This window comes from Klebsiella sp. CN_Kp088, from assembly GCF_040064335.1.
In the GTDB taxonomy this organism is placed as follows: domain Bacteria; phylum Pseudomonadota; class Gammaproteobacteria; order Enterobacterales; family Enterobacteriaceae; genus Klebsiella; species Klebsiella aerogenes.
Map to the genome: position 1 here is coordinate 1 of NZ_JBEAIQ010000036.1, position 57,671 is coordinate 57,671.

Here is a 57,671-nt window from a genome sequence, read left to right on the forward strand (position 1 = left end):
ACCCGGCGGCTTGTTTGCCGTTGTTCCGTGTCAGTGGAGGCGCATTATAGGGAGTTCTGAGACGTTGACAAGCCCTGTTTTCAAAAAACTTTTCAACCGTCTTTTTTTTGCGCAAAACGCCTTTAAAGCGGTAGTTTTTCCAGCGTTTCAAAGCCGTAACGCTGTAAAACGGGTAAAAGCTGTTCAGTATCCGGGGTAATCGCCATGCAAAAAGCCTTATTGGCATCATTCGATTTGGCATCCGGCGCTTCATGCTCCAGCAGCCAGGCGGTGCGTCGAGCAATCGCCGCGCCGGAATCGATAAACCGCGTTCCTTCCGGCATAACCTGTTGCAGTTCTTCCGCCAGTAGTGGGAAGTGCGTACAACCTAATACGACCGTATCGGGCGGTTCCTGCATCCGTAGCCACGGGCGCAGAATTCGACGCAGCTCTTCTAACGGTACCGCTTCGCCGTGCAGCTTCGCCTCTGCCAGTTCCACCAGCTCAGCGGAACCCAGCATTTCGATGCGGCACTCATTGGCAAAGCGGTCAATGAGTTCACGAGTATAAGGACGCTTGACGGTACCGCGCGTCGCCAGCAGGCCAACAATGCCGTTTGCCGTTAAGCGCGCGGCAGGCTTAATTGCCGGCACCACGCCGACCACCGGGAAAGCGAACTTTTCACGTAGGGCTGGCAGGGAAACGGTACTGGCGGTATTACAGGCGATGACCGCCAGCGCCAGAGGATAGCGTTGCTGAACGGCAGTCACGATCTCAACAACACGCTCAACGATAAACTCTTCGCTCTTCTCGCCATACGGGAAAGCAACGTTATCGAAAGCATAAATGTAATGTAGATCCGGCAGCAGCTGCCGAATCTCGTTATATACCGACAACCCACCGACGCCGGAATCAAACACCAGCACGGTGGGACGTGGATCAGAAGGTGTAGCTGCCAGACAAGGTGTATTCCCGTCCTGCAGTTTGGTAGCCATATACTGTCTCGTAATCTTTATCGAACAGGTTGGCTATTTTACCACGAACTGTGAGATGTGAGGTGACTGGATACGAAACTGCGAGATCCCACAAGCTTACGCCGCCCAACTTAACGCTCTCAGGCGCATAGGTTACCGGGTCGTAAGTGTTGTCATAACGGGTGCCAAGATAGTGATAGGTCACACCCCAGTCGAAATCATAAACCTGCCAGTCCAGCTGGTATTTCACCTGCTGTTTTGCCCGGCGCACCAGCAGCTCGTTGGTTTTCGCATCACGCGCATCGACATAGTCATAGCTGATGCTGTGCGCCAGCGGCCCGGTATCAAACGACGCCGTCGCTTCAATACCTTTAATACGCGCCTTGCCGACGTTGTAATATTTCATCAGCTGCGAGTCGTAGTCGATCAGATTGTCGATGTCGTTACGATATCCGGACAGGCGCCATGTCACCCCAGACGTCAGGCCTTCAAAGGCCCCTTCCCACTGCTTGCTCTCTTCCGGGTCGAGATTCTGATTACCATAGAAGCCGTACAGCTGGCCGAGATTCGGCGCTTTGTAGGCGGTGCCATAAGAGGCGATAAAGCGGTAGCCGTCGATAAACTCCCACGCGGCGCTGCTCTGCCAGGTACCATGCTGGCCAAACTGCGAGTTATCATCACTACGCGCCGCCCCCTCCAGGGTGAAATCGCCCAACTTTTGCAAGCCGGTGATAAACAGGCCGGTATTACGGATTTCATAGCCATCGGTCACATAGTTCGTGCCAGGCTCGGTGGTTTGTTTTTGCCAGTCGATTCCAGCGCCAACGTTGCCGTGGCCAACATCAACCGTGTTCGCCCACTGCACATTGTACTGTTTCACTTCATCCAGCGTCGCCGAGGTGTCATAGCGCCCCAGTCGCGGATCGTAATTGTAGTCCTTACTGTGGCTATAGCTGGAAGTCAGCTGCGAGTGGAAGATATCCTGATTAAAACGCAGGCCGGCATCCCAGGTCTGGCTATACAACTGGCGAGTATCGACTAATACGCCGCCATAAGGAGAGCCGTCGTAGGCCGTCCGGTTGTCATAGCCGTACCCACGCACAAAGCCACTCCACTCATTGGAGAAGCTATGCTCCAGCGCGCCGTAGATCGTTTTGCTCATAAAGCCATCGCGATCCGGCTGGCGAACGCCGCCGGTATTGCCTTCGGCGACCACATCAAAGCCTTTGGTATAGGTATAGTCGCCCGCCAGGGTGACGCGGGTATGTCCGCCGAAAGTCTGCTGCGTGCTGCCGCCATAGTTCTGGTAGCCATTTGAGCCCACGCCGGCATTGAGCGTGGTGCCGTCCTGGTCGCGAGTGGTAATAATGTTTACCACCCCGCCGATCGCATCCGAACCGTAGACCGCCGAGCGCGGGCCACGAACGTATTCAATGCGCTGTACCAGAGCGATAGGGAACTGGCTTAAGTCGGAAGAGCCGCTGACGCCCGCCTGATTCAGACGTACGCCATCCACCAGGATTAAGACATGGCTGGAGTTGGTGCCGCGTACGAAAAGAGAGCTCTGCTGCCCCATGCCGCCGTTTTGCGCGATGTCCACGCCCGGCAGGCGGCGCATCACATCGGTGAGAGAGGTTGACTGCCAGCGATCGATATCCTGCCGCGTCACCACGCTCACCGGCGCCAGCACGGTTTCGATAGGTTGCGCCACACGGTTTGCCGTCACCACTAACGTATTTGAATTGCTGTCCTGCGCCCAGCCGGAAAATGCCGTGACGGATAAAGCCGTCATCAGCGAAGCTTTTTTAATCATTGTAAAAGCATCCATAATATAGAGAGGATGCCGCCGGCTCTATCAGTAGCTCGCGATGATAGAAACCAAATGCGACGTATCCGGCAGGTCTTCGGGCTTGGAGGCTGCTTTAAGAAATAATGACTTCCCACGGCTAACCGCAGTGTCTGCACCGAGTGCGCTTATTTCTCGCCTTTCCTTACCGCTGCGCGTCAGCTCCAGATTCGCACTGGATTCCCTATTAACTCAGAGGACCGGTTGCAAGATGCTACAATTAGAAACATATAGATGTCCAGACTGCTATAACGATATTTCATCCGCAACCAGGGCTGGACATCCCCAATGCTTTCCCTACAATCCCCGCGTACTTATTTTATTCAGGATGCATCATGACCCCCGAACACCTCCCTACCGAGCAATACGAAGCGCAACTGGCAGAAAAAGTCGTCCGTTTGCAGAAAATGATGGCCCCTTTTGCCGCGCCGGTTCCGGAGGTATTTCGTTCGCCGGTCAGCCACTACCGGATGCGCGCTGAATTTCGCCTGTGGCACGACGGCGACGACCTCTATCACATCATCTTCGATCAGCAGACCAAGTCGCGTATTCGCGTCGATACCTTCCCGGCCGCCAGCGAGCTCATCAACCAGCTGATGCCGGCAATGCTCGACGGCGTGCGCCATAACCCGGTCCTGCGCCATAAACTTTTCCAGATTGATTATCTGACGACCATGAGCAACCAGGCCATCGTCTCGCTGCTCTATCACAAGAAACTCGACGACGAATGGCGCCAGCATGCGGAAGCGCTGCGCGATGCCCTACGCGCGCAAAATCTCAACGTGCAGCTGATAGGCCGCGCCACTAAAACCAAAATCGAGCTCGATAGGGATTATGTCGATGAACGTCTGCCGGTTGGCGGGCGCGAAATGATCTATCGTCAGGTGGAAAACAGCTTTACCCAGCCAAACGCGGCGATGAATATTCAGATGCTGGAGTGGGCGCTGGACGTCACCAAAGGTTCCACCGGCGATCTGCTGGAGCTCTACTGCGGCAACGGCAACTTCTCGCTGGCGCTGGCGCGTAACTTCGATCGCGTGCTGGCGACGGAAATCGCTAAACCGTCAGTCGCCTCCGCGCAATACAACATTGCCGCCAACCATATCGATAACGTGCAAATTATCCGTATGGCGGCGGAAGAATTTACCCAGGCGATGAACGGCGTGCGGGAGTTTAACCGCCTGCAGGGTATCGATCTGCAAAGCTATCAGTGCGAAACCATTTTTGTCGATCCGCCGCGCAGCGGGCTGGATAGCGAGACCGAAAAAATGGTCCAGGCCTATCCACGAATTCTCTATATCTCCTGCAACCCGGAAACACTGTGCCAGAACCTGGAAACCCTCAGCCAGACGCACAATGTCACCCGCCTGGCGCTATTCGATCAGTTCCCGTATACCCACCATATGGAATGCGGCGTACTGTTAACGAAGAAATAAACGCATAAAAAAACCCGGCGAACGCAACGTTGCCGGGTTATTACCTGGCGGATTACTCCGCCGCGGTATCTTTGCGGTTGCGCATCTTGTAACCGATCCAGAACACCATCGCGACAGACAGCACCGCCGGGAAGAAGTTAGAGCCGATATCCGGATATTCTGCGCGCACCACGGTGCTATACAGCAATACGCCGAGAATAAAGCAGGCGGCGGAAAGCCCCGGCAGCCCGACCGGCATACTGCGGTTCTGATAGCGCTGGTGCAGGCAGTATACCGTCAGCAGCAGCGACAGAACCGGGAAGATGGAAAAGGGAACGATTGAGCTGAACAGCGCGGCGAAGGTGCCATTAATGGACAGACCCGCGATCAGCGCCAGCAGTAGCGTACCTTTATCTTGAACTGAGTGTTTCATTGCTCGTCCTTCACGTTATTCGGAATGATGTGACATTTTTTCTTGTTCACGGCGATACCAGTAATACGCGCCTTTTGAAATCATTCTGAGCTGCAGTACCAGCCGCTCTTCCAGCTGTCGGCGCTGCTCCGGACTGACGTCCAACGCTTCCGCACCGGCGTTGAATACGATGGTGACCATAGCTTCAGCCTGCGCTTCGGTAAAGGCGCGCGGCATATGGTTTTCGAGTTCTAAATAGTCGGCAAGTTCCGCGATGAAATGCTGGATCTCGCGCGCTACAGCGGCTCGAAACGCCGCGGATGTGCCAGAACGCTCACGCAACAGCAGGCGGAAGGCGTTCGGGTTGTTACCAATAAACTCCATAAAGGTAGAGACGGAGGTGCGGATCACGCTGCCGCCTTTTGCAATGCGCTGGCGCGCCTGGCGCATCAGTTGGCGCAGCATTAGCCCGCTTTCGTCTACCATCGTCAGGCCTAACTCATCGACATCGCGAAAATGACGATAAAAGGACGTCGGCGCGATCCCTGCTTCCCGCGCAACCTCGCGCAAGCTCAGGCTGGCAAAGCTTCGCTCAGCGCTAAGTTGGCTAAATGCCGCTTCCACCAGCGAGCGGCGGGTTTTTTCTTTTTGTTGTGCTCTTACGCCCATCACGATGTATGAATCCTTCCAATAGCCCTGTCGGCACTATACCAGAGATTAAAACTAATCGGTTTGTACTGGATTGTGAATGATTGTTTATGAGCCGTTTCTGCTTTTATGCCGCAAAAAAGCACAACGATAATTGGGTTAAAGCTCGCCAAATGTTATCATCGTGTTTATTTTGTGTATAAAACAGGTGAGTAATGCCATGTCACACTCTTGGGATTATGATGCAATAGTGATTGGTTCCGGTCCTGGCGGTGAAGGCGCCGCTATGGGACTGGTGAAACAGGGAGCTCGTGTTGCCGTTATCGAGCGCTACCATAACGTCGGCGGTGGTTGTACCCACTGGGGAACCATCCCGTCAAAAGCGCTTCGCCATGCCGTCAGCCGTATTATCGAGTTTAACCAAAACCCCCTCTACAGCGACCATTCCCGTCTTCTCCGTTCTTCCTTCGCCGACATCCTCAACCATGCCGACAGCGTCATTAACCAGCAAACCCATATGCGTCAGGGTTTCTATGAGCGCAACCACTGCGAAATTCTGCAGGGCAACGCCCACTTTGTTGATGAGCACACGCTGGCGCTGGAGTGTCACGATGGCACCGTAGAAACGGTCACCGCCGAGAAATTCGTTATCGCCTGCGGCTCGCGCCCGTATCATCCGGCCGACGTCGATTTCCACCACCCGCGTATTTACGACAGCGATTCCATTCTTAGCCTGCACCACGAACCGCGCCATGTGATCATTTACGGCGCCGGGGTGATCGGCTGCGAGTACGCGTCGATCTTCCGCGGTATGGAGGTTAAGGTCGATCTGATCAATACCCGCGATCGTCTACTGGCGTTCCTCGATCAGGAGATGTCCGATTCGCTCTCCTATCACTTCTGGAACAGCGGCGTGGTTATCCGCCATAACGAAGAGTACGAGAAAATCGAAGGCGTCGATGACGGCGTGATCATGCATCTGAAGTCTGGTAAGAAGCTGAAAGCTGACTGCCTGCTGTACGCCAACGGTCGTACCGGTAACACCGATACGCTGGCGCTGGAAAATATCGGTCTGCAAACCGACAGCCGCGGCCAGCTGAAAGTAAACAGCATGTATCAGACCGCCCTACCGCACATCTATGCCGTCGGTGACGTTATCGGTTATCCAAGCCTGGCGTCAGCGGCTTACGATCAGGGGCGCATCGCCGCGCAGGCGCTGATCAAAGGCGAAGCCTCCGCGCATCTGATTGAAGATATCCCGACCGGGATCTACACCATTCCGGAAATCAGCTCGGTGGGTAAAACCGAGCAGCAGCTAACCGCGATGAAGGTGCCTTATGAGGTAGGTCGCGCACAGTTTAAACATCTGGCGCGGGCGCAAATCGTCGGTATGAGCGTGGGTACGCTGAAGATTCTGTTCCATCGCGAGACGAAAGAGATCCTCGGCATCCACTGCTTTGGTGAGCGCGCGGCCGAAATTATTCATATCGGCCAGGCGATTATGGAGCAGAAAGGCGGCGGTAACACCATTGAGTACTTCGTTAACACCACCTTTAACTACCCGACCATGGCCGAAGCCTATCGGGTAGCGGCGTTAAACGGCTTAAACCGCCTCTTTTAACGCCTTATCGAAGTGGCCATCCATAGTACTGCGGATGGCCTCCGCCAGATGCTCATAGCGGCTACGCAGCGGCGAACCAGGACGATAAACCAGCCCGATGGTGCGTCTTGGTTCCGGCTTAATGCACGGAATATAGACCACGCCATCGCGTTTTCTCTCCTGCGGCACCGCCAGCGCAGGCAGCAGTGTAATACCACTTCCGGCGGCAACCATGTTGCGCAGCGTTTCAAGGCTGGTCGCGCGGAAGTGGGTATCTTCATCCGCACCCGCTTCAAAGCAGAAGCCCATCGCCTGGTCGCGCAGACAATGTCCGTCTTCCAGCATCAACAGCTTTTCACCCGCTAAATCCGCCATCGGCACGCGATCGCGCTCTGCCCACGGATGGTCTTCGTAGATAGCCAGCATCATCGGCTCATCGAACAGCGGCACCTCGATAAAGGCTTCACTCTCTTTGACCAGCGCGAGGATCGCGCAGTCGAGCTTACCGCTATCGAGCTGCGCCAGCAGCTGATGGGTTTGCGCCTCATGCAGATACATTTCCAGCTTCGGGAAAGTCTGATGCAGCATCGGAATTATGTGCGGCAGCAAATATGGCCCCACCGTTGGGATCAGGCCGATATGCAGCGGCCCGGACATGGTTTCCCCTTGCTGGCTTGCCATCTCCTTGAGCACTTTTACTTCGCGTAGCACGGTACGCGCCTGATCCACCAGCAGCAAACCCGCCTGAGTGAACAGAACCTTACGGCTGGTGCGCTCCAGCAACATCACCCCAAGTTCATCTTCCAGCTTGCGAATTTGTCCGCTAAGCGTAGGCTGACTGACGTGGCAGGAATCTGCCGCACGTCGGAAGTGGCGATGTTCAGCCAGCGCTACCAGGTATTCAAGATCGCGAATATTCATTATTCATCCTCCATCGCCACGATAGTCCATGGCGATAGATAGAATAGCAACGAACGATTATCCCTATCAAGTTTTCTGTTCAATAATAACCACAGAAACGAGGAGAACATCTGAAAATCATTGAGTCGCCTCACAGTTTCCCTACCCGAACAACTAAAGCCAACGTGAACTTTTGCGGACCTCGTGTCCGCTTTTTTTTGCGTAAAAAAGCCCGGGGATTACCCAGGCTCATTCAACATCGGTGTAATCTCTTACACCAGGCGCTGTCTGGCGTCGGCAATCGCCTGCGCCACCTGCTGCGGCGAGACGCCGCCTTTGGCCGCACGTTTATCAAGGCAGGACTGCAACGACAGGATCGGATAGACGTCATCGCCGATAACGTTGCTGAACTTTTGCAGGTCGCTTAACGGTAAATCTTCCAGCGCTTTGCCCTGAGCAATCGCTTCAACCACCGCTTCACCGACGATATGGTGTGCTTCGCGGAACGGAACGCCTTTTGCCACCAGGTAATCCGCCAGCTCGGTAGCGTTGGCGTAACCCTGCTGCGCCGCTTCCGCACAGCGCGGACGTTTCACCTGGATACCGTCCAGCACCAGCGCCGCCATGTGCAGGCAGTCAAGCCAGGTGTCCAGCGCATCGAACAGCCCTTCTTTGTCTTCCTGCATATCTTTGTTGTAGGCCAGCGGTAGCCCTTTCAGGGTCATCATCATGCCGGTCAGCGCGCCCTGCACGCGGCCGCATTTACCGCGGATCAGTTCCAGCGCATCCGGGTTTTTCTTCTGCGGCATCAGCGACGAGCCGGAAGTAACGCGGTCAGACAGTTCAACAAAACCCGCTTCGCCGGTATTGAAGAAAATCAGATCTTCGGCAAAACGCGACAGGTGCACCATGCCGATAGAGGCATCGGAAAGCAGTTCCAGCACGTGATCGCGATCGGAGACGCTATCGAGGCTGTTACGGGTCGCCGATGCGAAACCCAACCAACCGGCCAGCTGCTCACGGTCGATTTCATAAGCGGTTCCCGCCAGCGCGCCGCATCCCAGCGGGCTGACATCGAGGCGCTTGAGCGCGTCCTGCAGACGGCTTTCATCACGGGCCAGCATTTCAACGTAGGCCAGACACCAGTGCGCAAAAGTCACCGGCTGGGCGCGCTGCAGATGGGTATAACCCGGCATCACCGCATCCTGATTGTTGCCAGCGGTTTCCACCAGCGCGCTTTGCAGTTGGCGGGTCGCGGACAGCAGCTCGGTGACGGTCTCTTTGCACCACAGCTTGAGATCGGTGGCGACCTGATCATTACGGCTACGTCCGGTATGCAGTTTTTTGCCCAACTGGCCGACTTTATCGATCAGTTTCCCTTCGACCCAGCTATGGATATCTTCGGCATCGCTTTCAAGGATTTGCTGCGGGTTGGCGCGTACCTCTTCCAGCAAGACGTTCAGCGCCTCTTCCAGCTGCAGCTGCTCATCGGCGGTCAGTACGCCTACGGTTACCAGCGCTTTGGACCAGGCGACGGATCCCACGATATCCTGTTCCGCCAGACGATAGTCAAAGCGTAAAGAGTCGTTGAATTGTTTGAACCGCTGGTCTGCTGCCTGTGTAAAACGCCCGCCCCAAAGTGCCATAACATGCTTCCTTTATTCGTGAGTTCTGCCGGGTCGCGCTGCGCTTACCCGGTCTACGGTCTTGTTGCCCCGGCAAGCAACGCGCCGCCGGGCATTCAATCTTAAGCCAAAATACGCGTACCGATCGGGGTACCGTTAAATAATGCCGGCAGCTGCTCGGCATGGCGCCAGGAGGCGATATCCACCGGGCGGCCCAGCTCGCGCGCCGCGTCCAGCGCTGCGTTCACTTTCACGATCATACCGTCGGTGATAATGCCCTGTTCAATCAGTTGTTCAGCCCTGGAGGCGGTCATTTCCGCAATCCGCTGACCTTTACCGTCGAGAATGCCGCTAACATCGGACAGCAAGATAAGATCCGCGCCCAACGTCGCCGCCAGCGCCGTCGCCGCCTGATCGGCGTTGACGTTCATCAGTTGTCCTTCGTCGGTGACGCCAATCGAGCTCACGACAGGCAGGTAGCCGCCCGCCAACAGCGTATTGATAAGCGTCGGCGAGCCTGCCTGCGCTTTACCGACGTGGCCCAGTTCTTCATCCAACTGAGTCACCTTCACGCTATCGCCATCGCCGAGGAACAGCCCTACCGAGGAAAGACCATGCTTTTTCGCCCATGCCAGCAGCGTTTTATTGGCAGTTCCCGCCAGCGCGCCGGTAATGATGTCAATCTGATCGGCAGGCGTTACGCGCAGGCCATTTTTCTTTTTCACCGGCAGATTAAGCTGTTTCATCAGCTCATCCACCACGCAGCCGCCGCCGTGGACGATAACCAGCGGACGCTGGTGTGTTTCGCGGTAGTGCACCAAGGCGGTAAACAGACGTTCCAGCGCTTCTTCGCTATCCAATAACACGCCGCCAAGTTTGATAATCAATGGATTGTTCATCATCACACCTTAAATTAAAGACTGCGTCTCAGCGAAGCCGAAACGAATGTTAGCGCACTGCACGGCCTGCGCTGCCGCGCCTTTCAGCAGGTTATCCTCTGCGGCCACGACGATAATATGTTCGTCCTGGACGGCAAAACCGATATCACAGAATGGCAGCCCAACTACGTTTTTCAGCGCCGGTACGCCTTTATCGTATAAACGGACCAACGGCTTATTGGCATAGGCCTGCTGGAAGACCTCAGCCACCTGATCTTTACCGACGCCCGGCTTCAGGCGGCAGGTAATGGTTTCCAGAATACCGCGTTTAAAATTGCCCAAATGGGGAGTGAAGATCACCTCTGCACCCAGATGGGTAGAAATTTCCGGATGGTGGCGATGATTGAAAACACCGTACGGCTGCAGGCTGACTTCGCAGAAGCTATTGCTCATCGCCGCCTTACGCCCGGCGCCGCTGACGCCGCTGGTGGCGTTGATCACCGGCCACTGCTTCAGATCCAGCAGACCGGCATCGATCAGCGGTTTTAACGCCAGCTGCGCCGCCGTCGGGTAGCAGCCAGGCACCGCGATCAAATTCGCCTCTTTCAATGCTTCTACGTTCCACTCCGCCAGGCCGTATACCGCCTGCTTAAGCAGATCGGAATGCTGATGAGTGAAACCGTAGTATTTTTCGTAGAACGCGCCATCGTTGACGCGAAACGCGCCGGATAAATCGAACACCACGCAGCCCGCGGCCAAAAACTGCGGCGCCAGATCGTGGCTAACTTCATGCGCGGTGGCGAGGAACACTACATCCGCGCCGGCGCTAAATTCGCTGATATCGGACATTGCCTGCAGCGGCAGGTCGACAATACCTTTCAGCTGCGGATGTATATCGGAAATTAACTTTCCGGCATCATTGCTTTGCGCGGAGACGGTCAAAGCGGTTATGTTCATATGAGGGTGGCGATTTACATAGGCCACCAGCTCTGCGCCGGCATAGCCGCTAGCTCCCACGATCAGCGTATTTAGCATTGGAAGAGCATCTCCTTACATTCGATGGGTTTTATTGCGCTCAACGATATTGTATTTTTATTCACAAATACTGCATGAATATTGATACTATCATGACCTGAGGTGTGTCAACAATGAAAAACAATTTACCGCCCTTTATCGAGATTTACCGCGCATTGATCGCCACACCATCCATCAGCGCGACCGAAGAAGCGCTGGATCAAAGCAATGAGTCTTTAATCAATTTACTCGGCGGCTGGTTCCGCGATCTGGGCTTTAACGTCGAGATCCAGCCGGTACCTGAGACGCGCAATAAATTCAATATGTTGGCCAGCACTGGCCACGGCGCTGGCGGCCTGCTGCTCGCCGGGCATACCGATACCGTGCCTTTCGACGATGGTCGCTGGACCCGCGACCCGTTTACACTTACGGAGCACGACAACAAACTCTACGGGCTCGGCACCGCCGATATGAAAGGCTTCTTCGCGTTTATCCTCGATGCCCTGCGCGACGTTGACGTCAGTAAATTGAAAAAACCGCTGTATATTCTGGCCACCGCTGACGAAGAAACCAGCATGGCGGGCGCGCGCTACTTTGCCGAAACCACGCAACTGCGCCCGGATTGCGCCATCATCGGCGAGCCGACCTCTCTGCAGCCGGTGCGGGCGCATAAAGGCCACATTTCAACAGCGGTACGCGTACTGGGACAGTCCGGCCACTCCAGCGACCCGGCGCGCGGCGTGAACGCTATTGAACTGATGCACGATGCGATTGGCCGCATCATGCAACTGCGCGATGATTTAAAAGAGCGTTACCACTATGCCGCTTTCACCGTGCCTTATCCGACGCTCAACCTGGGCGCCATTCACGGTGGCGATGCATCCAACCGCATCTGCGCCTGCTGCGAATTGCACATGGATATTCGTCCATTGCCGGGGATGACGCTTAACGACCTGAACGGCCTGCTGGATGAAGCGCTGGCGCCGGTCAGCGAACGCTGGCCGGGGCGTCTGACGGTCTCTGAGCTGCATCCGCCGATTCCAGGCTATGAATGCCCGCCGGACCACAAGTTGGTCGAAGTGGTTGAAAAACTGCTCGGCGCGCAGACCGAAGTGGTGAACTACTGCACCGAAGCGCCGTTTATCCAGACGCTGTGTCCTACGCTGGTGTTAGGACCGGGCTCCATCAACCAGGCCCACCAGCCGGATGAATATCTGGAGACGCGGTTTATTAAGCCGACGCGCGAGCTCATCACTCAGGTTGTCCATCACTTCTGCTGGCATTAATCGCTGCTAGTTTCCCGCCTTCACGTCCGGAGGCGGGAGAGTGACGATCGTCACACTTCCATAAGTAATGCTTATCCGCCGACCGCTGAGTTAACTTTCGCAAATTATCGCCATTTATTCGTTTGCTGAAGCGATTTCGCAGCAATTGACGCGGGGGTATTTACGTGGCTTTATAAAAGACGGGTTGCTTATCCACTGCTCAAATCACGGAGCGCCGGATATAACAAAATAAAATGAGATGGGGTGTCTGGGGTAACATGAACGAACAATATTCCGCTTTGCGTAGTAATGTCAGTATGCTCGGTAAGGTGCTGGGCGACACCATCAAGGATGCGTTAGGAGAAAACATTCTTGATCGTGTCGAAACTATCCGTAAGTTGTCCAAATCTTCTCGCGCGGGCAATGAAGCCAATCGCCAGGAGCTGCTCACCACGCTGCAAAACTTGTCCAACGACGAGCTGCTGCCGGTGGCGCGCGCCTTTAGCCAGTTCCTGAATCTGGCCAATACCGCTGAGCAATATCACAGCATTTCGCCCAACGGCGAAGCCGCCAGCAATCCGGAAGTTATTGCGCGTACCCTGAGAAAACTCAAAGACCAACCCAATCTCAACGAAGACACCATAAAAAAAGCGGTGGAATCCCTGTCGCTGGAGCTGGTATTAACCGCTCACCCGACCGAAATCACCCGCCGGACGCTGATCCACAAAATGGTGGAAGTGAACAACTGCCTTAAGCAGTTGGATAACAAAGATATCGCCGACTATGAGCACAACCAGCTGATGCGCCGCCTGCGCCAGCTGATCGCCCAGTCCTGGCATACCGATGAAATTCGTAAGCACCGCCCTTCTCCGGTCGATGAAGCCAAATGGGGTTTCGCGGTAGTTGAAAACAGCCTGTGGGAAGGCGTGCCGAACTATCTGCGCGAGCTGAACGAACAGCTGGAAGCCAACCTCGGTTACCAGCTACCGGTTGATTTTGTGCCGGTACGATTCACTTCCTGGATGGGCGGCGACCGTGACGGCAACCCGAACGTCACCGCCGATATCACCCGCCACGTGCTGTTGCTCAGCCGCTGGAAAGCGACCGATCTGTTCCTGAAAGATATCCAGGTGCTTATCTCCGAGCTGTCGATGGTCGAATGCACCGACGAGCTCCGCGATTTGGCGGGTGCGGAAGGCGCGCAAGAGCCGTATCGTTATCTGATGAAAAAGCTGCGTAGCCAGTTGATGGAGACCCAGGCCTGGCTGGAAGCGCGTCTGAAAGGGCAAAAACTGCCGAAACCGGCGGGGCTTATCACGCAAAACGAACAGCTGTGGGAACCGCTGTATGCCTGCTATAAATCGCTGCAGGCCTGCGGAATGGGCATCATCGCCAACGGCGAACTGCTCGATACCCTGCGCCGGGTGAAATCTTTCGGCGTACCGCTGGTGCGTATAGATATCCGTCAGGAAAGTACCCGCCATACCGAAGCGCTGGGCGAAATGACCCGCTACCTCGGGATCGGCGATTATGAAAGCTGGTCGGAAGCCGACAAGCAGGCCTTCCTGATCCGTGAGCTGAACTCCAAACGCCCGCTGCTGCCGCGTCAGTGGGAGCCGAGCGAAGAGACCCGCGAGGTCCTCGACACCTGTAAAGTGATCGCCGAAGCGCCGCGTGGATCGATCGCCGCTTATGTGATCTCAATGGCCAAAACGCCGTCCGACGTGCTGGCGGTTCATCTTCTGCTAAAAGAAGCCGGTATCGGCTTTGCCCTGCCGGTCGCGCCGCTGTTTGAAACGCTGGACGACCTGAACAACGCCAACGACGTTATGACTCAGTTACTGAATATTGACTGGTATCGCGGCTTTATTCAGGGCAAGCAGATGGTCATGATCGGTTACTCCGACTCGGCCAAAGATGCCGGCGTGATGGCCGCCTCCTGGGCCCAGTACCAGGCACAGGACGCGCTAATCAAAACCTGCGAAAAAGCTGGTATTGAACTGACTCTATTCCACGGTCGCGGTGGCTCCATCGGTCGCGGCGGCGCTCCGGCCCACGCGGCGCTGCTCTCGCAGCCGCCGGGCAGCCTGAAAGGCGGCCTGCGCGTCACCGAACAGGGCGAAATGATCCGCTTTAAGTACGGCCTGCCGGAAGTGACCATCAGCAGCCTGTCGTTGTACACCAGCGCGATTCTGGAAGCCAACCTGCTGCCGCCGCCGGAACCAAAACCGCAGTGGCGCGAAATCATGGCCGAGCTGTCCGACGTCTCCTGCAAGATGTACCGCGGCTACGTGCGGGAAAACAAAGACTTCGTCCCTTATTTCCGCTCCGCGACCCCGGAACAAGAACTGGGCAAACTGCCGCTTGGCTCGCGCCCGGCGAAGCGTCGCCCGACCGGCGGCGTCGAGTCACTGCGCGCCATCCCGTGGATCTTCGCCTGGACCCAGAACCGCCTGATGCTGCCGGCCTGGCTGGGCGCCGGTGCCGCGCTGCAGAAAGTGGTCGAGGGCGGTAAGCAAAGCGAGCTGGAAAGCATGTGCCGCGACTGGCCGTTCTTCTCGACCCGCCTCGGAATGCTGGAAATGGTCTACTCAAAAGCCGACCTGTGGCTGGCGGAGTACTACGATCAGCGTCTGGTGAAACCGGAACTGTGGAAGCTAGGCGAAGAGCTACGTCAGCTGTTAACCGCCGATATCGAAGTGGTGCTGGCTATCGCTAATGACTCCCACCTGATGGCCGACCTGCCGTGGATCGCCGAATCCATCCAGTTGCGTAACATCTATACCGACCCACTTAACGTCCTGCAGGCCGAACTGTTGCACCGTTCGCGCCAGGCTGAAGAGGCTGGCGAGGAACCGGATGCGCGCGTTGAGCAAGCGCTGATGGTCACCATTGCCGGCGTCGCGGCAGGGATGCGTAATACCGGCTAGTCACCGTTTCCCCCGGCCGCCCGGCCGGGGGATTTTCCCTCTCATTTTAGTGATGCAACATCTCATCGACGATCTGCTCTTTATGCAGCGCATAGGGATAATAGGTCGGCCAGTTATCCATCTCTTTCAGCAAGGCCTCCTGTGATTCATTGCCCATAAATATATGGAAATGCTGCGATTTGCGCGGGCCAATAATATGGTCGCTGAACTGGACGAATTTCGGCGCTTTGCCATCAGCCTGCTGGCACTCAAACAGGTAGCGAACGCCCTTCTTGCCGGAGGCGTATTGCAGGATTTTGTATCCTGAGTAGGTATATTTGCAGCTATTAACGGTCTTACCGACGTGGAACTCTATCACGTCATCTTCGATGCCAATCTGCTCCACGTCGGTGGCGTAACCCTTCTTATAATAGGCGCGATACTCTTCCACGCTCTTGCCGCCGGGCTTTTTCGCCTTCTGCTCCAGAACCGGATCAAGGTCGCCATTCAGCAGGTACGGATTAACGGACTGCCAGACGCCATCCCAATCGCTCAACGCGCGATCCTTCACATCTTTATCGGCAAAAATGCCTTCGCTAGCCTGGCGTTCTATGTCGGTCAACGCTGGGCCATGGCTATGGTTACCGTGGGCGAACGCCTGGACGCTCGCAAGCGCCATGCCTAAGCCAAACGCGAGCATGGGGATCTTTCGGGTCATTACTCTCTCCTGAGTTGAATATCGATTGCGATAAAATGTTACGATATAACATATCTTAATCAAGAAGCAATAACGACAAGCTCGCGCTTTTACCGCTGGAAAAATGTCCGGTATGATGAAATGCGTGGCGTTTTGGCGGGGTAAAGATGGATAACAGCATCAATCAGCTCATTGATTCATTCGTGAAAAAACAAACCTGCATTGCAGAAGTACATTTTACCGGTGAGTCACGCCCCCCTGCCGACGCCGCGATCAAGGTTGATTTTCCTCGTCTGAATATTGTCATTGAGGGGCAGTTGTACGATCTCGCCCTCGGCGATAATGCCGCGCCGCTGCAGCCGCGCGATGTATTGTATATTGCGGGCGATAGATGGAACTGGCCGCAATGGCAGACACCCTGCCTGCTATTAAGCATCTTGTTCGGCAAGCAGCAGTTGGAATTTTCGCTGCAGCGCTGGAGCGGCGAGGCGCTAAGCCTGATCCAGAAGATCCAGGTACCGCGCCGCGGGCCGCGCGTGGGTTCATTCCTGCTACAGGCGCTAAATGAAATACGCATGCAGCCGCAGGAGCAGCAAACCGCCCGCAGCATCGTGATTAGCCTACTCAGCCACTGTACCGATCTGCTGGGTAGTCAGGCGCAAACTTCATCGCGCAGCCAGGCGCTGTTCGAAGCGATCCGCCAGTATATCGATCTCCATTTCGCTGAGCCGCTGAGCCGGGAATCCGTGGCCCAGTCGTTTTACCTATCCCCCAATTATCTCTCGCACCTGTTTCAGAAATGCGGGCCCATGGGTTTTAACGAATACCTTAATCATATTCGCCTCGAACAGGCGCGCATGCTGTTGAAAGGCCATGATATGAAAGTGAAAGACGTTGCCCACGCCTGCGGCTTCGCCGACAGCAACTACTTCTGCCGTCTGTTTCGCAAGAACACCGAACGTTCGCCTTCCGAATACCGCCGCCAGTATCACAGCCAGTTGACGGAAAAATCCTCTGCGCCGTAAAACTAGATTTTTGTAAGTAACTGTCTGCTGATTGCTGGCCACGTACCTTTATAAGCAGGAACAGGCGGACAATGTGATCTAAATCATCCTTAATCGCAATGCGTACATTTATCCAGTTTTTGGCAAATTTGTCATCTGGCGAGCAAGCAAACGAAAACCGTATCCTTTCCTCAACATCACTGAATTACACATCGAGGAATGGTTATGGAACTCTATCTGGACACCGCGAACGTCGCTGAAGTTGAACGTCTGGCCCGCATTTATCCGCTGGCTGGCGTCACCACCAACCCGAGCATCATCGCCGCCGGCAAAACCCCGGTTTGGGACGTGCTGCCGCGCCTGCAAAAAGCCGTCGGCCCGGAAGGTGTTCTGTTCGCGCAGACCATGAGTCGCGATGCGCAGGGCATGGTGGAAGAAGCCAAACGCTTAAGCAACGCCGTGCCGGGTATCGTGGTTAAAATCCCGGTTACCGCCGAAGGTCTCGCCGCCATCAAACTGCTGAAAAAAGAAGGTATCCCGACGCTTGGCACCGCGGTCTATAGCGCTTCCCAGGGGCTGCTGGCGGCGCTGGCCGGCGCGAAATACGTCGCGCCATACGTCAACCGCGTCGACGCCCAGGGCGGTGACGGCATTCGCATGGTGCAAGAACTGCAATCTCTGCTGGAAATGCACGCCCCGGAAAGCAAAGTCCTGGCCGCGAGCTTCAAAACCCCGCGCCAGGCGTTGGATTGCCTGTTGGCTGGCTGCGAAGCTATCACCCTCCCCTTAGACGTAGCGCAACAAATGCTCGGCACCCCCGCGGTAGAGTCAGCCATAGAGAAGTTCGAGCAGGACTGGAATAACGCATTTGGCACGTTGAACCTGTAATCCGATCGCCAGCCGCCGGTCGGCGGCTTGCACGGTCATCGAGGAGGAATCGAAATGGATCGCATTATTCAATCACCCGGTAAATACATTCAGGGCGCTGGCGCCATCAAGCGCCTCGGCGAATATCTTAAACCGCTGGCCGAACGGTGGCTTATCATCGGCGATAAGTTTGTTCTTGGCTTTGCCGAAGAGCAGTTGCGTACCAGCCTTGGCGGCGCTGGCCTGGTGGCCGAAATCGCACCGTTCGGCGGTGAATGTTCGCAAAATGAAATCAACCGCCTGCGCGATATCGCCAGCAGCGCCCAATGCCATGCGGTGCTCGGCATCGGCGGCGGCAAGACTTTGGATACCGCGAAAGCGCTGGCTCACTATATGCATCTGCCGGTAGTCGTGGCGCCGACCATCGCCTCCACCGACGCGCCGTGCAGCGCGTTGTCTGTTATCTATACCGACGATGGGGAATTCGAAAGCTATTTGATGCTGCCGCACAACCCGAACATGGTGGTTGTCGATACGCAGATCGTCGCGGCCGCGCCAGCTCGCCTGCTGGCCGCCGGGATTGGCGATGCGCTGGCGACCTGGTTTGAAGCCCGCGCCTGCTCGCGCAGCGGTGCGACCACAATGGCGGGCGGTAAATGCACTCAGGCAGCGCTGGCACTGGCGGAACTCTGCTACAACACGCTGGTTGAAGAAGGCGAAAAGGCGATGCTTGCCGCCGAGCAGCATGTGGTTACCCCAGCGCTCGAACGGGTGATCGAAGCCAACACCTACCTGAGCGGCGTCGGCTTTGAGAGCGGTGGGCTGGCGGCGGCGCACGCGATTCACAACGGTTTGACCGCCATCCCGGACGCCCATCACTTCTATCACGGCGAGAAGGTCGCGTTTGGTACCCTGACGCAGCTGGTGCTGGAAAACGCACCGGTGGAAGAGATAGAAACCGCGGCGGCGTTGTGTCACAGCGTCGGCCTGCCCATCACGCTGGCGCAGCTCGATATTAAAGGCGACATCCCGGCCAAAATGCGCACGGTCGCGGAGGCCGCCTGCGCCGAAGGCGAAACCATCCACAACATGCCGGGCGGCGCCTGCGCCGACCAGGTTTACGCCGCGCTACTGGTTGCCGACCAATACGGTCAGCGTTTCCTGCAAGAGTGGGAATAATCTGCCCCAAATGCCCGGCATTTGCCGGGCATAACGCTTAACGAGTAATACCTTGCCTGGTAATCTGAGGTTGACGTTTTTTAAGGCTGATTATCGCCAGCGCCGCGACGATCAGCACAATACCAGCGCCTTCCACTAGCCCCGGATTTTCACCCAGCAGCCACCAGGAAAACAGCACGCCGCAAACCGGTACCGCCAGCGTACTCAGGCCGGCGACGCTGGCAGGCAGGTTACGCAGAACATACAGCCACAGACTCCAGGCCACCGCCGTCGCCAGGATTGCGCTATAGGCCAGTGCCCAAAAAACCCCAGGTTGCCAGTCAATGCTGCGCTGCGGCACCAGCCACGCCACCACGCTCATCACCAGCGCGGCATACAGCATCTGCCAGGCGGTTAACGACAGTAAATCGAGGCGCGGATAGCGGCGATACATGCGTTTGGCGACAATCGCGCTCGCCCCCCAACTGATGCCGGAGAGGATCGCCAGCAGCGCGCTTTTCATCGAGGAGAAATCTAACTGCCACGGCTGCAATACCAGCAGTAGACCGCACGCCGCCAGTACGATAGCGGCATATTGTAGCCGCCGCATGCGCTCGCCTAAAAACAGCGCCGCCATGATCACCACCCAGAACGGCATGGTATAGCTGAGAATGGCGACTTTACCTGCGCCGCCACTCATCAGCGCCCACTGCGCCAGACCGACCATGCCGCAGGTTTGCAGCAGCGCAATCGCCAGGGTGTAACCAAACGGCGTTGGCCGCATGCCGCGCCCGCGCAGCGCCAACACCGCCATCAGCACAATCGCGCCGAAAATACAGCGCAGGGCGGTAAAATCGAAAGCGCCGATATAGAGCGTTACCTGTTTCATCGCAATCCAGCTGTAGCTCCAGATAAGCGTCAGCAGGACGAGGCCACAACCGGCCAGGAGATTGCTGTTCCTTGCAACCGTCATAACTTCTCCACCGTCATGATTTTTGCGGGCACTATACTCTCTTTGGCGGCAGGTTGCTTAAGGGCAGAGCGCACTTTTCGTGCGAAAAAAGAGGGCGGCGAATTGCAGCTCGCCGCCCCGACAGGAATAAAAAAATAGGTAAAACAGGTAATTACGCTGGACGCACGCCCAGGGTATGGCAAATGGCATAGCTCATTTCGGCGCGATTCAGGGTATAGAAGTGGAAATCTTTCACTCCTTCGCGGCTTAAAATTTTCACCATGTCCATGGCGATATTCGCCCCTACCAGTTGGCGCGTTTCGGCATCGTTATCCAACCCTTCGAACATTTTCGACATCCAGGTCGGAATACGCACGTTCGTCATATCGGCAAATTTCTTCGCCTGTTTAAAGTTGGAGACTGGCAGAATGCCCGGAATAATTTCCACATCGATACCGGCGGAGACGCAGCGGTCACGGAAACGCAGGTAGCTTTCGACATCAAAAAAGAACTGAGTGATCGCGCGATTAGCGCCCGCTTCTACTTTACGTTTCAGGTTCAACAAGTCGGCCTGCGCGCTTTTGGCTTCCGGATGCACTTCCGGATAGGCGGCGACGGAGATATCAAAATCACCGACGTCTTTTAGCAGCGTCACCAGGTCGGCGGCGTACATCTCCGGCTTGCCGCTACCCGGCGGCAGGTCGCCGCGCAGCGCGACGATATGGCGGATACCGTTGTTCCAGTAATCCTGGGCAATCGCGCGCAGTTCATCACGGCTGGCGTCGATACAGGTCAGGTGCGGCGCTGCTTCCAGACCGGTGCGGTCTTTAATGCCCTTGATAATGCTATGAGTGCGGTCGCGCTCGCCGGAGTTCGCCCCGTAGGTGACGGAAACAAACTTCGGCTTCAGGCTGCTTAAGCGATCGATGGATTTCCACAGGGTTTGCTCCATTTCACTGGTACGCGGCGGAAAGAATTCAAAGGACACATTAATCTGGCCCTGGACTTCCGCCAGGCTCTGATTCAGGGCTTCCCGCTGATTGGCGTGAAAAAAGCTCATACCTTACCTCATCAATCGCATTATATTTATCAGTCGTGTTGCGAACTTCTATACGTTTAGACGTCCAGATGTAAAAATGACGGAAAAGCGGGCGGGCGTCAATAGAAAAATCTGCGTAAACAGTGAGGAATTTTCAGTCAAAGTGAAAAAAGTTCATCTGGCGTCAGGCCAGGCGCGTTAATTATCCGCAAGATCAAAGAGCCCACGCTGCCGACGCAGCATCTCACCCTCTCAGGGCAGCTGGTGGCGCGGGAATGAGCATAATGAAGGCCGGCCCTACGGGCCGGCCTGAGAGGAGAGATTACAGCAACTGCGCCAGACGATTAATATCTGACTGAATAGCCCCGGCGGTGACATCGCGACCCGCGCCTGGCCCGCGGATCACCATTGGATTATCGCGATACCAGCGACTCTCGATGGCGAAGACGTTATCGCACGGCAGCAGCGCCGCCAGCGGATGTTCCTGACGCACTGCTTCTACCCCGACGCGCGCTTTACCGTTAGCATCAAAACGCGCCACGTAACGCAACACCAGCCCCATCTCACGGGCGGCTTCAAGGCGCTGCAGCATCTGTTCGTTCAGCTCTTCGCCGTTCTCAAAGAAGTGGTCAACCGAGCCCTCTTCGCAATGCGCCGGAACCAGCGATTCCACGCGCACCTGATCCGGCTCGATATTGTAACCAGCTTCGCGCGCCAGGATCACCAGCTTGCGCATCACGTCTTTACCTGACAGGTCAACGCGCGGGTCCGGTTCGGTCAGCCCTTGCTGCCAGGCCTGATCCACCAGTTCGGTAAATGGCACCGTGCCGTCAAACTGCAGGAACAGCCAGGAGAGCGTACCGGAGAAGATACCGCTCAGCCCCAGGATGGTATCGCCGCTGTCGATGAGATCGCGCACCGTATGGTTAACCGGCAAGCCTGCGCCGACGGTGGCGTTATACAGCCAGTGGCGGCCGGTCTTTTCGAAGGCGTCGTGGATCTGGCGATATTTATCGCTGCTGCTGGCGCCCGCCAGCTTATTGGCGCTGATCACGTGAAAACCGTGGCTGGCGAAATCCAGATACTGATCGGCCAGCTGTTCGCTGGCGGTCACGTCCAGCACCACTAAATCATCATAAGGGTGCGCGCGCATCCACAGGAATAGCGATTCTTCATCCTGCTCAACCGCTTCATCTTCAAAGAATGCCAATGCGCGACTGGCATCCAGACCTTCATAGTTCAGCAGGCTACGGCGGCTATCCACCACCCCAGCCAGCAGGAACTCAAAGCCGGTGCGGGCGGAAAGCGTGCTCTGTTCGCGCGCGAACAACTCCAGCCAGCGGGAGCCGATATTACCTTTGCCAAACAGCACCAGACCGATGCGTTTCTCAGCGCGAAACACGGAATGATGCAGCCCCTGAATCAGGCTCTCGGTTGGGCCGGCGCGCAGCACCGCCACCAGGCTGATGCCCTCTTCCGATTGCCAGGTAAACTCTACCGGCTGCCCTTTCAACTGCTGCCAGAAACGGTGGCAATGCAGCGGATTGCGGGTCACGCCCGCGCCGACCATCGCCACCAGCGCCAGCTTCTGACGCAGACGCAGCTCGCCCGGCAGGCCCGCCTCGTCCAGCAGCTTCAGCGCGCTGTCGGCCACTTCAGAGGTGTAACAGAACTGCAGCAGCTTACGGTCGGCATGCACGCCCACCGCCAGCGGGCGCAGCTGCGCGCGTTTGAAAATCTGATCCAGCTCTTTATGCGCCAGTTTGAAATCCTGACCGGCCGGCACCTGGAATTCAATCAGGCAGACGTCGTCGTGACTGGTGACAATACGCGCGCCGGTGCCGGATGCCAGCACGCGCTCAATGCGCGTCGAACCCTGGTCCGGGGTATAGCTGCAGCGCAGCTGTAAATCGATATCGCTGCCGGAAACCGGCTGTAGCGTACGCGCGTGCAGCACCGGCGCCGCCAGTCGAGCCAGCTCGCTGGCCTCATCAAGGCGCAGCAGCGGCAGCAGGCACGCATCTTTCACTTTACGCGGGTCGGCGCTATAGACCCCGGCCACATCGCTCCAGATGGTGACGCGGGAGACCCCGGCCAGCGCGCCAATTTGGGTGGCGGAGTAGTCGGAACCGTTACGGCCCAGCAGCACGGTTTCTCCGGCATTGTTGCGGGCGATAAAGCCGGTCACCACCAGCCGTTTGTTGGGGTGCTGCGCCATCAACTGTTGTAACAACGGGTAGGACAAGCCTTCATCAACCTGCGGCTGCGCGGCGCGTTCCGCGCGCAGGAAGGCGCGCGCGTCCAGCCAGGCGGCTTCAACCCCAAGGTGATTCAGTACCGCCGCCATCAGGCGCGCGGACCACACTTCGCCGTGGCCGACGACTTCAGCATATACCGCATCGGTGATGCCGCTATCCAGCAGGCCCGCCAGACGTTCAAGATCGTGAATAAACGTCGCGATCAGTGCGTCAGCGGCGTCCGCCGGCAACAGGCTGGCGATCAGATCCATTTGATAGCGACGTAGCGCTTGTTGCACCTGATGCGCAGAAAGACGATCGGTCTGGCTTAGCTGCAGCCAGCTAATCAGCTGGTTGGTGGTGCTACCGGCGGCAGAGACGACCATCATATCGCCTGCCTGCGCATAGTCGGTCATGATCCCGGCGACGCGCAGGTAACATTTCGCATCCGCTAAACTACTCCCACCAAATTTGTGCAGCTGACGACCCTTCGCCCCTGCCTGCGCAATCACACTCATCTTTATTCCTCGTTTGCTGCCCGGAAGCCATTTTCCAGGTCGGCAATTAAATCTTCACCATCTTCAATACCGGTCGAAATACGCAGGAGCGTTTCCGAGATCCCTGCCGCCGCACGCGCTTCCGGCGCCATGCCCGCATGCGTCATCGTCGCCGCATGGGAAATCAGGCTCTCAACGCCCCCCAACGATTCCGCCAGCGTAAATAGCGATAAACCGCTCAAGAAGCGACGCAGCGTCTGCTCATCGCCATCGAGCTCGAAGCTTAGCATCGCCCCAAAACCTTTTTGCTGACGCGCCGCAATCTCATGCCCCTGGTTTTCCGGCAGGGACGGATGATACAGCTTTTTCACCAGCGGCTGGGTTTTCAGATAGTCGACTATCGCCTGCGCGTTGCGCTGCGCCACTTCCATTCGCGGAGAAAGGGTACGCAAACCACGCAATAACAGATAGCTATCAAACGCCCCGCCGGTGACGCCGATATTATTCGCCCACCATGCCAGTTCGGTGACAGTTTCAGGATCTTTGGCAATCACCACCCCGGCGACCACATCAGAGTGGCCGTTGAGATATTTGGTGCACGAATGCAACACCAGATCGGCGCCCAGCGCCAGCGGATTTTGCAACGCCGGGCTCAGGAAGGTGTTATCCACCACGCTCACCGCGCCGGCTTCACGCGCCAGCCCGCAGATTTTCGCAATATCGACCACCCGCAGCAATGGGTTGCTCGGGCTTTCGACCAGCACCAGCTTCGGTTGTTCCGCTAGCGCTTCACGTAATGCCTGTTCATCGCTTTGATCGACAAAGCGCACGCGATAGCAGCCGCGTTTCGCCAGGCTGTCAAACAGACGATAGCTGCCGCCATAACAGTCGTGCGGCGCCACCAGCAGATCGCCCGGTTTCAGGAACACCGTGGTCACCAGCAGAATAGCCGACATTCCGGTATTGGTCAGTACCGCGCCCGCGCCGCCTTCCAGTTCCGCCAGCGCGCGCTGTACGACATCGCGAGTCGGGTTGCCGCGACGGGAATAATCGTGGGCGCGAGGTTCATTGAAACCGGTGAAATTATAGGTGCTGGAGAGGTGGATCGGCGGGACAACGCAACCGTACTGTTCGTCGTCATTTAAACCGCTACGCACTGCAATGGTGGCCTGTTTACGCGTCATGTTGGACAGTTCCTGGGCTGTTCGGTGAGAAGTCAGGCCTCAGAGTAATCATTGTCACAATAGACGTCAATACATCTGGACATCTAAACTTCTTTGCGTATAGATTGAGCAAAACACAAATAGCCGTTAAAATTATATGCATTAGCGCACGTCGGCGGCGGCTTATATCATGTCGGAAAGCACGCTCATACGGTAAACTACGCGCAATTATGGTCGGGCGTAATGTTCTGGCCCTTAACTAATAAACAGAGGATTAAGGTATCTCATGGCTGAATGGAGCGGCGAATATATCAGCCCATACGCTGAGCACGGTAAGAAGAGTGAGCAAGTAAAAAAAATTACGGTTTCCATTCCTCTGAAGGTGTTAAAGATCCTCACCGATGAACGCACGCGTCGTCAGGTGAACAACCTGCGTCACGCCACGAATAGCGAACTGCTGTGCGAGGCGTTCCTGCATGCCTTTACCGGTCAACCGTTGCCTAACGATGAAGACCTGCGTAAAGAGCGCAGCGATGAAATCCCGGAAGCGGCGAAAGAGATTATGCGTGAACTGGGTATCGACCCGGATACGTGGGAATACTAAGACATAAAAAAAGCGGAAGATATCTTCCGCTTTTTTTATCCCTCGGCCTGGCCAGACGAAGGATACAAAAAAGCCGCCCTGAGGCGGCTTTTTCTGGCAACTTACTTGCTGCCCGGGATGCTGAAGCGCTTGTTGAAGCGGTCAACACGGCCACCGGTAGCAACATCACGCTGTTTGCCGGTGTAGAACGGGTGGCATTTACCGCACACGTCGAGGTTCAGGTCGTGACCAACGGTGGAACGGATTTTCATGACATTACCGCAAGAACAGGTAGCAGTAATTTCGTCGTAATTTGGGTGAATACCTTTTTTCATGGGAGAACCTCAGTTAAGGCCGCGTCGCTCTTCCAGCCCTAACGCCAGACACCACGCGATATTAATAATTTCCCGACGACCTTCGCGCCGCTGGCGTAAACCGGCTTAGCGAATTTCCCGGGTTTTGGGATGTTTGATGCGGCATAAAGCGCACCAAAGGCGGCGAATCATACAGAATTTGACCAGCAGATGCAAACTTATCCGCGTCACCTTCGGTAATGTGTATACTAACCCGCCAGATTTCAAGTCAGGAAGATTCCATGTCCGTCGCTCATGTCGCCCTGCCCGTTCCGCTGCCCCGCACCTTTGACTATTTGTTGCCTGAAGGCATCCCGGTCAAGGCGGGCTGTCGCGTACGCGTGCCGTTCGGCAAACAGGAGCGGATCGGTATCGTGGTGTCGGTCAGCGAACGTAGCGAACTCCCGCTCGCCGAACTCAAACCGGTCGCCGAAGCGCTGGATAGCGAACCGGTATTTTCCTCTACCGTCTGGCGCATGCTGCTATGGGCCGCGGATTACTATCATCATCCCATCGGCGACGTGCTGTTCCACGCGCTGCCGATTATGCTGCGCCAGGGCAAACCGGCCAGCGCCGCGCCAATGTGGTACTGGTTTGCGACGGAACAGGGACAAGCGCTGGATATCAACAGCCTTAAACGCTCGCCGAAGCAGCAGCAGGCGCTGGCGGCGCTGCGCCAGGGCAAAATCTGGCGCTATCAGGTCGCAGAACTTGAATTCAATGACGCGGCGCTACAGGCGCTGCGTGGCAAAGGGCTGGCGGAGCTAGCCTGCGAAGCGCCAGCGATTATTGACTGGCGGACCAGCTTCGCGGTGCCCGGCGAACGGCTGCGCCTGAATACCGAGCAGGCGACCGCCGTCGGGGCAATTCATAGCGCCTCCGACCGTTTCTCCGCCTGGCTGCTGGCGGGTATTACCGGCTCAGGGAAAACAGAGGTCTATCTGAGCGTGCTGGAGAACGTGCTGGCGCAGGGTCGACAGGCGCTGGTGATGGTGCCGGAAATCGGCCTGACGCCGCAGACTATCGCCCGCTTCCGCCAGCGTTTTAACGCCCCGGTGGAGGTCCTGCATTCGGGTCTCAACGACAGCGAGCGCCTCGCATCATGGTTAAAGGCGAAAAATGGCGAAGCGGCGATCGTTATCGGCACCCGCTCGTCGCTGTTTACGCCGTTTAAAGACCTCGGCGTTATTGTCATCGACGAAGAACACGATAGCTCCTATAAACAACAGGAAGGCTGGCGTTATCACGCTCGCGACCTGGCGGTATGGCGCGCCCATAGCGAACAGATCCCGATTATCCTCGGCTCGGCGACCCCGGCGCTGGAGACGCTCTATAACGTGCGCCAGCGCAAGTACCGTGAGTTAAAGCTGACCAAACGCGCGGGCAACGCCCGCCCGGCGCAGCAGCACGTGCTGGATTTAAAAGGCCAGCAGTTGCAGGCGGGCCTATCGCCTGCGCTGATTAACCGCATGCGACAGCATCTGCAGGCCGACAATCAGGTGATCCTGTTTTTGAACCGCCGCGGTTTCGCCCCGGCGCTGCTATGCCACGACTGCGGCTGGATAGCGGAGTGCCCGCGCTGCGATAGTTACTACACCCTGCATCAGGCGCAGCATCATCTGCGTTGCCACCACTGCGACAGCCAGCGCCCCATTCCGCGCCAATGTCCTTCCTGCGGGTCGACGCACCTGGTGCCAGTGGGTCTCGGGACTGAACAGCTGGAGCAGGCGCTGGCGCCGATGTTCCCTGATGTACCAATCTCACGTATCGACCGCGATACCACCAGCCGTAAAGGGGCGTTGGAGCAATATCTTGCCGACGTCCATCGCGGCGGCGCACGCATTCTGATTGGCACCCAAATGCTGGCTAAGGGACATCATTTCCCGGACGTCACCCTGGTGTCGCTGCTGGATGTCGACGGCGCGCTGTTTTCCGCCGACTTTCGCTCGGCGGAGCGTTTTGCCCAGCTCTATACCCAGGTCTCCGGCCGCGCCGGGCGCGCGGGCAAGCAGGGTGAAGTGATCCTGCAAACCCATCATCCGGAACACCCGCTGCTGCAGACCCTGCTGTATAAAGGCTACGATGCGTTTGCCGAGCAGGCGCTGGCGGAACGGCAAACCATGCAGCTACCGCCGTGGACCAGTCACGTGCTGATCCGCGCCGAAGACCATAATAACCAGCAGGCGCCGCTGTTTTTACAACAGTTACGTAACCTGTTGCAGGCCAGCCCGCTGGCCGATGATAAACTGTGGGTACTCGGCCCGGTCCCCGCGCTGGCGCCAAAGCGCGGCGGTCGCTGGCGCTGGCAAATTCTGCTGCAGCACCCTTCCCGCATACGTCTACAACATATCGTCAGCGGTACGCTGGCGTTGATAAACACCCTGCCGGAAGCGCGTAAAGTGAAGTGGGTACTGGATGTCGATCCTATTGAAGGCTAAGTCTTCTCTTGCGAGGCGGATCGAAAAATTCAACAACCGTCACGTTTTTCATGAAAATTCTGTAACTCTCAGGCTGTACTATCTGTTAAAAATGTTGCTGATGTCAGCACGCAAGGGATGTGTCTGCGCAGTCAGCGAGGAGAAACCAGGTGAAGCCCAAAAAACAAATGGTTGCCGCCACCATGAAAGACGTCGCCCTGAAGGCAAACGTTTCAACGGCAACCGTATCCCGTGCGCTAATGAATCCCGACAAAGTGTCGCAGGCAACCCGCAGTCGGGTGGAGCAGGCGGCGCAGGAAGTCGGCTATTTACCGCAGTCGCTCGGGCGTAACATGAAACGCAATGAGTCGCGGACGATCCTTGTGATCGTGCCGGATATTTGCGATCCCTTCTTCAGTGAGGTAATTCGCGGCATTGAAGTGACCGCCGCCGACGAAGGCTATCTGGTGCTGATCGGCGATTGCGCCCATCAGAATCAGAAAGAAAAAACCTTTATTGATCTCATTATCACCAAACAAATTGACGGTATGGTGCTGCTGAGCTCGCGCCTGCCGTTCGACGCCAGCGTCGAAGAGCAGCGTAATTTGCCGCCGATGGTCATGTCGAACGAGTTTGCGCCGGAGCTGGAGCTCCCTACCGTGCATATCGATAACCTGACCGCCGCGTTTAATGCCGTTAATTATCTCCACGAACTGGGGCATCAACGTATCGGCTGTATCGCCGGGCCGGAGGATATGCCGCTGTGCCATTACCGGCTGCAGGGATATGTTCAGGCGCTGCGCCGCAGCGGTATCACCGTCGATCCGCACTACATCGCCCGCGGCAACTTTACTTTTGAAGCCGGGGCCAACGCGCTGGAGCAACTGCTGGCGCAGCCGGTGCCGCCGACCGCGGTATTTTGCCATAGCGACGTTATGGCGCTGGGCGCATTGTCGCTGGCCAAACGTCGCGGCCTGAGGGTGCCGGAAGATTTATCGATTGTTGGGTTTGATAACATCGCGTTGTCTGAATTTTGCGATCCGCCGTTAACTACCGTTTCACAGCCGCGTTTTGATATCGGCCGTGAAGGAATGCTGCTATTACTCGAGCAAATGCAGGGCCGTAACGTCAACAGCGGCTCGCGTCTGCTCGATTGCGAACTGATCGTTCGCGGCAGTACGCAAAAAATCAGACGATAACCATCAGGCTTTCGGGCCTGCTCTTCTGGTCAAAGGCCCGCCGCTTAAGTAACATGGCGGGCTGACGAACGAATATAAGACAGCGAAACGATAGTGGCACAACGAGATTATGTACGCCGCAGCCAACCGGCTCCTTCGCGGCGCAAAAAGAGCAGCCCCCGAAGCTCAAGGAAAAAGCAAAGCAGCCTTCCGGCGATTTCACCGACTATGGTTGCGATCGCAGCGGCCGTGCTGGTGGCCTTTATCGGTGGTCTGTATTTCATTACCCATCACAAGAAAGAAGAAGCGGAAGCGCTGCAGAACCGTCAGGCGGCAGGCAACGGTCTCCCGCCGAAACCGGAAGAGCGCTGGCGCTATATTAAAGAGCTGGAAAGCCGCCAGCCGGGCGTTCGCGCGCCGACTGAGCCAACCGCCGGCGGCGAAGTGATGAAACCCGAGCAGCTTACCGACGAGCAGCGCCAACTATTGGCGCAAATGCAGGCGGATATGCGTCAGCAGCCTACGCAGCTGACTGAAGTGCCGTGGAACGAACAAACGCCGGCGCAACGTCAGCAGACGCTGCAACGTCAACGTCTGGCGCAGCAACAGCAGCAGACGCAACAGCAGCAGTGGGCGCAGACGCAGCAGCAGACCGCGCAGCAACAGCCGCGCGTCCAGCAGCCGAAGCCGGTGCAGCAACAGCAGCCGAAGCAAACAGCGTCCAACCAGCAGCCGTACCAGGATCTGCTGCAGACGCCGGCGCATAACACCACTGCGCAGCCAAAAACCCAGGCCGCCGCGCCGGTCGCCCGCGTAGAAGAAGCGCCGAAAGCCGCGGCCGCCGAGAAGAAAGACGATCGCAGCTGGATGGTTCAGTGTGGTTCCTTTAAAGGCGCCGAGCAGGCCGAAACCGTGCGCGCTCAGTTGGCCTTTGAGGGCTTTGCTTCGCATATCACCACCAACAACGGCTGGAACCGGGTAGTGATTGGGCCGCTGAAAGGCAAAGAGAACGCCAACGATATGATCAACCGTCTCAAGATGGCCGGACACGCAAACTGCATTCGTCTCGCCGCCAGGGGTTGAAACCCCAAAAATCCCCCCCATCTATAATTGCATTCTGCCCCGCGTAACCCGCGGGGCCCCTATTCCGCTTTTGCAACCAAGGGGTCTGCTCGTGACAACAATAGTTAGTGTTCGCCGTAATGGCCATGTCGTTATCGCCGGTGATGGCCAGGCCACGCTGGGCAACACCGTGATGAAAGGCAACGTGAAGAAAGTGCGTCGTCTGTACAACGACAAAGTGATCGCTGGTTTCGCTGGCGGCACCGCTGACGCCTTCACCCTGTTCGAACTGTTCGAGCGTAAGCTGGAGATGCATCAGGGTCATCTGGTGAAAGCCGCCGTTGAGCTGGCGAAAGACTGGCGTACCGACCGCATGCTGCGCAAACTGGAAGCGCTGCTCGCCGTCGCTGACGAAAACGCGTCGCTTATCATCACCGGTAACGGCGACGTGGTTCAGCCAGAAAACGATTTGATTGCGATTGGCTCCGGCGGGCCATATGCCCAGGCCGCCGCTCGCGCGCTGCTGGAAAACACCGAAATGGGCGCTCGCGACATCGCCGAGAAAGCGTTGGATATTGCAGGGGATATCTGCATCTATACCAACCACTTCCACACCATCGAAGAATTACCTTCTAAAGCGTAAGGATCTCCCATGTCTGAAATGACCCCACGCGAAATTGTCAGCGAACTGGACAAACATATTATCGGCCAGGACGCGGCCAAGCGTTCTGTTGCTATCGCCCTGCGAAACCGCTGGCGCCGTATGCAGCTTAATGAAGAGCTGCGTCATGAAGTCACGCCGAAAAACATTCTGATGATAGGCCCGACCGGCGTCGGTAAAACCGAAATCGCCCGTCGCCTGGCGAAACTGGCCAACGCGCCGTTCATCAAAGTTGAAGCGACCAAGTTCACCGAAGTGGGCTATGTTGGTAAAGAAGTGGACTCTATCATCCGCGATCTGACCGACGCTGCGATCAAAATGGTACGCATGCAGTCCATCGATAAAAACCGCTATCGCGCCGAAGAAATGGCCGAAGAGCGTATCCTCGACGTGCTGATCCCGCCGGCGAAAAATAACTGGGGCCAAGCTGAACAGCCGCAGGAACCTTCCGCTGCGCGCCAGGCATTCCGCAAGAAACTGCGCGAAGGCCAGCTTGACGACAAAGAGATCGAAATCGATCTCGCCGCGGCGCCGATGGGCGTTGAAATCATGTCCCCTCCGGGCATGGAAGAGATGACCAGCCAGCTGCAGTCCATGTTCCAGAACCTGGGCGGCCAGAAACAGAAACCGCGTAAGCTGAAAATCAAAGACGCGATGAAGCTGCTTATCGAAGAAGAAGCGGCGAAGCTGGTTAACCCGGAAGAGCTGAAGCAAGAAGCTATCGACGCCGTTGAACAGCACGGTATCGTGTTCATCGACGAAATCGACAAAATCTGTAAGCGCGGCGGCAACGCCTCCGGCCCGGATGTGTCTCGTGAAGGCGTTCAGCGCGACCTGCTGCCGCTGGTGGAAGGCTGCACCGTCTCCACTAAACACGGGATGGTGAAAACCGATCACATTCTGTTTATCGCCTCCGGCGCGTTCCAGGTCGCCAGCCCATCAGATTTGATCCCGGAACTGCAGGGCCGTCTGCCGATCCGCGTTGAGCTGAAAGCGCTGACTACCCATGATTTCGAACGTATTCTGACCGAGCCGAATGCCTCCATCACCGTGCAGTACAAAGCGCTAATGGCGACCGAAGGCGTGAATATCGAATTCACTGAAGATGGTATCAAGCGTATCGCTCAGGCGGCATGGCAGGTTAACGAAACCACCGAAAACATCGGCGCGCGTCGCCTGCACACGGTGCTGGAACGTCTGATCGAAGACATCTCTTATGATGCCAGCGAAATGAACGGCCAGACGGTGACCATCGACGGCGATTATGTCGGTAAACACCTGGATGTTCTGGTGGCAGATGAAGATCTGAGCCGTTTTATCCTATAATCCGGTTCAATGCATTTTCATCACACACGGTGGGGCTATGATAGCCCCATTTTTTTGGCTGAAAGAAATGACTGAACAACCGATAACACGCACTAAGGCCTGGCTTGAAAGCCTGCGTCCAAAAACATTACCTCTGGCTTTCTCCGCTATCATCGTCGGCACCGCGTTGGCGTGGCAGCAAGGCCACTTCGATCCGCTGGTCGCGCTGCTGGCGCTTATTACCGCCGGTTTGCTGCAAATTTTATCTAATCTCGCCAATGATTATGGCGACGCCGTCAAAGGCAGCGATAAACCTGACCGTATCGGGCCGCTGCGCGGAATGCAAAAAGGCGCCATCACCCAGTCGCAGATGAAACGCGCGCTGATCGTAACGGTAGCGCTGATTTGCCTGTCCGGCCTGGCGTTGCTGTTCTCCGCCTGGCAGACAATGGCGGACTTCATCGGCTTTATGGTACTCGGCGGGTTGTCGATTATCGCCGCTATCACCTATACCGTCGGCACGCGTCCTTACGGCTATATTGGCCTTGGCGATATCTCGGTGCTGGTTTTCTTCGGCTGGCTGAGCGTTGTCGGCAGTTGGTATCTGCAGGCGCATAGCATCGAGGCGGTTATTTTCCTGCCCGCTACCGCCTGTGGCCTGCTGGCCGCCGCGGTTCTGAATATCAATAACCTGCGCGATATCGATAGCGACCGCCTGAACGGTAAAAACACGCTGGCGGTTCGTCTGGGGCCGGTGAACGCTCGCCGTTATCACAGCGTTTTGCTGCTTGGCGCTCCGCTGTGCCTGGCGCTGTTTAACCTGCTGGCGCTGCACAGTCTATGGGGCTGGCTGTTTATTCTCGCCATTCCGCTGCTGGTAAAACAGGCGCGTTTTGTCATGCGTGAACGCGAACCGGTGGCGATGCGTCCGATGCTCGAACGCACGGTCAAAGCGGCATTATTAACCAACCTGCTGTTTGTCATCGGGATTATCGGCAGTAAGCTGGCGGCATAACTGACAAATATCAATTAACAATTGATGATTTTGCAAACAATGCAGTTCACGGGATATACTAAAAATTCTCGCAGCAACTGAACGTTAAGCCTATGAAATACGATACTTCCGAGCTTTGCGACATCTACCAGGAAGATGTCAATGTCGTGGAACCGCTGTTTTCCAACTTTGGAGGGCGGTCGTCGTTTGGTGGACAGATCATTACGGTAAAATGTTTCGAGGATAACGGGTTGCTCTACGATCTGCTCGAGCAGAATGGCCGTGGTCATATTCTCCTTATCGACGGCGGCGGTTCCGTGCGACGCGCGTTAATTGACGCCGACCTGGCGCGTCTGGCGGTACAGAACGAATGGGAAGGGCTGGTGGTCTATGGCGCGGTGCGCCAGGTTGACGACCTGGAAGATTTAGATATCGGTATCCAGGCGTTAGCCGCCATTCCTGTGGCCGCTGCAGGGGAAGGTATCGGCGAAAGCGACGTGCGCGTCAACTTCGGCGGCGTTACCTTCTTCTCCGGCGATCATCTGTATGCCGACAATACCGGTATCATCCTTTCCGAGGATGCGCTGGATATCGAATAACGCGCTCGATAACGCCCTAATAAAAAAGGCCTTCTCACTGAGAAGGCCTTTTTGTTATGCCGCGAAACTTAGTACAGTTTCTTCGCGCAATCCATCCAGTCAGACTTGAACGGACGCTTCATATTTTCGATAGCATCGATGATGTCGTGGTGAACCAGCTTTTCGTTCTGGATACCAACACAGCGGCCGCCAAAGCCCTGCAGCAGCAGTTCGATGGCATATGCGCCCATACGGGAAGCCAGAATACGGTCGTAAGGAACCGGAGAGCCGCCGCGCTGAATGTGACCCAGCACGGTCGCACGAGTTTCACGGCCCGTTTCTTTCTCAATGAAGCTAGCCAGTTCGTCAACGTCGCACATGTGCTCGGTGATGGCCACGATCGCGTGTTTCTTACCTTTCGCGATGCCGGCTTTGATTTCAGCCACCAGATCGTCACGGGTATATTCTACTTCCGGCACCATGATGAACTCACAGCCGCCGGCAATCGCCGCCGCCAGAGTCAGATCGCCACAGTAGCGGCCCATCACTTCCACCACAGAGATACGCTGGTGCGAAGAGGAGGTGTCACGCAGGCGGTCAATCGCTTCAACAACGGTGCTCAGCGCGGTAAAGAAACCGATAGTGTAGTCAGTACCTTTGATGTCGTTATCGATGGTGCCCGGCAGGCCGATGCAAGGGAAACCCATCTCGGTCAGACGCATCGCACCCATATAGGAACCGTCGCCGCCGATAACAACCAGCGCGTCCAGGCCGCGCTTTTTCATATTTTCAATGGCGACAGCGCGAATATGCTCTTCGCGGAATTCCGGGAAACGAGCGGAGCCGAGGAAGGTACCGCCACGGTTGATCATGTCGGACACGCTGTAACGGTCAAGCTGAACCATGCGATCTTCATACAGGCCGAGGTAACCGTCATAGATTCCAAAAACTTCCAGACCTTCCGTTAATGCCGCGCGCACAACGCCGCGAATTGCTGCGTTCATGCCCGGCGCATCACCGCCACTTGTCAACACACCGATTTTCTTAATCATGACTACCTCTGAACTTAGGAAGCAAAAAATAATCCTGTTGCCTGAAGCGCTCCCATACCAGGAGTGCACGACGATAATTGCAATAGTATATCAAACGCTTCTGGCTGAATTGATTCAGGTCAGACCAAATGGCGGTAATTTATACAAAAAATGCCTACCCGCCCCACATTTTTACATCGAGTTTACAGACTATAACCGAAAGCTCAAAAAACGCCCTGCCGCGCCGGCGGCACCACAGAACAGGGATCCTGATGGATGATGACATCCGATCCCGGGAAACGGCGCAAAATAGCCTGCTCCACCTGGTCGGCGATTACGTGCGCCTGCACCAGCGGGAGGTTATCTTCCATTTCCAAATGTATTTGAATAAAGCGAGTCGGCCCTGACTGCCGCGTTCGTAGATCGTGCGCGCCGCTGACGCCGGGCCAGCTGTTCACGATACTGATGATTTCCTGACGTTCCTCATCCGGAAGCGCACGGTCTAATAACGATTGCACCGCGTCGTAACCCATACGCAGCGCGCTATATAAAATATAGATGCCAATCCCTAATGCAAACAGCGCATCGGCGCGGTGCCAGCCGTACCAGGAGAGGCCGAGGGCGATAAGAATAGCGCCGTTCATCATAACATCAGACTGATAATGAAGCATATCCGCACGCACGGCCTGGCTCTGGGTTTTTCTGACCACCCAGCGCTGAAAGGTCACCAGCATCAGGGTGCTTATCAAGGCGATCAGCGTCACCACCATCCCGACGCCCGCCGCCTGCATCGGTTCAGGGCGAATCAAATGCTGGATCCCGGTCAGGAACAGAAACAACGCCGAACCGGAAATAAACATGCTCTGCGCCAACGCCGCCAGCGATTCCGCTTTCCCATGGCCAAAAGTATGTTCTTCATCAGCAGGTTGTAGCGAGTAACGCACCACCAGCAGGTTGGTCAGCGAGGCGGCAATATCCACCAGCGAATCCACCAGCGCCGCCAGAATACTCACCGAACCGGTATACCACCACGCAAAAATTTTGATCAAAAGTAACACGGAGGCCATCGCCGTCGCGCAAATAGCCGCGCGACTCACCAGCCGCCCATAAGATTGATTCATAAACGCTCCTTTTCCGGCGATGCGCTTAGTATAACCTGAACTTTTACCCGGAAGATGAAAGGGCATGCGGCGGCTGAGGCGAAAAAAAGACAAAAAAAACCCCCACATCATGTGGGGGAAGACAGGGATGGTGTCTATGGCAAGGAAAACAGGGTTTGTTACTTGGGTTGCACGGTACTGCTACTACTGGAAAGCATCATGGCTGAGCCTTTCTGCATCCTTGCAACCTCACGCAACTGATCCATACGCTGCTGGTGCTTAGCATTTAAAACCGCTTGCTGCTCAGGAGTTAGCAGGTGGTACATCTGGTTGCGGACTTTCGCCATTTCTACCTGGCGGGCAACCTGTTCCTGCGCCATCTTTTCTGCCTGAGCGCGCACAGCGCTTTCATCAAATTTATCTGCGGTGACAAGGCTATGCATTGTCTCCAGTTCGCTAACATTAACAGGGAGCCGGTCATGGCGCGCCCGTTGCATAAGATCCCGTAACTGCTGTCGTTGCTGTTCGGTTAGACTTATGCCGTCAAACATATGGCTCTGGCCGCTGCGCTGGGCTCCCTCTTCACCGTGGAGCCAGTTAACGCCGGTAACGACTTCAGCGGCTTGGCTAGTAGCACTTAGCGCCAGCGTTGAGGCCATGACGGCAGCGATAACATTGCGCATCACATACTCCCAAAACGTTTGTGTCGCGATTCAACGAGAGACAGTTTACGATTCAGGCTGCAAACATGCGTCAGGGGGTGTAAAACAACGTAAAGTCATGGATTAGCGAGCCTTGATGACGTAATTTCTGCCTCGGAGGTATTTAAACAATGAATAAAATCCTGTTAGTTGATGATGACCGGGAGCTCACCTCCCTGTTAAAAGAGCTGCTCGATATGGAAGGTTTTAATGTGCTCGTTGCCCATGACGGTGAACAGGCGCTGGCGCTTCTTGACGACAGCATTGATCTCCTTTTGCTTGATGTGATGATGCCGAAGAAAAACGGTATCGACACGCTTAAAGAATTACGTCAGACACACCAGACCCCGGTTATCATGCTAACGGCGCGCGGAAGCGAGCTGGATCGCGTTCTCGGCCTCGAACTCGGGGCGGATGACTATTTGCCTAAGCCGTTTAACGATCGCGAGCTGGTGGCCCGTATACGCGCGATTCTGCGTCGTTCCCACTGGAGCGAGCAGCAGCAGACCACCGAATCCGGTTCTCCGACCCTGGAAGTGGATGCGTTAAGCCTCAATCCGGGTCGTCAGGAAGCCAATTTTGATGGGCAAACGCTGGAGCTGACCGGCACCGAGTTCACCCTGCTGTATCTGCTGGCGCAGCATCTTGGTCAGGTGGTGTCACGTGAACACTTAAGCCAGGAAGTGCTGGGCAAGCGGCTGACGCCGTTCGACCGCGCTATCGATATGCATATTTCCAACCTGCGGCGTAAGCTGCCGGAGCGCAAAGACGGCCATCCGTGGTTTAAAACATTGCGCGGACGCGGCTATCTGATGGTTTCTGCTTCATGATTGGAAGTTTAACCGCACGCATCTTCGCTATCTTCTGGCTCACGCTGGCGCTGGTGTTGATGCTGGTACTAATGTTGCCCAAGCTGGACTCGCGCCAGATGACCGAGCTGCTGGAAAGCGAGCAACGTCAGGGCATCATGATTGAGCAGCACGTCGAGGCCGAACTGGCGAACGACCCGCCGAACGACTTGATGTGGTGGCGACGCCTGTTTCGCGCCATCGATAAGTGGGCGCCGCCGGGGCAGCGACTGTTGCTGGTCACCAGCGAAGGCCGCGTGATCGGCGCAGAACGCAACGAAATGCAGATCATTCGTAACTTTATCGGCCAGGCCGATAATGCCGATCATCCGCAGAAGAAGCGTTACGGACGCCTGGAGATGGTCGGCCCGTTTTCCGTCAGGGATGGTGAAGATAATTATCAACTTTATCTCATCCGCCCTGCCAGTACTTCACAATCCGACTTCATCAACCTGCTATTTGACCGCCCGCTATTACTGCTTATCGTGACGATGCTGGTCAGCGCCCCGCTGCTGCTCTGGCTGGCGTGGAGTCTGGCGAAACCGGCGCGCAAGCTGAAAAACGCCGCCGACGAAGTTGCCCAGGGTAACCTGCGGCAGCATCCTGAACTGGAAGCCGGTCCGCAGGAGTTTCTGGCCGCCGGGGCCAGCTTCAACCAGATGGTGACCGCGCTTGAGCGAATGATGACCAGCCAGCAGCGGCTGCTGTCGGATATCTCGCACGAGTTACGCACGCCGTTAACCCGTCTGCAGTTAGGCACCGCGTTGCTGCGCCGCCGCAGCGGTGAAAGCAAAGAGCTGGAGCGTATCGAAACCGAAGCGCATCGGCTGGATAGCATGATTAACGACCTGCTGGTGATGTCGCGTAATCAGGCGAAAAACGCGCTGGTCAGCGAGACGGTGAAAGCGAATCAGCTGTGGGGCGAAGTGCTGGACAACGCGGCATTTGAAGCCGAGCAGATGGGGAAATCCTTTACCGTTGAGTATCCGCCGGGCCCCTGGCCGCTGTACGGTAACCCTAATGCGCTGGAAAGCGCGCTGGAAAATATCGTGCGCAACGCGCTGCGCTACTCGCACACGAAAATTTCCGTCAGTTTCTCGGTGGATAAAGACGGAATCACGGTCAACGTCGATGATGACGGCCCGGGCGTCAGCCCGGAGGATCGCGAACAGATTTTCCGTCCGTTCTATCGTACCGACGAGGCTCGCGATCGCGAGTCCGGCGGCACCGGTCTGGGGCTGGCGATTGTCGAAACGGCGATTCAGCAACATCGCGGCTGGGTTAAAGCCGACGATAGCCCGCTGGGTGGGCTGCGTTTAACAATCTGGCTGCCGCTGTATAAGCGTACTTAACCCTGTCCCGGCTTGCGCTACGCTGAGCCGGGCTACTGGTTGCAACGTTCAATATGGGGGAATTATTTCCCCCATAATCTGCGCGAATTATCCTCGATCTGCCCGCTTAAACGCCGTTTCTGCATGGTTCTGCTCCAGCTTACTGACAGGCCCGCCGCCGATAGCAGACGATGATACTGGTCGTCATCAAACGGCATATGCCAGGCAATCGCACCAGCCTCATGCACGCTCACGTCGCTCAGACGCGATACCAGCTCCAGCGGCGCATCACTGGAAACCCGGCCGCCGGCGATAATGCGGTAGAGCCAGCCAACCTTGCTGCTGTTTTGCATCAGTTGCGCCATATCGCTAATACCGAAATGGTAATTCAGTTTGAAGCAGGGAGAGCGCGGTTGAGTGACCTGAATCAGCGCCTCGCCCCAACGAAAGATATCGCCGATATAGACGTTTTTTTCCGTTAGCCCTTCAGTAGAAAGGTTTTCGCCGAATGCGGGGGCGCAGAACAGATCGGCCTGCTGCGGGAATTCGCGGATCCAGTCGAGGTAATGCTCGCGGGGATAGTGGCACAGCGCGCGATCCGGCCCGCCGTGAATTTTCTTTTCCGCCTGCTCGTCCCCTTCCAGCCCGAGATCGCCGAGCTGTAATTCGCCATCGACCTGGATTTTGCCAATTGCGCTGGGGCGGCTACCGTCGTAGTCCCTGATTTTGCCGACAAAGACATTCACCGGATAATGCATTGCTGCTCTCCTTGCTACGGATATAAAAAAAGCGAGTCATCAGACTCGCTTCTCTCTTAGCACAATGCAACCTTATTTTTTGGCGGCAAAACGCGCTGCTGCTTCGTCCCAGTTAACCACGTCCCAGAAGGCTTTGATGTAGTCCGGACGGCGGTTCTGGAATTTCAGGTAGTAAGCGTGTTCCCACACATCCAGGCCGATAATCGGGAAGCCGGAAGCGCCGGAAATGGCTTCGCCCATCAGCGGGGAGTCCTGGTTAGCGGTAGAAACGACGGCGAGTTTGTCGCCTTTCAGCACCAGCCACGCCCAGCCGGAACCAAAGCGGGTTGCTGCCGCTTTTTCGAATTCAGCTTTGAAGTTGTCCACAGAACCAAAATCACGCTCGATAGCGGCTTTCAGGTCGCCCTGCAGGGTGGTGCCGGTTTTCAGGCCTTTCCAGAACAGGCTGTGGTTAGCGTGGCCGCCCGCGTTGTTACGCAGTACGGTTTTTTTGTCAGCCGGCAGTTGATCAAGCTTAGTGATCAGCTCTTCCGCGGACAGGTTAGCGAATTCCGGCAGGCTTTCCAGCGCTGCGTTAGCGTTGTTAACGTAGGTCTGGTGATGCTTAGTATGATGGATCTCCATCGTCTGCTTGTCGAAATGCGGTTCCAGAGCATCGTAAGCGTACGGCAGGGATGGCAGTGTATAACTCATAATCATCTCCATTATTATCGGGCGGCAGAGGGTGTTAACGCCGCGTAAGCAGTCGGTTCATTATAGTTAATTAAATGATATTGAAAATGATTATCAATGCCGTAGTTTTACTAAGGTTATACCCAAAATAGATACACGCCGGTTTGTGAGCCAAAACAACCCATTAAGCCCCTGATTGCCAGAGTTTCGTCTGAGGTGGCAACAGCTCAAAGGCGTAAAAACTGCGCAATTTTTACACTCATCGCATCGGAGAGAGTCTATCCAACCCAACACAGATGAGGGTAAAGGCAATGAATCATGCGATTACGATGGGAATTTTTTGGCATTTAATCGGCGCCGCCAGTGCCGCCTGTTTTTATGCCCCTTTCAAGAAGGTGAAACACTGGTCGTGGGAAACCATGTGGTCGATCGGCGGGATTGTTTCCTGGCTGATTCTGCCGTGGGCGATAAGCGCCATGCTGCTGCCCGATTTCTGGGCCTACTACCGCTCGTTTAGCGCTTCCACGCTGCTGCCGGTGTTTTTGTTCGGCGCGATGTGGGGCATCGGTAACATCAACTATGGCCTGACCATGCGCTATCTGGGGATGTCGATGGGTATCGGTATCGCTATCGGCATTACGCTTATCGTCGGCACCTTAATGACGCCGATCCTCAACGGCCACTTTGATGTGTTGATTCACACCAAAGGTGGACAAATGACCCTGCTCGGCGTGCTGGTGGCGGTGATTGGCGTGGGTATCGTCACCCGCGCCGGCCAGCTTAAAGAGCGCAAAATGGGCATCAAAGCGGAAGAGTTCAACCTGAAAAAAGGGCTGATGCTGGCGGTAATGTGCGGTATTTTCTCCGCCGGCATGTCATTTGCGATGAACGCCGCTAAACCAATGCATGAAGCCGCCGCGGCGCTGGGCGTCGACCCGCTGTATACCGCGCTGCCAAGCTACGTGGTGATCATGGGCGGCGGCGCACTGGTTAACCTCGGCTTCTGTTTTATTCGCCTCGCCAAAGTGAAGGATTTGTCGCTAAAAGCCGACTTCTCACTGGCAAAACCGCTTATCATCAGCAACATTCTGCTTTCCGCATTGGGCGGGCTAATGTGGTATCTGCAGTTCTTCTTCTATGCCTGGGGCCACGCCAGTATCCCGGCGCAGTATGACTACATGAGCTGGATGCTGCATATGAGCTTCTACGTACTGTGTGGCGGGCTGGTTGGGCTGGTGCTGAAAGAGTGGAACAACGCCGGACGCCGCCCGGTCAGCGTGCTCAGCCTCGGCTGCGTGGTGATTATCATCGCCGCGAATATCGTCGGCCTGGGAATGGCTAACTGATTTCCCCTTACGCGGCGGCGCGACTGCGCTGCCGCCACTGTCCCGGCGTCATGCCAATTTCCCGATTAAACACCACCGAAAAATAGTTACTGTCCTCAAACCCGCACTGCATGGCGATCTCGCCGATTAACCGCTCGGTATGCTGCAGTAAATACTGCGCATGGCAGATCCGCAGCTGGCGCAAATAGTGAGTTATCGTCATTCCCGTTTGCTGGCGAAACTGCTGGCGTAGCGCGCGTTCGCTGCAGCCTTCATGCAGACAGAAGCTATCCAGATTAAAGGGGCGATTCAGACTTCCGGCCAGCGCCGTTAGCAGTTTATCGAGCTGTGTTTCGCTTTGCGTCGCCGCCAGGTTATCAGTGGCGTAGCGATAGCGCTGGAGCGTCAACACCAGTTGGGCGAACAGCAGCTCCGCCATGCTATCCGCCTGCGCATCCTGCCGCGCGCTTTCGTGCTCCAGCTGGTTAATCACCTGCCTGACCTGCGCCATCCCGCTGCTGCCGATCCGCCAGTGCGGCTGCCACGGCGTGCCGAATAATCCCGGAATATGCGCCGCCCAGTCAAAATTGAGCCGCAGCCGATCCGGGCAATAAATAATATTCTGCAGCACCAGGTCGTTGACCGACGCATAAGAGTGTTTATCTTCCGCGCGAATATAAAAGAGATCGCCGCGGGTAATCCGCCACGGGCGATCGTTGAGGATATGCAGACCGTTGCCGCGCCACACCAGCACCAGCTCGCAAAATTCATGGGTATGCTCGGCAAAGACGTTTTGCGGGTAGCGGTCAGCCACCGCCACCGCCTGCGAGGGGGAGGCAAAAAACTCATCTTTGCGAAGCACCAGCTGACCTACCACAACTCTCACTCCCGACGCGGAAACCAACCATTATTCGCATTTTGGTGAGGCAATACGTTGACTCTTCTCGCGTTACTGAAGAATAGCGTCGCGCCCCTGGCGAATATCGCGCGGCGACCAGTCGAATTCACGGCGAAATAGCGTCGAAAAATGGTTACTGTCGCCAAAACCGCAGCGATAAGCGATTTCTGTCACGCTATCATCGCTGTGGCGCAGCAGGTGCCGCGCTTTCATCAGGCGCACCCGGTTGAGGTAGCGCTGGGGCGTCAGCCCGGTTTGCAGCTTTAACTGGCGATGCAGGGTGCGTAAAGAGAGCGAAAACTGCGCCGCTACCTCCTCCCAGCATATCTCTTCGGCAAAATGGTCTTCCAGCCAGGCCATCAGCTGATTCAGCCGCGCCTCGTGGTTGCCGGCGCCTTCCGCCAGGCTGTTGCTGTGCAGTAGCACCAGTAGCTGCATAAAAAGGATCTCACGGCTGGCGATGGTATGCGGCTCGACGCCAGGGCCGACTTTTTCCATCTGGCCGACGATTTGCCGCACCTGCTGCAGTACCGTCTGGTTAACCCGCCAGTGTGAAAGATAGTTACCGTCCTGCTCCTGCGGCAGCAGTTGGTTCACGCCGGTCAGAAAACGAAAAGCATCCGGCGCGCGGTAGAGCACGTTGGTCAGGCATAGGTTATTGGTGTGTTCGTAAAGATGACGATCGTGATCGCGAATAAAGCAGACCGAACCGCCGCTGATGGTATAGGGCTGGCCGTTGAAAACGTGAATGCCCGTACCCTGCTCGACGATAACAATCTCATGAAAATCATGGTGATGCTCAGGAAAAGCCGCTTGAGGAAGCCGCGGTTCAATCGCCACCGCCGAGACGCCGGCCTTAAAGAAATCCGTACTGTGCAACACGGTCATAGCAGCCTCCACGAATGAGAAAAATTATCAACCGTCGTCGCAAATAGTAATTAAGGGCCGGCAATCCGGCCTTCAATTTTTGACCGCAAACCGCGTAAAGCCTGCCGTTTTTTCAAGAACCAGCCGGAAATATCCGGAACTGCGGCCAGCATCACACCCCGCCTCGCGCCGCCCATAAAACGAAACTGTGACGCTTCTCACGGTCACCTTTGCTGTGTTGCCAGCCGCCCGCTTTCGCTGTCAGTAGCGAGAAGGTGACGCAGAGACGCCTTTTTTAGACTGCCTGTAATGATTTTAAGAAGGGTCGTGCCATGAGTATTCGTCATTGTGTCGCCGTTGATTTAGGCGCTTCCAGCGGTCGGGTCATGCTCGCGAATTATGACACCGCGACGCGCGCGCTGACACTGCGTGAAGTTCACCGTTTCATTAATCGCCTGCAGAAAGTCGATGGCTACGATTGCTGGGATATCGATAGCCTGGAAGCGGAAATTCGTTGTGGGCTGGTGAAAGTATGCGAACAGGGGATCCTGATCGACAGCATCGGTATCGACACCTGGGGCGTTGATTTCGTCTTGCTGGATAAGCGCGGCCAGCGCGTCGGCCTGCCAGTTTCCTACCGCGATAGCCGCACTCACGGCCTGATGGCGCAGGCAATCGAACAACTTGGCCGCGCCAATATCTACTGCCGCAGCGGCATCCAGTTTCTGCCGTTTAACACCCTTTATCAATTGCGGGCGCTGGTCAGCCAGCAGCCGGCGCTGGCGGAACAGGTTGCCCATGCGCTGCTGATCCCAGACTACTTCAGCTACCGCCTGACCGGCGCGATGAACTGGGAATATACCAACGCCACCACCACGCAACTGGTCAATATCAATAGCGATAACTGGGATGACGAGCTGATCCGCTGGAGCGGCGCGCAGCCGGACTGGTTCGGTACGCCGACGCATCCGGGCAATGTTATCGGCCACTGGATCTGCCCGCAGGGTAACCGCATCCCGGTGGTCGCCGTCGCCAGCCACGATACGGCCAGCGCCGTGATCGCCTCGCCGCTGGCGGACAAAAATGCCGCTTATCTCTCATCGGGCACCTGGTCGCTGATGGGCTTTGAAAGTAAAACGCCTTACACCAGCCAGCAGGCACTGAAGGCGAATATCACCAATGAAGGCGGCGCCGAGGGGCGTTATCGGGTACTGAAAAACATCATGGGCCTGTGGCTGCTGCAGCAGGTACTGCAGGAGCAGAACATTAGCGATCTGCAGGCGCTGATTGTCGACACATCGCAGCTACCGGCCTGTCGTTATCTGATTGATTGCAATAATGATCGCTTTATCAACCCGGCCAATATGAGCGCCGAAATTCAGGCCGCCTGCGCGGAGTCCGCCCAGCCGATCCCGGTCACTCCCGCCGAACTGGCGCGCTGCATTTTTGACAGCCTGGCGCTGCTGTATGCCCGGGTATTGGGCGAACTGGCGGCACTCCGCGGCCACCCTTTCAGCCAGCTGCATATCGTCGGCGGCGGCTGCCAGAACGCGCTGCTTAACCAGCTATGCGCCGATGCCTGCGGCCTGCCGGTGGTGGCCGGCCCCATTGAAGCCTCCACGCTTGGCAATATCGGCATCCAGCTGATGACGCTGGATGAACTGCACAACGTCGATGAATTCCGTCAGGTGGTAGGCGACAACGCGTCGCTCACCACGTTCACCCCACATTCAGATAGCGAAATTGCCCGCTTCGTCGCGCAATTTCAGCCACAACCTACAAAGGAGCTTTGCGCATGACCACTCAACTTGAACAAGCCTGGGAAATTGCTAAGCAGCGCTATGCCGCCATCGGCGTTGATGCCGAAGAAGCTCTGCGTCAGTTGGACCGCCTGCCGGTATCAATGCACTGCTGGCAGGGCGATGACGTGGCGGGCTTTGAAAACCCGGAAGGCAGCTTAACCGGCGGCATTCAGGCCACCGGCAACTATCCCGGCAAAGCGCGTAATGCCCAGGAGCTACGCGCCGATCTCGAACAGGCGCTAAGCCTGATACCGGGGCCGAAGCGCCTTAATCTGCACGCGATTTATCTCGAATCCACCACGCCGGTAGCACGTAATGAAATCAAGCCGGAACACTTTAAGCACTGGGTGGAATGGGCCAAACGCCAGCAGTTGGGGCTCGATTTTAACCCTTCCTGCTTCTCACATCCGCTAAGCGCCGACGGCTTTACGCTGTCGCACGCCAATCCGGAGATTCGTCAGTTCTGGATCGATCACTGCAAAGCCAGCCGCCGCATATCCGCTTATTTCGGCGAGCAGCTTGGGACGCCATCGGTAATGAATATTTGGGTGCCGGACGGCATGAAAGATATTACCGTCGACCGCTTCGCCCCGCGCCAGCGGCTGCTGAACGCGCTGGATGAGGTCATCAGTGAAAAACTCGATCCGGCGCACCATATCGACGCCGTTGAGAGCAAACTGTTCGGTATCGGCGCCGAAAGCTATACCGTTGGCTCCAATGAATTCTACATGGGCTACGCCGCCAGCCGTCAAACCGCATTGTGCCTGGATGCCGGCCACTTCCATCCGACGGAAGTCATCTCCGACAAAATCTCCGCCGCCATGCTCTATATCCCGCGCCTGCTGCTGCACGTCAGCCGCCCGGTACGCTGGGACAGCGATCACGTGGTGCTGCTGGATGACGAAACCCAGGCCATCGCCAGCGAAATTATCCGCCACAACCTGTTCGACCGCGTGCATATCGGCCTCGACTTCTTTGATGCCTCCATCAACCGCATCGCGGCGTGGGTTATCGGCACCCGCAACATGAAAAAAGCCCTGCTGCGCGCGCTGCTGGAGCCGACGGCGCTGCTGCGCCAGTTGGAAAACGACGGTGATTACACCGCCCGCCTGGCGCTGCTCGAAGAGCAGAAATCGCTGCCGTGGCAGGCCATCTGGGAAATGTACTGCCAGCGTCACGATACGCCGTCAGGCAGCCAGTGGCTGGAAAACGTGCGGACCTATGAAAAAGACGTGCTGAGCCAGCGCGGCTAATGCCTGACTTCCCCGGATTGCGCCGCACAGGGCTTATTCGGGGAATCACACCTATTGCGAATCAACAGGAAAGACAAGACTATGCACAACATTATCAATTCATGGTTCGTTCAGGGCATGATCAAAGCCACCTCCGACGCCTGGCTTAAAGGCTGGGACGAACGTAACGGCGGCAATCTGACGCTGCGCCTGGATGAAGCGGATATCGCGCCATTCAAAGCCGATTTTCACCCCCAGCCGCGCTATATCGCCTTAAGCCAGCCGATGCCGGAACTGGCTAATCAACCGTTTATCGTCACCGGTTCCGGTAAATTCTTCCGTAACGTGCAGCTCGATCCCGCCGCCAATCTCGGGGTGGTGAAAGTGGACAACGACGGCGCGGGCTACTTCATCCTGTGGGGGCTGACGGAAGAAGCCGTGCCGACGTCGGAACTACCGGCGCATTTCCTGTCGCACTGCGAGCGCATCAAAGCCACCGGCGGCAAAGATCGCGTGATCATGCACTGCCATGCCACCAACCTGATCGCCCTGACCTACGTGCTGGAGAACAACAGCGATCTGTTCACCCGCAAGCTATGGGAAGGCAGCACCGAATGCCTGGTGGTGTTCCCGGACGGCGTTGGCATTCTGCCGTGGATGGTGCCGGGTACCGACGAGATTGGCCAGGCGACTGCCGGCGAAATGCAGAAACATTCTCTGGTGCTGTGGCCATTCCACGGCGTCTTCGGCAGCGGCCCGACGCTGGATGAAACTTTCGGCCTGATCGATACCGCCGAGAAGTCCGCTGAGGTATTGGTGAAAATCTATTCGATGGGTGGCATGAAACAGACGATAAGCCGCGAAGAGTTGATTGCGTTAGGCCAACGCTTTGGCGTCACGCCGCTGGCCAGCGCGCTGGCGCTCTAAGAAAGCGAGCGCCCTTTAAGGAGAATAATCATGAGCTTTATGTTGGCACTGCCGAAAATCAGCCTGCATGGCGCGGGCGCGATCGGCGATATGGTGAACCTGGTGGCGGACAAGCAATGGGGAAAAGCGCTGATTGTCACCGACGGTCATCTGGTGGAAATGGGCCTGCTCGATAGCCTTTTCCAGGCGCTGGAAGCACATCAACTGTCTTATCATCTGTTCGATAACGTCTTTCCGAACCCAACCGAAGCGCTGGTTCAGCAAGGTATCGCCGCATTCCGTGCGGCGAAGTGTGACTATATTATCGCCTTCGGCGGCGGCAGCCCGATCGATACCGCTAAGGCGGTGAAAATCCTCAGCGCTAACCCAGCGCCATCGACGGCCTATTCCGGCGTGGGCAAAGTGAAAAATGCCGGCGTACCGCTGGTGGCAATTAACACCACCGCCGGAACCGCCGCCGAAATGACCAGCAACGCGGTGATTATCGATAGCGAACGTCAGGTGAAAGAGGTCATCATCGACCCGAACATCATCCCGGATATTGCCGTCGACGATGCCAGCGTCATGCTGGATATTCCGCCGTCGGTTACCGCCGCGACCGGTATGGATGCGTTAACCCACGCTATCGAGGCGTTTGTCTCCGTTGGCGCCCATCCGCTGACCGACGCCAACGCGCTGGAAGCGATTCGCTTAATTCACCAGTGGCTGCCGCTGGCCGTCGATGACGGGCACAATCTGCAGGCCCGCGAGCAGATGGCATACGGCCAGTATCTGGCAGGGATGGCGTTCAACAGCGCAGGTCTTGGTCTGGTACACGCGCTGGCGCACCAGCCGGGCGCAACCCACAATTTGCCGCACGGCGTTTGTAATGCCATCCTGCTACCGATTATCGAAAACTTTAACCGCCCGAACGCGGTGGCGCGTTTTGCCCGCATCGCCCAGGCGATGGGCGTCGATACGCGCGACATGAGCGATGAAACCGCCAGCATGGCGGCGATTAACGCGATTCGCGCGTTGAGCAAACGAGTCGGTATTCCTGAAGGTTTTAGTCAGCTTGGCGTGAGTAAGGCTGATATCGAAGGCTGGCTGGATAAAGCGCTGGCCGACCCCTGCGCGCCCTGTAACCCGCGCAGCGCCAGCCGCGACGAGGTACGCGAGCTGTACCTGGAGGCGTTATGATCCGCAAAGCCTTCGTAATGCAGGTCAATCCCGACGCCCACGAGGAGTATCGGCGCCGTCATAATCCCATCTGGCCGGAACTGGAAGCGACGCTGAAAGCGCATGGCGCGCACCACTATGCAATCTACCTCGACAAACAGCGCCATCTGCTATTCGCCACGGTGGAAATTGAATCGGAAGCCCGCTGGAATGCGGTGGCGGAAACCGAGGTCTGCCAACGCTGGTGGTGCTATATGCGCGAGGTGATGCCGACGAATCCGGATAACAGCCCGTTGAGCACTGAACTGAGTGACGTGTTTTACCTTGCGTAATAAAGAAAACGCCTGAGCAATCAGGCGTTTTTGCTACCAGAGGGATTAGGCATTTTTGCGCACAAAGAAACCGTAGCAGCAGGCGCCCATAAATAGCAGTATTCCACCGAGAATAAATACGTTGGTAAAGTGCCCGGTAGCATCAAGAATAATGCCGGTGATAATCGGCGCCAGCGCCGCGCCGAGAAAGCCGCCAAAGTTCTGTATAGCCCCCAATGAGGCGACCTGTTCTTTCGGCGCCATATCGGTCGCTAACGTCCAGATCACGCCGGAAGGCATTTGTGAACAGAAGTAGCCCAGCGTCAGCAGGGCGATCGCAACGCCGCTATTATCAACAAACGGAATCGGCATCACGAAGCAGGCCGCCAGCGCGGCGCCCGCCACAATCGGCACTTTACGCGCGGTAACGGCGTTCATCCCTTTACGCACCAGTCTGTCAGAAAGCATCCCGCCACACAGCACGCCGATAATACCGGCAAAGAAAGGAATCGAGGCGATAAAACCGGTCTGCTTGAGGCTAAAGCCCAGCGAGGTTTCCAGATATCCCGGCAGCCATGTCAGATAAACCCAAATGGTAAACATGATGCAGAAGTTACCGGCAATCATGAACCACGTGGTTTTCCGGCGAAACAGTTCGCCCCAGCTGACCTTCGGCTGCTCACCTTCGGGACGCATGACTTTGCCGGTGTTTATCAGCATCGCCTCGCGCGCGTCCGGGTCGCGATAAAATTTAAGCCACGCCAGCAACAATGGCAGTCCGAGCAGGCCGACAACCATGAACATGCCGCGCCAGCCGATCCATAACAGCAAAATAGTCAGCACCGGCGGCGCTATCGCATTGGCGATTTGCGAACCGGTATTGATAATCGATGTCGGCAGCCCGCGCTCTTTCTCCGAGAACCAGCTCTGGGTGATCTTGATACCGGAAGTGAAGAACGGTGACTCCGCCACGCCCAGCAGCATGCGCAAACCATAGAAGAAGCTATAGGTATTCACGAAACCCATTAAGAACGTTACCGCTGACCACAATCCCAGCGCGCCGCTGAACATTTTCTTCGCGCCGAAACGGTCTACCAGCCAGCCGGCGGGCAAATTCGCCAGCGCATAGGGCCAGAGAAACGCTGACAATAGCAGCCCCATTTCAGTACCAGAGAAGCCAAACTCCCTGGCGATGGTGGTGTTCGCGATACTCAGGTTGGCGCGATCGAGGTAATTGACCACCGCGGCCAGCAGCAGGATTAAAATAATGCCCCAACGTCGACGCGAGAGTTTCGGCGCCGCAATCGCTTCAGCCGCCGTTTGATTTAGCGAACTCATAAACCCTCCTCCAGCAAGGCGCGATCGATTTTCATCACCGCTTTACGGATATGTTGCCGCTCGCCATCGCGCGGATGGCAGCAGGGGCGATGGATGTCCTGGGGAAAGAAAACAGCGAACATGCCGGGCTTCAGGGTTATCTGTGTCTCCTCATCTTCGACGTGCCAGAACAGGATGTCCTGCTGCGGCGTCCGATCCTCGGTAACGCGAGGACAGCCGCTTTCTGCGCGGCTGACACCCATCCGCTCCTCGCCGGAAATCAGATACTGAATATCAATAAACTGCTTATGCGACTCCGGTCGCGCCTGCGCGAAAGGCACGCTCTCCATCTCCTGCAGCAGGCAGAAAAGTTTCCCGGGGATCAGGTCGATTTTCCCCGGCGCGAAGCGCTGGAAATCCTGGCTGGCGATAAACGCCAGCGCCTGGCGGATCGCCGGATGAAACGCGGCCTGTTGCGCAGGCCACGCCTGCAGACTCGATACGATCATAATGATCCCTCCCTTAGCCGGCGATCCGCTGCTGCCACAGTTCAGTCCCGGCGCTGATCTGGTCGAGGATCACCGTCAGCCCCCAGAATTTGCTCAGCACATCGTCTTTATTAACCCGGCAGGCGATACTGTCGAAGGTCCCGAGGCGCTGATGGTAAATTTTGGCGTTTTTCGGGTAGCCCAGCGTTTCGGTTACCGCGCCCAGCGACAGAAATATCGCCAGTTCATCGGCCAGCGCCCGCTGATTTTTGCCTTCCCGCCACAGCCAGCTATACAGTTCGGGATGGAAGTTGGTGAACACGCCGCTGAAACCTTCGGCGCCCGCCAGCATCGCCGGCCAGGCGATCGCAGCATTGGCGTTGATGACCTTTAGCGGGGTTCCCTGCGCCAGACGCACGCGGCGCTCAACGGTAGGCAGATCGCAGCTCACATCTTTCAGCACCACGAAACGACCGCTGTTGGCGCACCAGGCGAACTCGTCGTCGCTAAGCAGGCGGCGATACGGCGCCGGGCACTCATACAGCCCCAGCGGCATGGAAGAAGGTAAAGCCGCCAACAGCGATTGCAGGGTAGCGAAAAAGACTTCACTGCCCTCATTACGCGGATCAAGATGATTAGTGACCAACACCAGCGCATCAATGCCGGTCTGCGCCATTGCCAGCAACTCCTCTTTTTGCGCCGCCAGATCATCGCTGATATGGCCCGAGGCAATGACTGGAATGCGCCCCGCCACGCGTTGCACCACGAAACGCGCCAGCTCGACACGCTCCTGTAAGTTGAGATATTGCATTTCGCTGGACTGGCAGACGGCAAAAAGCGCATCCACGCCTTTTGCCAGATACCAGTCGATCAGCTTCGCCAGCGCCGGATAATCAATCTGGTCGTCAGCGGTAAAAGGGGTCAGCATGACGGGTACAACACCGTTAATCGTTTTCATCTTATTTTTCCTAGATTAGAGGGTACGGAGTCGGGCATTTGCCTGCGCAAAGTCAGGCATGTTGGAAGCCCCCTCCAGCTCGACGGCCAGAGAGGCGAAAGCAGAGGCCCAGGTCGCAGCCTGAACCAGGGTGTTGCCGGCAGCCAGCGAGGCGGCGAGCGCGCCATTAAACGCATCGCCAGCGCCGGTGGTATCGACGGTGACCGCCGGAAAGGCGCGAATTTGACTAAACTGGCGATTATCCAGCAGCAGCGCCCCGCGCGATCCCATGGTAATCAGCACTTTCTTTGCGCCTAATTCAGCGATGCGAAGCGCGGCTTCTTTGGCAGTATCAACATCGTGAATGTCGATACCGGATAATAATGAAGCCTCGGTTTCATTCGGTGTAATCACATCGATATAAGGAATGCTTTTGATAATTTCCGCCGAGTATGGCGCCGGATTGAGAATGACTGTCTTACCGAGTTCTCTGGCTTTTTTTATTAGCGAATGAGTGGCATCAAAATTATTCTCAAGCTGAACAAGTAAAACGTCGGAGGCGCTAAGTTCAGGAATAATCGCCTCAATCTCATTATGAGTTATTGTAGTATTGGCGCCGGAGTAAATAGCAATCATATTTTCGCCATTTTCCTGCGAAACATAAATAATGGCATTGCCGGTAGGTTCGCTCTCAGATTGATAAAGCGTATAGGAGTGTATTTCTGAACGAGTGAGATGATCGGCCGCCAGGTGGCTAAACTGATCCTTGCCCACCTTAGCGACAAAATGGACCTGCGCGCCGGCTTTACTGGCCGCCGTCGCCTGATTCGCCCCCTTGCCACCGGGCCCAAGGCTGCTGGCGAGCGCCAGTAGCGATTCCCCGCCGCGCGGAAAACGCTCCACTCGGGCCACGATATCCACATTAAATGAGCCGAATACACACACTTTGCCGTTCATCGATTTTCCTTTCTGCTGACCGCTCGCCGTAGGTTTCCGATGGTTAATCGGCTGCAGCAGCACGCCGAAACTATCACCGGTTTCAGAAATAAGTTCAGCCTTTAAATTGTGCCGGGAAATAATCGCTCCGCCATAACAACGTTGCACCAACCCCATTTCTGCAAGAATATTTAAATCACTGCGAATGGTTTCTTTTGAAACACTAAAATAAGCAGCAAAATAATTAACAAAACCACGCTCATGATCGTTTAAATATTTCAGGATATGCTTTCTACGTTCTTCTAAAAACATAATAGGCCCCAATGTCACGAATTAAGTATACGAACCCCTTCCGGCAGGAAGAGTGACATCAATCCCATGTTTTCAGGCAAAACGGAAGGAAACAAAAATGGAAAAACAATAAAGAAAATGAGTGAATAAATAATTCACTCATTCATTAATGGGAAATGAAATAATCTTCTGCGCATCAGAATAAAATGCGCAGATTATGACTAATTTTGCTCTGCCACCAGCAGCGCCTGGGTATCCGGCTCCAGCGCCTGAAAGAGATGTTCCCGATCGGCCGGGTAGCAGATGTAATCGCCTTCACCCAGCTCTTCTGGCGCTTCAGTGAGGCCAACGCGCGCGCGCCCCTGAGTGATAATAATATGTTCGACCGACCCGGGCGGGTGCGGATGCGAGATCCGATCGGCGCCGGGCTGCGTCAACAGCAGATAGATATCGCGACGCGCGCCGGGAGGGCAAGCCGCCAGCAAAATGGCCTGATAGTTGGCCTGTTCAGCAACCACTTTGGTGCCTTCGCCGCGGCGAATCACCTGGGTTTGGTTGGCCTGCGGTTCCAGCAAACGGGCGAAGGGAATATCCAGCGCCACGCACAGCGCCCACAATGTTTCCAGGCTAGGGTTGCCATTGCCGGATTCCAGCTGTGACAGGGTCGATTTGGCTATCCCGGCGCGACGCGCCACCTCCGCCAGTGAGAGCCCGGTGCGCGAGCGCTCGCGCGTCAGGCTTTTAGCAATTACGCTGATGGGCTGTGTCATACACCGCTCCTCGTATTTTATATCGAACGAATCGTTCGCCTTGAAAAACCATTCTGTTGCGTTCATTATAATGGAAATTCGTTCGATATGGCTAAAGCGTATGCGTTACAAATTTTCCTGTCTCAGTGGAGACACCATTAAAGCAATCATTCTGGTATGCCTGGCGGTCGGCGTGGTCGGCATGTCTTACGGTTCATTAGCGATGGCTTACGGTTTTCCGCTGTGGGTGCCGTTTGTCCTTTCCATTACGGTGCTGGCCGGCGCCTCGGAGTTTATGTTTATCGGTATTGTCGCCAGCGGCGGTAACCCTCTCGCCGCCGCAGCAGCAGGCTTACTGGTGAACGCCCGCCACGTTCCTTTTGGCGTCACCGTGCGCGATCTGGTCGGCGCACGCGCCGCCAGCCTGCTCGGCTGCCACATTATGAATGATGAGAGCGTGGTGTTCGGCTTGTCGCAGAAAACCCCGGAGCAACGGAAAGCCGCCTACTGGCTCTGTGGCCTGGGTGTGGCGCTCATCTGGCCGCTCGGTACCCTGCTGGGCGCCGGGGTCGGGAAATTGTTACCCGCTCCAGAAACCATCGGCCTGGATGCGGTATTCCCGGCCATCCTGCTGGCGCTGGTGGTACCGGCTTTTAAAAAACGTACCACACTGATTCGCGCCTGCAGCGGCGCGGTTATTTCGCTGGCCGCCGTGCCCTTCGCGCCGGTTGGATTACCGGTTCTGCTCTCATTGTTTGGCTTACTGGCGAGGAAAAAATAATGGGCAATATGACGCTGTTTATCGCCGGGATCGCGATTCTGTCGATCGGCACATATCTGATGCGTTCGGGTGGGGCAAAGCTTGGCAGTCGTTTAGCGTTTTCCGAGCGCTCGCAGGCGCTGCTTTCTGATGCCGCGACGGTGTTGCTATTTTCCGTGGCGCTGGCGACCACCTTTTATGAAGGCGAGCATTTTTCCGGCATGGCGCGGGTACTGGGCGTCGGTTTTGCCGTGTTCCTTGCCTGGCGCAAGATGCCGCTTATCGTAGTGATTATCGCCGCGGCGGTGGTGACGGCGTTGCTACGCCTGGCGGGTATAAACTAAAAAAGCGCCCTGAGGCGCTCTTTCGACGGTAGTGGGTTGCTAACTTATTTATTCAGTTCAGCGGTCATATGCACGCGGTTACCGTTAAACGCTTCGGTAATGGTGTAAGAAGACGCGCCGGCAGCCTGCGCCTGAGCGGCGATTTTCGCTTCCGCGGCGTCCATAGTGGAGGCGGTGGCGGTCACGGATTGCGCGGCGAAAGAACCGAAAGAAGCGGCCAGAGCGATAACAGCGACAAAAGTTTTGATGCTTTTCATGATATAAACCCTTTCATTTAGTTGTTTGGATAAGGCACCGTGCCTTGATGTGATAAATAATAGTCTTCACATCCCGTAACTAAAAGCGGAAGGATTTGCTGTCATTTTTCAAAAAAACTGACCAACATTTAACCGGCAATAAGACGCTGCGGATGAGTATAAATCGTCGCTCTGCCTGGCCTGCAGAACCCCACCAGCGTCAGATTACAACGTTCGGCGACTTCCACCGCCAGCGTCGTCGCCGCGGAGACTGCAAACAGAATTTCCACCCCACACATCGCGGCCTTCTGTACCATTTCATAACTGGCGCGGCTGGAGACTAAAGCTGCGCCCCGCTGCCAGCCCTCTCCTTCTGCACTACGACGACCCAGCAGTTTATCCAGCGCAACGTGACGGCCTACATCTTCATGCCCGCCTGCAAGTTCACCGTCAGGGCGCACCCACGCGGCGGCGTGCGTACAGCCGGTCAGGCGGCCGATTGGCTGAACCTCATTTAACTGTTTGAGCGCGCGATCGAGATGAGAGAGCGCAAAGGTCTGGCTAAAGGGCAGTGGCTCAACGGGCTTACCGATATCATTTAGCTGCTCGACGCCACATACTCCACAGCCGGTTCGCCCGGCGAGCGCCCGGCGGCGCTCTTTCAGCCCCATAAACCGGCGGCTGGAGAGTTCGATTTGCACTTCTACCCCGTTACAGGCCTGTACCACGTCCATCCCGTAGATCTCTTGTCGGCTTTGTATAATCCCTTCAGATAGGGAAAAACCGACGGCGAAATGTTCCAGGTCACGTGGCGTCGCCATCATGACGACGTGCGAGATGCCGTTATAAACCAGAGCGACGGGTACCTCTTCTGCTACCTCGTCTGGCTGAGGATGTTGCAAATCCTCACGTTTCCAGAGGGTAACCTGGCGATAACCTGTGACATCTGTCACATTTTTGATTTGTTCAGGAAGGTTCTTATTCACTTTCATTTAACCGTATTGGAACAGGCATACACACAATGTGGTATTCTGTTTTTATATCCCTCCAGGACCGAGGGAAATTAACTCAATTCTGAACCTTTGCGGCCTTCACCGCAAAGTAAATAACTACATGTGACAATGTCGAAACAAGGAGCGAACCATGCAGGTCAGCAGAAGGCAGTTCTTTAAGATCTGCGCTGGCGGTATGGCAGGCACGACGGCAGCAGCGCTGGGCTTTGCCCCGGCTACTGCGCTCGCGGAAACCCGGCAGTACAAACTGCTGCGTACTCGCGAAACCCGCAACACCTGTACGTACTGTTCCGTTGGCTGCGGGCTATTGATGTATAGCCTCGGCGACGGTGCGAAAAACGCCAAAGCATCCATTTTCCATATCGAAGGCGATCCGGATCATCCGGTAAACCGTGGTGCGCTCTGCCCGAAAGGGGCCGGTCTGGTGGACTTTATTCATTCTGAAAGCCGCCTGAAATTCCCGGAATATCGTGCGCCAGGTTCTGATAAATGGCAGCAAATCAGCTGGGACGAAGCGTTCGATCGCATCGCGAAGCTGATGAAAGAAGACCGTGACGCCAACTTTATCGCCCAAAACAGCGCCGGCACCACCGTTAACCGTTGGCTGACCACCGGTATGCTGTGCGCCTCCGCTTCCAGTAACGAAACCGGCTATTTAACGCAGAAATTCACCCGCGCCCTCGGGATGCTGGCGGTGGATAACCAGGCGCGTGTCTGACACGGACCAACGGTAGCAAGTCTTGCTCCAACATTTGGTCGCGGTGCGATGACCAACCACTGGGTTGATATTAAAAACGCCAACCTGGTCGTAGTGATGGGCGGTAACGCCGCAGAAGCGCATCCGGTGGGGTTCCGCTGGGCGATGGAAGCCAAAATTCATAACGGCGCCAAGCTCATCGTTATCGATCCGCGCTTTACGCGTACGGCGTCGGTGGCTGATTTCTATACCCCGATTCGTTCCGGTACTGACATAACCTTCCTGTCGGGCGTCATCCTGTATCTGCTGAATAACGAAAAATTCAACCGTGAATACACCGAAGCCTATACCAACGCCAGCCTGATCGTGCGTGAGGACTACAGCTTTGATGATGGTCTGTTCAGCGGCTACGATGCCGAAAAACGCCAGTATGACAAAACCAGCTGGAACTATGAACTGGATGAAAACGGCTTCGCCAAACGCGATACCACGCTGCAGCATCCACGCTGCGTCTGGAATCTGCTAAAACAGCACGTTTCCCGCTATACGCCGGATGTGGTCGAAAACATCTGTGGTACGCCGAAGGCCGATTTCCTTAAAGTTTGCGAATATATTGCAGAAACCAGCGCGCACGATAAAACCGCGTCGTTCCTGTATGCCCTCGGCTGGACCCAGCACTCCATCGGCGCGCAGAACATTCGCACCATGGCGATGATCCAGTTGCTGCTTGGC

53 protein-coding genes, 1 pseudogene and 1 riboswitch (1 of these 55 running past the window's edge) are annotated in these 57,671 nt (G+C 56.2%); of the genes and pseudogenes, 26 read left to right on the plus strand and 28 right to left on the minus strand.

The features are described from left to right. Positions 1-122: 122 nt before the first annotated feature. Entirely contained in the window at positions 123-974 is an 852-nt protein-coding gene (murI, locus tag ABLV08_RS21975) for a glutamate racemase (protein WP_015703959.1), read from the minus strand. Further along, positions 919-2,766, minus strand: coding sequence for a TonB-dependent vitamin B12 receptor BtuB (gene btuB, locus ABLV08_RS21980; protein WP_015368904.1), 1,848 nt, complete (start codon positions 2,764-2,766; stop codon positions 919-921). Before btuB ends, murI begins: the two co-directional genes overlap by 56 nt. Before the next feature lie 64 nt (positions 2,767-2,830). Further along, positions 2,831-3,019, minus strand: a riboswitch (cobalamin riboswitch). A gap of 115 nt (positions 3,020-3,134) precedes the next feature. On the opposite strand from btuB, the gene trmA reads away from it, so the two are divergent. Further along, positions 3,135-4,235 (plus strand): tRNA (uridine(54)-C5)-methyltransferase TrmA, encoded by a 1,101-nt coding sequence (trmA, locus tag ABLV08_RS21985; protein WP_020077583.1) that lies wholly within the window; start codon positions 3,135-3,137, stop codon positions 4,233-4,235. A gap of 52 nt (positions 4,236-4,287) precedes the next feature. On the opposite strand, the gene ABLV08_RS21990 is transcribed toward trmA, so the two are convergent. Further along, positions 4,288-4,647, minus strand: a complete 360-nt coding sequence (locus tag ABLV08_RS21990) for a YijD family membrane protein (RefSeq protein WP_015368906.1) — start codon at positions 4,645-4,647, stop codon at positions 4,288-4,290. Between the two features lie 15 nt (positions 4,648-4,662). Beyond that, on the minus strand, positions 4,663-5,298 hold the full coding sequence (fabR, locus tag ABLV08_RS21995) for an HTH-type transcriptional repressor FabR (RefSeq protein ID WP_015368907.1): 636 nt from the start codon (positions 5,296-5,298) through the stop codon (positions 4,663-4,665). 196 nt (positions 5,299-5,494) lie between these two features. On the opposite strand from fabR, the gene sthA reads away from it, so the two are divergent. Next, the gene (sthA, locus tag ABLV08_RS22000; RefSeq protein WP_015368908.1) at positions 5,495-6,895 is read left to right on the plus strand and encodes a Si-specific NAD(P)(+) transhydrogenase; all 1,401 of its coding nucleotides are present in this window, start codon (positions 5,495-5,497) and stop codon (positions 6,893-6,895) included. Here sthA and oxyR read toward each other — a convergent pair. The 4 genes from oxyR to argC all read right to left on the minus strand — a co-directional run bounded on the left by oxyR (position 6,878) and on the right by argC (position 11,312). After that, positions 6,878-7,795 (minus strand): DNA-binding transcriptional regulator OxyR, encoded by a 918-nt coding sequence (gene oxyR / locus ABLV08_RS22005; protein ID WP_015368909.1) that lies wholly within the window; start codon positions 7,793-7,795, stop codon positions 6,878-6,880. The two genes, sthA and oxyR, sit on opposite strands and share 18 nt — an antisense overlap. Before the next feature lie 251 nt (positions 7,796-8,046). Beyond that, positions 8,047-9,420, minus strand: coding sequence for an argininosuccinate lyase (gene argH, locus ABLV08_RS22010; protein WP_032715408.1), 1,374 nt, complete (start codon positions 9,418-9,420; stop codon positions 8,047-8,049). A 101-nt stretch (positions 9,421-9,521) separates the two neighbouring features. Further along, entirely contained in the window at positions 9,522-10,298 is a 777-nt protein-coding gene (gene argB / locus ABLV08_RS22015) for an acetylglutamate kinase (protein ID WP_015368912.1), read from the minus strand. Positions 10,299-10,307: 9 nt separating this feature from the next. Next, the gene (argC, locus tag ABLV08_RS22020) at positions 10,308-11,312 is read right to left on the minus strand and encodes an N-acetyl-gamma-glutamyl-phosphate reductase (protein WP_032712960.1); all 1,005 of its coding nucleotides are present in this window, start codon (positions 11,310-11,312) and stop codon (positions 10,308-10,310) included. A gap of 113 nt (positions 11,313-11,425) precedes the next feature. On the opposite strand from argC, the gene argE reads away from it, so the two are divergent. Next, on the plus strand, positions 11,426-12,577 hold the full coding sequence (argE, locus tag ABLV08_RS22025) for an acetylornithine deacetylase (RefSeq protein WP_015368914.1): 1,152 nt from the start codon (positions 11,426-11,428) through the stop codon (positions 12,575-12,577). A 257-nt stretch (positions 12,578-12,834) separates the two neighbouring features. Further along, positions 12,835-15,486, plus strand: coding sequence for a phosphoenolpyruvate carboxylase (gene ppc / locus ABLV08_RS22030; protein WP_063443718.1), 2,652 nt, complete (start codon positions 12,835-12,837; stop codon positions 15,484-15,486). A gap of 46 nt (positions 15,487-15,532) precedes the next feature. Here ppc and zinT read toward each other — a convergent pair whose 3' ends face one another. Then, positions 15,533-16,183 carry a metal-binding protein ZinT gene (gene zinT / locus ABLV08_RS22035; protein WP_213796596.1) on the minus strand — a complete coding sequence of 217 codons (651 nt, stop codon included), beginning with the start codon at positions 16,181-16,183 and terminating at the stop codon, positions 15,533-15,535. Positions 16,184-16,207: 24 nt separating this feature from the next. On the opposite strand from zinT, the pseudogene ABLV08_RS22040 reads away from it, so the two are divergent. The 3 genes and pseudogenes from ABLV08_RS22040 to ABLV08_RS22050 all read left to right on the plus strand — a co-directional run bounded on the left by ABLV08_RS22040 (position 16,208) and on the right by ABLV08_RS22050 (position 19,212). Then, positions 16,208-17,187: pseudogene (locus ABLV08_RS22040) on the plus strand (helix-turn-helix domain-containing protein). Positions 17,188-17,391: 204 nt separating this feature from the next. Next, positions 17,392-18,054 carry a fructose-6-phosphate aldolase gene (gene fsa / locus ABLV08_RS22045; RefSeq protein ID WP_015368918.1) on the plus strand — a complete coding sequence of 221 codons (663 nt, stop codon included), beginning with the start codon at positions 17,392-17,394 and terminating at the stop codon, positions 18,052-18,054. A 54-nt stretch (positions 18,055-18,108) separates the two neighbouring features. Further along, positions 18,109-19,212 carry a glycerol dehydrogenase gene (locus ABLV08_RS22050; protein WP_015703952.1) on the plus strand — a complete coding sequence of 368 codons (1,104 nt, stop codon included), beginning with the start codon at positions 18,109-18,111 and terminating at the stop codon, positions 19,210-19,212. A gap of 37 nt (positions 19,213-19,249) precedes the next feature. Here the strand turns inward: ABLV08_RS22050 and ABLV08_RS22055 are convergent, their stop codons facing one another. The 4 genes from ABLV08_RS22055 to metB form a co-directional block, all read right to left on the minus strand. After that, on the minus strand, positions 19,250-20,164 hold the full coding sequence (locus ABLV08_RS22055; RefSeq protein WP_015368920.1) for a DMT family transporter: 915 nt from the start codon (positions 20,162-20,164) through the stop codon (positions 19,250-19,252). 151 nt (positions 20,165-20,315) lie between these two features. After that, the gene (gene metF / locus ABLV08_RS22060) at positions 20,316-21,203 is read right to left on the minus strand and encodes a methylenetetrahydrofolate reductase (RefSeq protein WP_015368922.1); all 888 of its coding nucleotides are present in this window, start codon (positions 21,201-21,203) and stop codon (positions 20,316-20,318) included. Between the two features lie 301 nt (positions 21,204-21,504). After that, complete coding sequence (locus ABLV08_RS22065; protein WP_015703951.1) at positions 21,505-23,937, minus strand: bifunctional aspartate kinase/homoserine dehydrogenase II; 2,433 nt, start codon at positions 23,935-23,937, stop codon at positions 21,505-21,507. A gap of 2 nt (positions 23,938-23,939) precedes the next feature. After that, a complete protein-coding gene (metB, locus tag ABLV08_RS22070; protein ID WP_015368924.1) occupies positions 23,940-25,100 on the minus strand; it encodes a cystathionine gamma-synthase in 1,161 nt (386 codons plus the stop codon). Between the two features lie 265 nt (positions 25,101-25,365). Between metB and metJ the strand changes: the two genes are divergently transcribed. Further along, complete coding sequence (gene metJ / locus ABLV08_RS22075; RefSeq protein ID WP_004107547.1) at positions 25,366-25,683, plus strand: met regulon transcriptional regulator MetJ; 318 nt, start codon at positions 25,366-25,368, stop codon at positions 25,681-25,683. Positions 25,684-25,784: 101 nt separating this feature from the next. Here the strand turns inward: metJ and rpmE are convergent, their stop codons facing one another. Beyond that, positions 25,785-25,997 carry a 50S ribosomal protein L31 gene (gene rpmE / locus ABLV08_RS22080; RefSeq protein WP_015368925.1) on the minus strand — a complete coding sequence of 71 codons (213 nt, stop codon included), beginning with the start codon at positions 25,995-25,997 and terminating at the stop codon, positions 25,785-25,787. 260 nt (positions 25,998-26,257) lie between these two features. On the opposite strand from rpmE, the gene priA reads away from it, so the two are divergent. From priA to rraA, 7 genes are all read left to right on the plus strand, one after another. Then, a complete protein-coding gene (gene priA, locus ABLV08_RS22085) occupies positions 26,258-28,453 on the plus strand; it encodes a primosomal protein N' (RefSeq protein WP_015703950.1) in 2,196 nt (731 codons plus the stop codon). A gap of 149 nt (positions 28,454-28,602) precedes the next feature. Beyond that, complete coding sequence (gene cytR / locus ABLV08_RS22090; RefSeq protein WP_015368928.1) at positions 28,603-29,631, plus strand: DNA-binding transcriptional regulator CytR; 1,029 nt, start codon at positions 28,603-28,605, stop codon at positions 29,629-29,631. 93 nt (positions 29,632-29,724) lie between these two features. After that, positions 29,725-30,693 carry a cell division protein FtsN gene (gene ftsN / locus ABLV08_RS22095; protein WP_071609803.1) on the plus strand — a complete coding sequence of 323 codons (969 nt, stop codon included), beginning with the start codon at positions 29,725-29,727 and terminating at the stop codon, positions 30,691-30,693. A 91-nt stretch (positions 30,694-30,784) separates the two neighbouring features. Continuing rightward, positions 30,785-31,315 carry an ATP-dependent protease subunit HslV gene (gene hslV / locus ABLV08_RS22100; protein ID WP_015368930.1) on the plus strand — a complete coding sequence of 177 codons (531 nt, stop codon included), beginning with the start codon at positions 30,785-30,787 and terminating at the stop codon, positions 31,313-31,315. Between the two features lie 9 nt (positions 31,316-31,324). Further along, entirely contained in the window at positions 31,325-32,659 is a 1,335-nt protein-coding gene (hslU, locus tag ABLV08_RS22105; RefSeq protein ID WP_015368931.1) for an HslU--HslV peptidase ATPase subunit, read from the plus strand. A gap of 67 nt (positions 32,660-32,726) precedes the next feature. After that, entirely contained in the window at positions 32,727-33,653 is a 927-nt protein-coding gene (gene menA, locus ABLV08_RS22110) for a 1,4-dihydroxy-2-naphthoate polyprenyltransferase (protein ID WP_026612186.1), read from the plus strand. 92 nt (positions 33,654-33,745) lie between these two features. Further along, a complete protein-coding gene (rraA, locus tag ABLV08_RS22115; RefSeq protein ID WP_015703948.1) occupies positions 33,746-34,231 on the plus strand; it encodes a ribonuclease E activity regulator RraA in 486 nt (161 codons plus the stop codon). Positions 34,232-34,299: 68 nt separating this feature from the next. Here the strand turns inward: rraA and pfkA are convergent, their stop codons facing one another. From pfkA to cpxP, 3 genes are all read right to left on the minus strand, one after another. Beyond that, positions 34,300-35,262, minus strand: coding sequence for a 6-phosphofructokinase (gene pfkA / locus ABLV08_RS22120; protein WP_015368934.1), 963 nt, complete (start codon positions 35,260-35,262; stop codon positions 34,300-34,302). Positions 35,263-35,465: 203 nt separating this feature from the next. Further along, positions 35,466-36,362, minus strand: coding sequence for a CDF family cation-efflux transporter FieF (gene fieF, locus ABLV08_RS22125; protein WP_348856259.1), 897 nt, complete (start codon positions 36,360-36,362; stop codon positions 35,466-35,468). A gap of 158 nt (positions 36,363-36,520) precedes the next feature. Then, on the minus strand, positions 36,521-37,024 hold the full coding sequence (gene cpxP / locus ABLV08_RS22130) for a cell-envelope stress modulator CpxP (protein ID WP_015368936.1): 504 nt from the start codon (positions 37,022-37,024) through the stop codon (positions 36,521-36,523). A 149-nt stretch (positions 37,025-37,173) separates the two neighbouring features. Between cpxP and cpxR the strand changes: the two genes are divergently transcribed. Both cpxR and cpxA read left to right on the plus strand, forming a co-directional pair. Beyond that, positions 37,174-37,872, plus strand: a complete 699-nt coding sequence (gene cpxR, locus ABLV08_RS22135) for an envelope stress response regulator transcription factor CpxR (RefSeq protein ID WP_015368937.1) — start codon at positions 37,174-37,176, stop codon at positions 37,870-37,872. After that, positions 37,869-39,242 carry an envelope stress sensor histidine kinase CpxA gene (cpxA, locus tag ABLV08_RS22140; RefSeq protein ID WP_015368938.1) on the plus strand — a complete coding sequence of 458 codons (1,374 nt, stop codon included), beginning with the start codon at positions 37,869-37,871 and terminating at the stop codon, positions 39,240-39,242. Before cpxR ends, cpxA begins: the two co-directional genes overlap by 4 nt. Positions 39,243-39,304: 62 nt before the next feature. On the opposite strand, the gene yiiM is transcribed toward cpxA, so the two are convergent. Next, entirely contained in the window at positions 39,305-39,979 is a 675-nt protein-coding gene (gene yiiM, locus ABLV08_RS22145) for a 6-hydroxyaminopurine reductase (RefSeq protein WP_047058481.1), read from the minus strand. 72 nt (positions 39,980-40,051) lie between these two features. Then, positions 40,052-40,672: a superoxide dismutase [Mn] gene (gene sodA, locus ABLV08_RS22150; protein ID WP_015368940.1), complete on the minus strand. Its 621-nt coding sequence runs from the start codon at positions 40,670-40,672 to the stop codon at positions 40,052-40,054. A 290-nt stretch (positions 40,673-40,962) separates the two neighbouring features. On the opposite strand from sodA, the gene rhaT reads away from it, so the two are divergent. Further along, positions 40,963-41,997: an L-rhamnose/proton symporter RhaT gene (gene rhaT, locus ABLV08_RS22155; protein ID WP_032706783.1), complete on the plus strand. Its 1,035-nt coding sequence runs from the start codon at positions 40,963-40,965 to the stop codon at positions 41,995-41,997. A gap of 7 nt (positions 41,998-42,004) precedes the next feature. Here the strand turns inward: rhaT and rhaR are convergent, their stop codons facing one another. Together rhaR and rhaS are read right to left on the minus strand one after the other, a co-directional pair. After that, positions 42,005-42,853, minus strand: coding sequence for an HTH-type transcriptional activator RhaR (gene rhaR / locus ABLV08_RS22160; protein WP_015368942.1), 849 nt, complete (start codon positions 42,851-42,853; stop codon positions 42,005-42,007). A gap of 72 nt (positions 42,854-42,925) precedes the next feature. Next, complete coding sequence (gene rhaS / locus ABLV08_RS22165; protein WP_047054458.1) at positions 42,926-43,762, minus strand: HTH-type transcriptional activator RhaS; 837 nt, start codon at positions 43,760-43,762, stop codon at positions 42,926-42,928. 311 nt (positions 43,763-44,073) lie between these two features. Between rhaS and rhaB the strand changes: the two genes are divergently transcribed. The 5 genes from rhaB to rhaM all read left to right on the plus strand — a co-directional run bounded on the left by rhaB (position 44,074) and on the right by rhaM (position 49,192). Continuing rightward, complete coding sequence (gene rhaB / locus ABLV08_RS22170; protein WP_213198615.1) at positions 44,074-45,540, plus strand: rhamnulokinase; 1,467 nt, start codon at positions 44,074-44,076, stop codon at positions 45,538-45,540. After that, positions 45,537-46,796 (plus strand): L-rhamnose isomerase, encoded by a 1,260-nt coding sequence (gene rhaA, locus ABLV08_RS22175; protein ID WP_015368946.1) that lies wholly within the window; start codon positions 45,537-45,539, stop codon positions 46,794-46,796. The genes rhaB and rhaA overlap by 4 nt, the downstream gene beginning before the upstream one ends. A gap of 81 nt (positions 46,797-46,877) precedes the next feature. Beyond that, positions 46,878-47,702: a rhamnulose-1-phosphate aldolase gene (gene rhaD / locus ABLV08_RS22180; protein WP_047047773.1), complete on the plus strand. Its 825-nt coding sequence runs from the start codon at positions 46,878-46,880 to the stop codon at positions 47,700-47,702. Positions 47,703-47,732: 30 nt separating this feature from the next. Then, on the plus strand, positions 47,733-48,881 hold the full coding sequence (gene fucO, locus ABLV08_RS22185; protein WP_142961887.1) for a lactaldehyde reductase: 1,149 nt from the start codon (positions 47,733-47,735) through the stop codon (positions 48,879-48,881). Then, positions 48,878-49,192 (plus strand): L-rhamnose mutarotase, encoded by a 315-nt coding sequence (gene rhaM, locus ABLV08_RS22190; RefSeq protein ID WP_142961886.1) that lies wholly within the window; start codon positions 48,878-48,880, stop codon positions 49,190-49,192. The genes fucO and rhaM overlap by 4 nt, the downstream gene beginning before the upstream one ends. A 45-nt stretch (positions 49,193-49,237) precedes the next feature. On the opposite strand, the gene ABLV08_RS22195 is transcribed toward rhaM, so the two are convergent. The 5 genes from ABLV08_RS22195 to ABLV08_RS22215 all read right to left on the minus strand — a co-directional run bounded on the left by ABLV08_RS22195 (position 49,238) and on the right by ABLV08_RS22215 (position 53,910). Then, positions 49,238-50,509, minus strand: a complete 1,272-nt coding sequence (locus tag ABLV08_RS22195; RefSeq protein ID WP_015368950.1) for an MFS transporter — start codon at positions 50,507-50,509, stop codon at positions 49,238-49,240. Further along, positions 50,506-50,997: a YhcH/YjgK/YiaL family protein gene (locus tag ABLV08_RS22200; RefSeq protein ID WP_015703940.1), complete on the minus strand. Its 492-nt coding sequence runs from the start codon at positions 50,995-50,997 to the stop codon at positions 50,506-50,508. The genes ABLV08_RS22195 and ABLV08_RS22200 overlap by 4 nt, the downstream gene beginning before the upstream one ends. 13 nt (positions 50,998-51,010) lie before the next feature. Further along, positions 51,011-51,934: a dihydrodipicolinate synthase family protein gene (locus tag ABLV08_RS22205; protein WP_020077574.1), complete on the minus strand. Its 924-nt coding sequence runs from the start codon at positions 51,932-51,934 to the stop codon at positions 51,011-51,013. A 15-nt stretch (positions 51,935-51,949) separates the two neighbouring features. Beyond that, positions 51,950-53,161: a ribokinase gene (locus ABLV08_RS22210; protein ID WP_020077573.1), complete on the minus strand. Its 1,212-nt coding sequence runs from the start codon at positions 53,159-53,161 to the stop codon at positions 51,950-51,952. A gap of 200 nt (positions 53,162-53,361) precedes the next feature. After that, positions 53,362-53,910: a helix-turn-helix domain-containing protein gene (locus tag ABLV08_RS22215; RefSeq protein WP_015368954.1), complete on the minus strand. Its 549-nt coding sequence runs from the start codon at positions 53,908-53,910 to the stop codon at positions 53,362-53,364. A gap of 100 nt (positions 53,911-54,010) precedes the next feature. On the opposite strand from ABLV08_RS22215, the gene ABLV08_RS22220 reads away from it, so the two are divergent. After that, on the plus strand, positions 54,011-54,670 hold the full coding sequence (locus ABLV08_RS22220; RefSeq protein ID WP_045395274.1) for an AzlC family ABC transporter permease: 660 nt from the start codon (positions 54,011-54,013) through the stop codon (positions 54,668-54,670). After that, a complete protein-coding gene (locus tag ABLV08_RS22225; protein WP_348856260.1) occupies positions 54,670-54,993 on the plus strand; it encodes an AzlD domain-containing protein in 324 nt (107 codons plus the stop codon). Before ABLV08_RS22220 ends, ABLV08_RS22225 begins: the two co-directional genes overlap by 1 nt. A gap of 44 nt (positions 54,994-55,037) precedes the next feature. Here ABLV08_RS22225 and ABLV08_RS22230 read toward each other — a convergent pair whose 3' ends face one another. Continuing rightward, positions 55,038-55,250, minus strand: a complete 213-nt coding sequence (locus tag ABLV08_RS22230) for a YdgH/BhsA/McbA-like domain containing protein (RefSeq protein WP_015368957.1) — start codon at positions 55,248-55,250, stop codon at positions 55,038-55,040. A 128-nt stretch (positions 55,251-55,378) separates the two neighbouring features. Further along, positions 55,379-56,215, minus strand: a complete 837-nt coding sequence (gene fdhD, locus ABLV08_RS22235; RefSeq protein ID WP_032713191.1) for a formate dehydrogenase accessory sulfurtransferase FdhD — start codon at positions 56,213-56,215, stop codon at positions 55,379-55,381. A 157-nt stretch (positions 56,216-56,372) separates the two neighbouring features. Between fdhD and fdnG the strand changes: the two genes are divergently transcribed. Next, positions 56,373-57,671 carry the 5' portion of a formate dehydrogenase-N subunit alpha gene (gene fdnG / locus ABLV08_RS22240; protein WP_086538089.1) on the plus strand. It continues 1,752 nt past the right edge of the window, so the window shows 1,299 of its 3,051 coding nt (coding positions 1-1,299); the start codon lies at positions 56,373-56,375; its stop codon lies off the right edge, out of view.

Bases quoted from the DNA above. Each gene is read 5' to 3' on its own strand.
- murI (WP_015703959.1), bottom strand. From the start codon at position 974: ATGGCTACCAAACTGCAGGACGGGAATACACCTTGTCTGGCAGCTACA.
- btuB (WP_015368904.1), bottom strand. From the start codon at position 2,766: ATGATTAAAAAAGCTTCGCTGATGACGGCTTTATCCGTCACGGCATTT.
- trmA (WP_020077583.1), top strand. From the start codon at position 3,135: ATGACCCCCGAACACCTCCCTACCGAGCAATACGAAGCGCAACTGGCA.
- ABLV08_RS21990 (WP_015368906.1), bottom strand. From the start codon at position 4,647: ATGAAACACTCAGTTCAAGATAAAGGTACGCTACTGCTGGCGCTGATC.
- sthA (WP_015368908.1), top strand. From the start codon at position 5,495: ATGTCACACTCTTGGGATTATGATGCAATAGTGATTGGTTCCGGTCCT.
- oxyR (WP_015368909.1), bottom strand. From the start codon at position 7,795: ATGAATATTCGCGATCTTGAATACCTGGTAGCGCTGGCTGAACATCGC.
- argH (WP_032715408.1), bottom strand. From the start codon at position 9,420: ATGGCACTTTGGGGCGGGCGTTTTACACAGGCAGCAGACCAGCGGTTC.
- argB (WP_015368912.1), bottom strand. From the start codon at position 10,298: ATGAACAATCCATTGATTATCAAACTTGGCGGCGTGTTATTGGATAGC.
- argC (WP_032712960.1), bottom strand. From the start codon at position 11,312: ATGCTAAATACGCTGATCGTGGGAGCTAGCGGCTATGCCGGCGCAGAG.
- argE (WP_015368914.1), top strand. From the start codon at position 11,426: ATGAAAAACAATTTACCGCCCTTTATCGAGATTTACCGCGCATTGATC.
- ppc (WP_063443718.1), top strand. From the start codon at position 12,835: ATGAACGAACAATATTCCGCTTTGCGTAGTAATGTCAGTATGCTCGGT.
- zinT (WP_213796596.1), bottom strand. From the start codon at position 16,183: ATGACCCGAAAGATCCCCATGCTCGCGTTTGGCTTAGGCATGGCGCTT.
- fsa (WP_015368918.1), top strand. From the start codon at position 17,392: ATGGAACTCTATCTGGACACCGCGAACGTCGCTGAAGTTGAACGTCTG.
- ABLV08_RS22050 (WP_015703952.1), top strand. From the start codon at position 18,109: ATGGATCGCATTATTCAATCACCCGGTAAATACATTCAGGGCGCTGGC.
- ABLV08_RS22055 (WP_015368920.1), bottom strand. From the start codon at position 20,164: ATGACGGTTGCAAGGAACAGCAATCTCCTGGCCGGTTGTGGCCTCGTC.
- metF (WP_015368922.1), bottom strand. From the start codon at position 21,203: ATGAGCTTTTTTCACGCCAATCAGCGGGAAGCCCTGAATCAGAGCCTG.
- ABLV08_RS22065 (WP_015703951.1), bottom strand. From the start codon at position 23,937: ATGAGTGTGATTGCGCAGGCAGGGGCGAAGGGTCGTCAGCTGCACAAA.
- metB (WP_015368924.1), bottom strand. From the start codon at position 25,100: ATGACGCGTAAACAGGCCACCATTGCAGTGCGTAGCGGTTTAAATGAC.
- metJ (WP_004107547.1), top strand. From the start codon at position 25,366: ATGGCTGAATGGAGCGGCGAATATATCAGCCCATACGCTGAGCACGGT.
- rpmE (WP_015368925.1), bottom strand. From the start codon at position 25,997: ATGAAAAAAGGTATTCACCCAAATTACGACGAAATTACTGCTACCTGT.
- priA (WP_015703950.1), top strand. From the start codon at position 26,258: ATGTCCGTCGCTCATGTCGCCCTGCCCGTTCCGCTGCCCCGCACCTTT.
- hslU (WP_015368931.1), top strand. From the start codon at position 31,325: ATGTCTGAAATGACCCCACGCGAAATTGTCAGCGAACTGGACAAACAT.
- menA (WP_026612186.1), top strand. From the start codon at position 32,727: ATGACTGAACAACCGATAACACGCACTAAGGCCTGGCTTGAAAGCCTG.
- rraA (WP_015703948.1), top strand. From the start codon at position 33,746: ATGAAATACGATACTTCCGAGCTTTGCGACATCTACCAGGAAGATGTC.
- pfkA (WP_015368934.1), bottom strand. From the start codon at position 35,262: ATGATTAAGAAAATCGGTGTGTTGACAAGTGGCGGTGATGCGCCGGGC.
- fieF (WP_348856259.1), bottom strand. From the start codon at position 36,362: ATGAATCAATCTTATGGGCGGCTGGTGAGTCGCGCGGCTATTTGCGCG.
- cpxP (WP_015368936.1), bottom strand. From the start codon at position 37,024: ATGCGCAATGTTATCGCTGCCGTCATGGCCTCAACGCTGGCGCTAAGT.
- cpxR (WP_015368937.1), top strand. From the start codon at position 37,174: ATGAATAAAATCCTGTTAGTTGATGATGACCGGGAGCTCACCTCCCTG.
- cpxA (WP_015368938.1), top strand. From the start codon at position 37,869: ATGATTGGAAGTTTAACCGCACGCATCTTCGCTATCTTCTGGCTCACG.
- yiiM (WP_047058481.1), bottom strand. From the start codon at position 39,979: ATGCATTATCCGGTGAATGTCTTTGTCGGCAAAATCAGGGACTACGAC.
- sodA (WP_015368940.1), bottom strand. From the start codon at position 40,672: ATGAGTTATACACTGCCATCCCTGCCGTACGCTTACGATGCTCTGGAA.
- rhaT (WP_032706783.1), top strand. From the start codon at position 40,963: ATGAATCATGCGATTACGATGGGAATTTTTTGGCATTTAATCGGCGCC.
- rhaS (WP_047054458.1), bottom strand. From the start codon at position 43,762: ATGACCGTGTTGCACAGTACGGATTTCTTTAAGGCCGGCGTCTCGGCG.
- rhaB (WP_213198615.1), top strand. From the start codon at position 44,074: ATGAGTATTCGTCATTGTGTCGCCGTTGATTTAGGCGCTTCCAGCGGT.
- rhaA (WP_015368946.1), top strand. From the start codon at position 45,537: ATGACCACTCAACTTGAACAAGCCTGGGAAATTGCTAAGCAGCGCTAT.
- rhaD (WP_047047773.1), top strand. From the start codon at position 46,878: ATGCACAACATTATCAATTCATGGTTCGTTCAGGGCATGATCAAAGCC.
- fucO (WP_142961887.1), top strand. From the start codon at position 47,733: ATGAGCTTTATGTTGGCACTGCCGAAAATCAGCCTGCATGGCGCGGGC.
- rhaM (WP_142961886.1), top strand. From the start codon at position 48,878: ATGATCCGCAAAGCCTTCGTAATGCAGGTCAATCCCGACGCCCACGAG.
- ABLV08_RS22195 (WP_015368950.1), bottom strand. From the start codon at position 50,509: ATGAGTTCGCTAAATCAAACGGCGGCTGAAGCGATTGCGGCGCCGAAA.
- ABLV08_RS22200 (WP_015703940.1), bottom strand. From the start codon at position 50,997: ATGATCGTATCGAGTCTGCAGGCGTGGCCTGCGCAACAGGCCGCGTTT.
- ABLV08_RS22205 (WP_020077574.1), bottom strand. From the start codon at position 51,934: ATGAAAACGATTAACGGTGTTGTACCCGTCATGCTGACCCCTTTTACC.
- ABLV08_RS22210 (WP_020077573.1), bottom strand. From the start codon at position 53,161: ATGTTTTTAGAAGAACGTAGAAAGCATATCCTGAAATATTTAAACGAT.
- ABLV08_RS22215 (WP_015368954.1), bottom strand. From the start codon at position 53,910: ATGACACAGCCCATCAGCGTAATTGCTAAAAGCCTGACGCGCGAGCGC.
- ABLV08_RS22220 (WP_045395274.1), top strand. From the start codon at position 54,011: ATGCGTTACAAATTTTCCTGTCTCAGTGGAGACACCATTAAAGCAATC.
- ABLV08_RS22225 (WP_348856260.1), top strand. From the start codon at position 54,670: ATGGGCAATATGACGCTGTTTATCGCCGGGATCGCGATTCTGTCGATC.
- ABLV08_RS22230 (WP_015368957.1), bottom strand. From the start codon at position 55,250: ATGAAAAGCATCAAAACTTTTGTCGCTGTTATCGCTCTGGCCGCTTCT.